The organism is Pedobacter sp. BAL39 (assembly GCF_000170795.1).
Taxonomy (GTDB): Bacteria; Bacteroidota; Bacteroidia; order Sphingobacteriales; family Sphingobacteriaceae; genus Pedobacter.
Genome location: NZ_ABCM01000010.1, coordinates 1 through 57,671, shown reverse-complemented (window position 1 = coordinate 57,671; position 57,671 = coordinate 1). Strand labels below are relative to the sequence as shown.

The following is a 57,671-nucleotide window of genomic DNA, read 5'->3' as shown; positions in this document are numbered from 1 at the left end:
GTAACAGGCAGTAACGGCTTACTCGGACAAAAGATCACGGAACGACTATTAGAAACTCAACAATTCAAGCTGATTGCCAGCGCTAAAGGTGAAAACAGGTATCCCGTAAAAGAAGGGTACACTTATGTAGAAATGGATATCCTCGATCCTGCAAATGTCAAAGAGGTAATTGAAACCCATAAACCGGATGCAATTATTCACACTGCAGCCATGACCAATGTCGATACCTGCGAAGACCAGAAAGAACTTGCACACGAGCTAAACGTCACCGCTGTGGAAACTTTATTGGCCAATTGTGAGCCGCACAATATTCAGCTTGTGCATTTGTCTACAGATTTTATTTTTGATGGTGCAGATGGCCCTTATGATGAGCTTGCCGCGCCTAACCCTTTGAGTTATTATGGCATCACCAAACTGGAAGCGGAAGAGGTGATCAAAAACTCGAAGTGCAGGTGGGCGATCTTGAGAACCATCATCGTCTACGGCATCGTGAGCGACATGAGCCGTAGCAACATCGTACTTTGGGCAAAAGGGGCCCTGGAAAAAGGAAATCCGATCAATGTGGTAAATGACCAATGGCGTATGCCTACGCTGGCAGATGATCTTGCAGATTGTTGTCTGCTGGCTGTTCAACATGATGCTCATGGGGTATTTAATGCCTCAGGGAAGGATATGATGAGTATTTCTGAACTGGTTGGACGTGTGGCTGATTACTGGAAGCTGGACAAGAGCCTGATCAATGAAATCAGCGCTGAGACCCTCAATCAAACCGCCAAACGTCCGGTACGTACTGGTTTTATTCTGGACAAGACCATCCGGGAGCTTGGCTACCAGCCACGTAGTTTCGCGGAAGGCCTTGCAATTGTAGATCAACAAATGAAAGAACGCGCGGCGCTTTAGTCCGCGATATGTAATAATTTTCAGGCGCTGACCGGTATCTTGGCGCTGATCTTATCTTTGGATATAAAACAAAACAATATGTCATTACAGATTGGCGATAAAGCCCCCGATTTTAAATTATACAGCTCGGAGCTGAAAGAAGTATCCTTGTCGGACTACAAAGGACGTAAACTGGTGATCCACTTTTTTCCAATGGCCTTCACCGGCGTATGCACGGCACAGCTTTGCACCATGAGAGATAGCTTCGGTTATTACGAAGGAATGAATGCCGATGTAGTAGGGATCTCGGTAGATTCTCCTTTTACCCTGGCAAAATTCAAAGAAGACCAGGCTTACCAGTTTCCGTTGTTGTCAGATTTTAACAAGGAAATCTCTCAAGCCTATGGTGCTTTCTATCCGGATTTCGTATTCAACCTTAAAGGTGTTTCGAAAAGAGCCGCCTTCGTAGTTGACGAGGAAGGAAAAATTATCCACGCGGAAGTTTTAGAAGATGCAGGTAACATGCCTGATTTTGATGCGATTAAGCGTTCAATTGAAGCGTAATCGACTTTTTTAGCGGACTGCAAAAGCAAAAAAGTGAAAAAATAATTTGTATTTTAAATTTCAAATACTACTTTTGCAGTCCGTTAACGAAACGAAAATGCATTTGTAGCTCAATTGGATAGAGCATCTCACTACGGATGAGAAGGTTTGGGGTTCGAATCCCTACAAGTGCACTTCACCGGAATGAAATTTTTCAAGAAATTTTATTCCGGTTTTTTTATGCCCTAACTTCCTGTTAATGTGAAAGATAAGCTGGGCGATTTGATTAATTTCAGGGGTTCGCTGAATCTCGCCGTCAAACCTATTTTTCAGCATAGATTGAGCCCTTTAGGTGTCGGGTTAACATCGTATGCGGGTGAAAGTACCTATCAGCTGCCCAGGACGATCTCCATTTATATGATATGCTTGCCTTAATTGATGCGGTAAGAGTTGGAAGAAGGAGAGAAGTGGAAAAGGCCAGAGAACTGTTGAACGAGCTAGTCTCGATTTACTAGAATTAGCACAACACGATTTACTAAAAATAACACAACAATATTTACTAAATTTGTCACAGCATGTTTTAATAAGAACAGCACGAGTTTGTTTAATTAATTGTGATATGGCAACCCCACGTGAAAGATTTGTAGAGGCACTTAATTTCTTAAAAGACTTGCAGGACAGAGGTATTGTGGGCATTCATACTAGTGATATGCCGAACAGAAAATATCGAGAACTGCTTGTTAAGAACGGATTTATCCGGGAAGTAATTAAAGGATGGTATGTTGCCAGTAATCCGGAGGAAAAGGTCGGCGAAACTACGGCCTGGTATAGTTCATACTGGGATTTTATAGTCCTATTCTTGGAGCGGAAGTATGGCGATAATTGGTGTCTTGCTGCAGACCAGTCCTTGCTCCTCCATGCCGGAAATAGGTCTGTCCCTCAACAATTATTGATACGATCATCAGATGGGAATAACAAGCAGACACCACTACCGCACAATACCTCTTTGTTTAATATGCGGACTGAGCTGCCACCAGCCGATCCGCTGATCATTACAGATAATGGTATCAGGATGTATAACCTGCAAGCTTCATTGATCTATGCATCTCCCAGTATTTATATCCGTAATGCCATCGATGCCCGTACTGCACTCTCCTTAATACGTGATGCCTCAGAGGTACTGCCTATACTGCTTGAAAACGGGCATACTACCTTGGCAGGACGTCTGGCGGGAGCATTTCGGAATATTGGACGGGACAGGATTGCCGACCAGATTGTTGATACTTTTAAACAAGCTGATTACGATATACGTGAAGAAGATCCCTTTCAGACGAGATTAGAACTGAAGTTGCCGGCAAGGGAAAGGTCTCCTTATGCTAACCGCATCCGGTTAATGTGGTTACAGATGAGGGAGGTGGTAATTGCTAATTTTCCGGCTGCTCCAGGAATACAGCCAGACCATAACGCCTTTATGAAGGATGTAGATGATATCTATGTTACAGATGCATACCATTCCCTGTCTATAGAGCGCTACCGTGTAACGCCTGAACTTATCGAAAAAGTAAGTTCGGGTAAATGGGACACTGAAGATAGTGAAGAAGACCGCAGACAGGGAGATGCGATGGCTGCCAGGGGATATTATCAGGCATTCCGCTCTGTAAAGGATAGCGTCAAAGCAATTCTTGAAGGGGCCAATGCAGGTCTACAAGTAGGTAACGATCATTCCAAGTGGTACAGGGAACTTTTTGACCCCAGTGTTGCCTCCGGTTTGCTGAGGGCGTCTGATCTGTCTGGCTATAGAAACAATCAGGTATATATAACTAATTCAAAGCATGTTCCCTTGAATGTGGATGCAATGCGTGATGCCATGAGCGTTTTGTTTGAAATGCTTGAAGAAGAATCCGAAGCTTCTGTACGCGCTGTGTTGGGACATTTCGTATTTGTCTTTATTCACCCTTATATGGATGGAAACGGACGAATGGGACGTTTTCTGCTAAACGTAATGCTGGCATCGGGTGGCTATCCCTGGACCGTAGTACCAGTAGAAAAACGTGACGAATATATGCAGGCACTTGAAAAAGCGAGTGTGGAGCAGGATGTGGCTCCTTTTGCCGCTTTTATCGGTTATTTGGTGAGCCAAGCTTTGCAGGGTAAAGCAGTAGCTGAATTGCCTAAATAACGCTCTCTTCCAAAGCACTGCTGGTCATAGTTCGTTGTTGTTCGTTATCCATGAACATCTAAGGTTTGTGAACAAGCCTTTCAAATTTTCCTACTGCAAACAGATTCAGGGAGCCTGGTTCAAAATTAATAACACATCTTACAGGCGCTAAACCTCAGTGTGTCCACGTCATTCATGCTCAACTTTTTCACCTCGTGCGTACATTTTAGAAGGCCTCTGCAATTTTCATATTTATGGTATTTGCGTGCCGTCTTACTCAGGCACACAAATACAAATCCACCATCATTTGCCTTTCCCAATGGCTGCAAGATACTAATCGCAACCATTGGGAAAAGGAACAGTATAATTATCGTTTTCATCTCAATACTTAATCAACTGATTATCAATAAAACTGAAATAATGCCCTCGGGTCACAATCAAATGATCCAGCACTTTAACATGGAGTATTTCTCCTAATGTTACCAGATCATTGGTAAGTTTGATGTCAGCCGGACTGGGTGTTACCTCACCGGATGGATGGTTATGTGCCAAAACGATAGCGCTTGCACCGCTGATGATCGCTGGCGCAAAAACCATTTTTGGATCAACATACACCCCATCCAGACCACCTGAGCCAATGGTGACGATACCAAGCACAGACATTCGCTTATCAATAAGCAATATCTTAAACTGCTCAATCAAATAGATCTTATGCCTGTTCCAATCCTGTATGAAGATTTTATAAGTCTCCTTTGCATTTCCAACTTTAGGCCTGTCGCTAGCCTTCACTCTCGGGTTATACATCAGCTTTATCTCCGGGATTTTATAAAATTTGTCTCCTATGTTCATCGTTTGTTAAATTTTCTTATTAATTATTCAGCTATTCAATTATTTATCTATTCAGTCCGGTTTAAATGTTAATACCATCAGGTAAGAAGATCGGATAAGCAGCTTCCAAATCCTCCACAGACGGACACAGTGCTTGCTGCAGCTGCACAATGCTGTACAGATCACCTGTAGGGAAATCATCCAACTCACGGTGTTTACTCAACATGTGAATACCCTGCATCAACTGGATCAGGTCTTTCTGCAGGTCGGCTACGTATTGGTGCTCGAAGCCTTCGTAGGTGTCTACGGCAATGGTTACGGTGTTTTTCTTGATTTCAAACATGTTTTGAAGGGTTTAATGGTGAATAAAAATTGGACATAGGCATCCCTGTGGGACAAAATCCCGGGAGGTCATTATGGAATAAATTTTTAAGGAATTAAAAGACAGGATCAGCCGGGCGGATCAGGATTGATCTGCAGCACAAATGTGCCGGAACGGCAACACAAATGTTGTTTGATGATTAAAATAAAAGATACTGGATGTAGAAATAAAATAATCATTGCTTGTCAGTTTTTAAGGCGATAAAGCAATGATTCTAAAAGAGGAAAGCAAGAAATATGGGCGCTCCCCGCATGCAAAAACACCCCGTCGGAGGGGACGAGAGCCGAAACTCTCTAACAGGCCTACGGAGAACGCCCATATTTCCGCACAAATATACAGAAACCGGGCATTCATTTTCACCGCGCTTTGCCTGTTTAGATTTCCGACGTCTGTTTTTGCAAAGTATCGTTGATTTAAAATGCCAATACAAATTAAATGAGTTATCTTGATAGAATTCTATCTACCTGCATAACCTAACCGCAAGATCGGAATTGCATTTGATTAAAGAAAGTAAATTATTTTAATAAATTATTATATTTACTTTTAAAATAAATAGGATTGGAATTAATTAACCTGTTGCAACCGATTATTGGCTTCATCAGTTGGTAAAATAGCCCTAAGGTCATAAAGCAATAGATTATATAATTGCTTTACTTAGGAAAGGAAACTCTGATCTTTGATAGCAGGAAACTAGTAACGATGGTCGGATTAGACTTCTGACAACGAACTTGATGGCATTTGAGCAACTATTTACGTACATCGACTGGAGTAAAACTGCTGATGTCCGGTCTGATCAACCCTAAGGCACGTTCGAGTGACGTTCGACAGTGGCGGCGTAAATTAGCGGCTTTGACCGGGGGTTGTTGGGGCTAAAGGGCCTTTTTGCCCCGACAACCCCTGACAACCCCTCGTCAACCTCGGCCGGTACTCGAAGCGTACCCGAAGCTCAATTAAAATGTCCCAAACTGATAAGTATAAGAAACTATCGCATATCAAATAAGCCAAGCCAAATGGTGTAAATGTGATGTTATCCTAAAGCAATAGTTCAGTGGTACTACCAGTTTGATTTTTCCTGAGAGGCAATTGCCAGGATAAGCGATTTTAATAATGCGCCGATCAGATAACCTGTAATTAATTGATCATCCATAAAAGAACTGGAGCTTGAGTGCTACCTCCATGGGTGATGTGTTAGAATCATCAGACAAACACTATATCACACGAAATTATTCTAATGACGTAAAGGTAGATCCCAACATTTTTTTGAAATGTAAAGGTTTTCCGCTTAACTATTTTTATAATTGTAAATATTAACCCATTTAACACTCCAATTGTTGTACGGTTTCTGTTCCTAATACGGCATAGCAGTATAAGACATTTAGGGTTCTTGTTCGGTGCTCGTTCGCACCTTGTTCGCTGTTGGAAAAGGGTTGCGTAGCCATTACGTAACCATTGGTTCGCGATTTGATAGGCCAGCCACTATAAAAAGACCCGGGAACAGACCTTCAACGCGTTTTTAATAGCGATTTGACCCCAAATGAAGTTGGTGCGAGACCACTTACAATACTAGAGTAAATATGGATGCTGTCTATTCGGATAATTTCGGCTTTGCATTCGCAGGATCGATAATTCCGTTCAAAATACATTTGCTTCACATAGATCAGAAGTGCAGTAAAGCTGTAAACTTGCACTGCGTAATAACCGCAACTTTTGACTAGATCCATTGAGGCCCAGACTCCTCATGAACTGAATCTTGCATTAATTCACAACTATAGGAGGTATTTTATTCAATCGGCATTAAAGTTGCTAACTGCTGACCATTATTCACTTTTTACATTAATTATGAAAAAACTTCTTACCATTTTAGGCTTTCTATCATTTTTCGCTCTGAATTCAACTGAGGTTAAAGCTCAGAATTATGGTACCTCTTTAGGTTTAGGACTTGATTTTGGAGATGGCCGTACGTTTGTCGGACCTTCCGTAAGACACCACTTTAGCAGAAATACAGCTTTACAAGCCGAAGTATTATTCGGTGGACACACCACTGTAATCCAAGGTTTTTTACAATATGCAGCTCCAGTTAAGGGAGCTAAAGGTTTGGAATGGTACCTTGGAGGGGGACCTAAATTCCAGATTTACGACAGAGATAGATTCTTTTTCGTAGATGATAGTTATACTGCCGTTTATCTTGTGCCAATGGTAGGTATTGATTATAAAATTCAAGGTGCGCCTTTGGCAATCGCTTTTGATTGGAGACCTAGTATTTACATCGGCGACAATCGCTTCCTGGATTCTCAGCCAGGTAGATTCGGTTTAGGATTTAGATTTACACTATAATAAACCATTAGAAATAAGATCCTCACAGAGGGAATATTTTGAAAAAAAATCTTAAATGGCCTCTAGATAATATCTGGAGGCCATTTTTATAGTATTTGTTTTTTTAACCAACCTTCTTTAAGCCATTAACAGATATCTCATTCAAATTTACGTGACTTTGTATTTCTTAACATTTGTTAAATCCAACAACGATGATGCATGTATACCTTTGTCCAAAATCAGCATAGCTCATGTTCAGAATCCTTAAAGTTAGCCCCATTGAAATCGAAACGCTGCAGGAAATTGGAAAAAAGACTTTTTTTGAAACCTTTGCAGACAGCAATTCGGAGTCAGATATGCAACAATATCTGGAAAGTAACTTTAGTCTACAAAAGTTGCAGGGGGAAGTAGATAATGCCGGGTCACAATTTTTTATTGCCTGGGATGGAACAGCGGCAATCGGTTACTTAAAGGTCAACACTGGCCTGGCACAAACTGAATTACAGGAAAATTCTTCATTGGAAATTGAAAGAATCTATGTGCTTCAGGATTACCATGGCAAGAAGGTTGGACAGTTGTTGTACGGGCATGCCTTGCAGGTTGCTATAGAACTTAATAAATCCTCATTATGGCTTGGCGTCTGGGAAAACAATCCGAGAGCAATCAGATTTTATGAAAAAAACGGATTTGTAGCCTTTGATACACACATTTTCAAAATGGGCGATGAGGAGCAGACGGATATAATGATGCGAAAATCGTTAAGTGATTTCCCAGACTGAATCAGTAAACCAATGTTTTGAGTCCATGATTTGGGTAACATGTCGGAACCCTGACTCTAGTGCTAATCCTGTGATGTCCTCTTTAGAGAACTTTCTGGATACCTCCATGAAGATTGTCTCGTCTTTCTCAAAACTAAAAGTTTCATTTTTTAAAGTAACCGTTTGCGTTATGAGGCTTACTAGATAGCTCCTGCATTCACCAGTTGCTGGGTCATAGGTCTGATAATGTTCAAATTGATCAAGATCAAAATCGGCATCAAGTTCCCTGTTAATCCGGGAGAGCAGGTTGAGGTTAAACGCAGCGGTGATACCTTTCACATCATCATAGGCATTGAGAATAGTTCGTGGATGTTTTTTGAGGTCAAAACCGATGATCGCACGATCTCCAGGTTTTAGGTGTTTGTATAATGAACGACAGAAGTTCTGGGTCTCCATTGCTGTCATGTTGCCAAGGTTTCCTCCCAGCATCAAGACAACCTTTTTTCGCTCTGATTGTTTCACCGCTTTCGCCATCATCTCGAAATAATCCCCTTGAAAACACTTGATGTCGAGATCCTTAATGTCTGCCTTAAGATTGGTCTCAAGAAACCTCAGGATATTTCCGGAAATATCAATCGGCATATAAGTAAATGTTGCCGAATGTTCACTGAGGTGTTTTAAGAGGTGAAATGACTTTGTTCCATCTCCTGCACCAAGCTCAATAAGGTCAAATGGTTCATCCCCGATGGCAAATGCCAACTCGGCTGTTTTGTGTTGAAAAATATCCATCTCACACCTCGTCAGGTAATATTCTGGCAACTGCATAATCTGCTGAAAAAGCGCGTGACCATGTTTGTCGTAAAAGTACTTAGAAGACAGGCTTTTATTTACCGCAGAAAGGCCCGAGACGACGTCTTTCAAAAAAAACTGAGATATCGTGTGCTCCAACGTTTCTTTCGTAAGTGTTTCTTGATCCAATGTTGTCCTTATTTTTGGTTATGTGGTAATGATAATTTTTCCGCCTCCGGAATTACTTTCCATGAACTCATGTGCGCTAACAATATGATCCAGAGGGAAGATCTTTTTGATTGGGGGACTAATTTTACCAGCTTCAACCTGTTCAATAAATTGCTGAAAGAATTCTCTACTTACCCTGACCTGACCGCTATCATACACGGTAAGACTAACGGCTGCGGGAATATATCCCATAGGATCGAACTTAGCTATAGACCATTGCTCGGAAAGCATACCTGTCATGCATACTTTGCCTCCGGCAATAGTGCAGGCCAGTGAGTCCTTCAGCGTAGTCGTACCGATCAGTTCCAACACTTTGTCAAACCTTGGCTTTGCATCTAAGTTATGCCGGAGTAACAACGACCCGTCGTCTACTAAAACTTCGTCCGCACCGTTGGTCAACAGCAATTGAGTCTTACTGACCTCCCGGGTTGTCGCAGTTACGGTTAAACCAGCAATCTTTGCGAGTTGTGCCGCTAAAAGTCCGACGGAAGAGGTACCTCCTCGGATCAGCAGCTTCTCACCAGCTTTAATCCCTAAAGCAATGTGCAGGGACCCGTAGGCAGTTTGGAACATTTCAGGCAGTGCCCCCAGGACCTCCCAACTGAGCGAGCTCTCAAAAGGGCACAGAATCTGTCGCGGAAGTAACGTGTATTCCGCATAACTGCCATCATACTGTCTTCCCATGTCCCCCATGAAAGCCGCTACTTTTTGACCTGGCCGGTATTCACCTGAAGGGTCCTCCACAACTTCTCCAACGCATTCTATTCCAAGTATCCGCGGAAATTTAACATTGGGAGATAGCCCTTTTCGAGTCATCAGTTCTGAACGGTTAAGTCCAAATGCCTTTACTCGTACGAGCACCTGATTTTCAGTAACCTTGGGAATTGGCCTGTCTTCCAGAATGAAATGGTCGGCACCACCCGGGTGATATAGTACTGCAGCTTTCATAAGTTAAATTATGCAGCTTTAACGTTATTGAAAACGTAGCGGTGGATTTTCCATGTTCCTTCAACTTTTTTAAGCACGAAGAAGTCCCGGCTCGACTGTGAGTTTCTCGCTGTTTCACCCTTGCTTAACTTAGAGGTACTTGCATTTGCGATCACATATGCCGTGTTCTCTTCAATGTTAATGTCGGAAAACTCAAATTCGATGTGGAAAGCGGTAGCCGCTAAGCTATTCGCTGCACGCTGGCTAACTTGAGTGGAATTAATGGTCTCAAAGCCATCAGGTAAAAATTTACCCTCTGCTGTAAAAGCTGCAGAAACTGATGCCGCATCTGCGGCATTCAGGTTCTGAGCAAAATTCTCAATCGCATCTTTGATGGATTGTTCTTCTAATTGATTACTCATTTGTATAATTTTATGGATTCCTTAGTATCCTGGTTTTTTGTAAAGCCTGTCCAAATTAGGCGTGATGTCTGTATTGTAAACTTTTTCCATCCATTCGTCTTCCGGAACATCAATGATATCTACAGAAATCACCATCTCCGGTTTTCCGGTAATGCTGATGATCTCTTTTGTGATGGCTTGTGTTAATGCTTGTTTCTGTTCTTCAGTTACGTCTGGGTAAGTTTTAATGGTTACGTGTGGCATGTTTTTTTGTTTAATCTTTTATGTAATAATCTGGTACAAAGATGCTGGGAAGGTGAATGAATCACCTATGAACGAGTTTAAGAAATAGGATTGAACTAGTTTAAGGGTGACTGATGAGGTAAACCGGAACTGTCAGACTTTTCCTACATTTGCTTTATCAATTATTTTATCTTGAATAGTTCAGCCAGCAGTCATAATGAACATGCCTTTGGGATGTTGATCAGTTTCTTTAGTTCCATTTTTCCACTTACAAAAGAGTCGGTAGTGGCTGCGGAGCAGGTTTTTAAACAGCGGACTTTTAAACGTAAAGGATTCTTGCTGCAGGAGGGCGATGTATGCAGATTTTATACCTTCGTCATTTCCGGATGTTTTAAGATGTACGTGGTTGATCAGAATGGTGTTGAACACAACCTCCAATTTGCAGTAGAAAACGAATGGATTGCCGATTTCCAAAGCTTCTATGATCAAAAACCCAGCAAGATGTTTATCGAAGCTGTAGAACCTGCTACAGTATTGCAGATCGAACATAAGGATCTGCTATATTTATATACACATTTTCCAATCTTCGACCGCAATTTCAGGATTGTTATTGAACGTAAATACATCGAACTGCAGGAAAGGGTATTGCATAACATCAGCTTCACAGCAGATGAACGTTACCTTGCTTTTCAACAGCGCTACCCAGCGCTGATTCAGCGATTGCCGGGAACGCAGATCGCCTCTTATCTGGGTATTACTTCAGAATTTTTGAGTAAGGTCAAAAAGAAGATGTTGAATAAGCCTTAGGAGATACGTCTCATTTGTTTTTGGTAACGATTAAATCTGAAAAGAATCCTTCTGTACCTATATCAACCCACAGTCCTAGTGCACCTGTTTGATCTGCACCCATTTTCATGTTATTCACAATCATATTTGGGTTTTTACTGTCGTTAAGGTATAACTTCGCATTTGCACCTTTCACCACAATTTTCATCTTTATCCATTCTCCAGGTGCGATATCCGCATAGGTCTCAAATTCTCCAGGATTGGTTTTTCGCGAATGAAAGAACTTAAAGTCCGGATAGGAAAAATATTGAACAGACCTGTTCCTCCTGATCTGATTCATGGCGATGCCATTTGTTGGCCTCAGATATATATTTTCAAATTTAGAGTCATCATTGTTAATTCTAAAAGAAAGACCAATGAATGCCCTGGCGCTATCCGATGCATTTGGAAGGAGCTTCCCCATGACTTTTAATTCGATGGTGCCATCCTGAAAATCAAAATCTTTAATTTTTACATAGGTAGGTTCGTCGGCCTCAATGACTAATCTGGATTTAACTACTCTTACCATTTCTTTTCCATTCCGTTTTTCTATGGACATCTCGACGAGGTGGGGGACAAGGTTGTCTTTGTTCAGTGAAATTACCTGCGCGTTTATACTGTTGATAAATCCAGTGCAGGTAGTGGTTAGGAATATAACGGTCGCAATTATTGTCTTTTTCATCTCTGGCATCGTCAAATAAATAAGTCTAAGCAAATCTCACGAAAAAGCAGGCCACCTGTCTATAACATAGTTCAATTAAAACCCTTAAACTAGTTTAAGGGTAATGAAAGTCAATGTTTCAGCTGCTCAAATCACATCATTAACGTTTCTTTCCAAACACTGAAAATGGATTGAAGGAAACACCAACATTAAAATAGAAAGTTGGATCAGGCGTAATTTGATACAACGGGTCTCCAAAGGTATCTTCCTTCCTGAAAAGCCTTCCGTTCGGTGTCAGCTTTATTCCGGATTTCCCTGTCAGCATGAAATATTTTCCTATGGCATGTTCGTAAACTAATCCGGGATTGATGTCGAGCTGACGATATTCGTATTTTTGGTTGGTGCCTTCCAGATTGTACAGGTAAAAGGTTGTCTGATCGAGTTCCATTCCTGCCGATAACCTACCATTATTTTTGAAGATGAACTTACGAAGATACATGCTCCGGGGAAGCGTGATGTCTGCGATCAGCCCGTTGCTGAACTTGTGTTCATAGGAGAAGGTAGGGATAAATGGAGTCTGCGCACTGGGGTCTACGTTTACTAAAACCCCGACTGTCATTTTAGTTTTCTTGTTGGCGGTCAATAACATCGTCCCTGTAAATATTCCCTTTACCCGTTCAACATGTTTGTCACTGCCATCAACGAAGAATGTGGAGGAGTAGAACGTACGCTTCTTGAATAGCGTAGAAAAATAGGTGAAAGTAACCGCAGAAAATAGGTAGTGGAAGTCATCTTTTAGGACAAGGTCCTCAGTCCTGTTATCTTGAACAATCTCTGCCTCGCTTGAAGTGCCCCGGTATCCAAGGGTAGCAGTCAGCAGCCAGGTTTTCTTTCTGATGAAATTGATGTTGGCGCTTACTTTGGTCTGTTCGAATTTACGAACTTTGCTATCTGGTAATCTTTCTGTACCCCTTTCGGATTTGTAATTATATGCAGCAGCATTGGCAAATTCAATATTCAGAGGGCGGGTAACTGCAAATTTATCTGCCACTGCAGTAACTACGCCTTTAGGTAAATTCAAACTGTCTTTCCTCGTCTTCGGGATGCTGTCTATGGATTGAGAAAAGCATTCTGCTGATAACGTCAGCAGGCTTATTGCTGCCAGTGTCTGTCTGATCATATGTGTTCAAAAATTGATGGATTTGGATGGAAATACGCTATTTATAGCACAAAGGAAGCTGTTTTCTAATTCCTCATTTTTGTTTTTATACCAAAGCACTTACAATTTATACCAAACCAGAGGGCCTTGGAATTTTGTATAAGAAAAGAATGGTTTGGTATAATACAAAACACAGAGAAAGATAAGACTCGTATCTTTGAGCGGCTAAACCAACTGATGAAAGACCCTGAACTTAAAGACTCCAGACTCCAGCAGCTTATTGTAGATGACCGGCATAGTATACTGCGTCATGCAGTATTATTGGTCGCGATGTTGCTGGTGATTTTCTTTTCCAACTGGCAGTATGGAAACTCCGGTTTGTTGAAGATTTACAGGCTACTTTGTGTTTTTTCCGGACTGGTATTGATGTGTTACGTGAACATGTTTATACTCGTTCCGCTATTTTTTTTCAGAGGCAAATATGTGCTTTATTTTGTCCTGCTATCCACAGTAGTCTCGATATGTATGGTGGGAATGTCCATGATACTGGATAGCATATTGAGCCCCTCCGATACACACGGGAATCATTTTCATGATCCGGTTGAACGAGGATTTTACGATGGTTTCATTATCCTGGTTCCAATCATTCTGATGACCACGATGATTAAACTATTTCAGCGCTGGACGAGGGATAGTCAGAGAATAACTGATTTGAAGAACATCACACTCAGTATGGAACTGAATGAGTTGAAGAATCAAATTAATCCTCATTTTCTTTTTAATATGCTTAATGGGATTAAGGCCTTAGTACGCACTAATCCCGAGAAGGCTACTCATGTTATTATGAAACTGTCTGAGTTTTTACGTTATCAAATCTATGAGAATAATGATGAGCGGACCTTACTCCGTTCCGAGATTGTTTTTCTGTCTAATTTTTTGGAGCTTGAGATGATACGACGGGATCGGCTTAGTATTGATTTCGATACATCAGCTATAGATTCGGCGTTAAATTCAGTTTATGTACCCCCAAATCTGTTTACTACGTTCGTTGAAAATGCGGTCAAGCATAGCGTAAATGTCAGTGAAGGTATTTCCAGCATCAGCATCAAAATAGATATTACACAAGATCAACTTCATTTTAGCTGTGTCAATTCTAAAGATCCGAATTTTGACGGTGCTGATCAGAAAAATAACGGACTGGGGTTGATCAATATTAAACGAAGACTGGAATTACTCTACTCGCAGAATTATGCGCTGGATATTGAAAATCAACCCAATCAATTTAAAGTAACCCTGACTATACCATTATGAATTGTATCATTGTAGATGATGAACCGCTGGCCAGGGCAGAGATGAGGGCTTTAATCTCAGAAATTTCAACAATCGAAATTTCGGGGGACTTCTCAAATGCACTCACTGCTCAGGACTTTTTGCAACATCATTCCGTTGATCTGATCTTTCTGGATATTGAAATGCCAATGGTTACCGGCCTTGATTTTGCTTCACAGTTACCGGATACTACCATGGTAGTCTTTACCACTGCCTATCCTCAATATGCCCTGAAAAGTTATGAGTTGGATGCAATAGACTACTTGTTGAAACCGATTGATCAGCTAAAGTTGCAGAAGTCAATCCGAAAAGCTGAGGCGTATAAGATCATGCTGGATAATAATCCGGAGCAAAATACGCTTGAAGGTAAGACGGAGGACTTCCTGCTGATCAAATCGGAAAGGCGGTTCTACAAGGTCAGATTTGATGAGATTAAATATGTCGAGGGATTAAAAGATTATGTTGTCATTCATACTGTCAATCTAAAATTGATCACGGCAATGAATCTGAAAACTTTCCATCAGAAAATACCGCAAGATGTTTTTATACGCATCAGCAAATCCTATGTGGTCAATAAGCGTTTCATTGAATCCTTTGACCACCATACAGTCTATATTAATGGCTTTGAACTGCCGCTTGGAGATGTTTATAGGAAAGATTTCTTCAGTGCTTACTCGGAGGGACTGATATCTCCGGAGAGTTAGTTTCTGAAACCACTGGTTCTCGGTATTGCAATCATCTCATCAAACAATCATCCGAAATATCGATATTGTGATGAAAACTCAGCAAATGAACAATTTTCTCTTTTTCCTTCTATTGTTTACCTGCTTCCAGGTCAATGGTGTGTCCGGGCAGGCTAATTTCACTACTTATTTAAATGACATCAAGCTTGAGCTAAAAAAGGAATGGCCAGACAATAAAACCATAAATCTTGTATTTCACGGGCACTCTGTTCCCTCCGGATATGTAAATACGCCGGTCGTGGATACATTTGGATCCTATCCCTACCTGACCCTTAAGGCGCTCAAGGCAAAGTATCCTTACGCGGTAATTAACATTATTATTACAGCGATTGGTGGAGAAAATTCAGAATCGGGAGAGAAACGGTTTGAAAGCGATGTTCTTGTTCATAAGCCGGATGTGCTCTTTATCGATTATGCCTTAAATGACATGGGCATTGGTAAATCGAAAGCCAGGGCAGCTTCAGAAAAAATTATTAAGAATGCATTGAAAAATAATATTAAGGTAATCCTGATGACCCCATCGACTGATCAGCGCGTAGATATAATGAAAGCAGGAAATGATTTACAGGCATTTACTGATCAAATTACGGATTTAGCAAAGCAATACAACATCGGATTAGCTGATAGCTTTAGTCAGTTTAAACTTAAGGCTGCGTCATCAGAGGGCGTAAAACCTTATATGGGATGGGTAAACCACCCAAACGAAGCGGGTAATCAACTCATCGCAGATGAAATTATGAAATGGTTTTAGTGATATGAAAATTTTCAAACTTTCGTCTTTTTTATTGGGCTTAGGCACATTAACCGGATGTGTGGGAAATATGAATCCTACGGGTGGAAATTCGGCACCGAATTATCCCTATTTTATTACCACAACACCGCTGGTCGTTAAAAAAATAGCAGTGCCTGTGGGTACAAAACTTGTTTATGAAAAGCAGCTCTTTAAAAAGGGAAAACAAGATAAAATAATGAATGAGCGAAAGCTGACCACCATTGATCTTCCTCAAGGCGAAACACTAGACTGGGGTGGCGTGCCCATAACTTCCATCACAAAGTTTTTTAATTCGGAAATGCGTGGATTTACGGTTTCTGCAGATTTTGAAAAGCTTAGCGGCGATAAAAAAACGAAGTTCTCTGAGCTTTGGCAAAGCTGCAGTGAAAACTTAGGCATCGCTGTTAAGCACACGGATGATTGGTCTTTTAACACAAAAAATATTTCAGATGTCCAGAGTTGTAGTGTGCTTTATCAGCGGTATTTCAAAGACAATGCAAGTCAACAGGCCTTTTTGGATAATTTATATAAAGAGCTAAATAACGCTGGCTCGCGATGACCATTAGTTGAAGAGGTTGATGATGTAATCTATGTGTCTGAATTTCTTTTGGATAGGGGTTGAAATCGACGGATTGCTGATAACGTATTACGATTGGATTGCTATACTAATGAGAGATTTATACTCCCTCTGGCATAGTTATTGTTTTTCTGTGAAAAAACATCCAATTAATATAACATCATTTATGAAAAATTTAAAAAAAGTACTTTTCTCGATCCTTCCCGTATTGATGCTCACGTTAGTAGTTTCTTGTAAAAAAGATAGTAACGAGACACCTGGAGACTCTGAAAATAAGAATATTAAGTTCACGGTTACTGTTGATGGTGTTGAAGAGCAAGACTATGTTTCCTTCGTTTTTGTCGGCGCGAGTTCGAACAATTCGAACACCATCTGGAAAGTCAATGGAGTGACCAAAAATAACGAAACAGGTATCTCATTGGGAGAGAATGATTTCTTGGGCGGTACTAAAACTTACGTAATCGAAAGTATTACACCTTTAAAATTAGTTACCACAAGCCAACAGTGTTTAAATCCAGGAGCAACAAACCCTTCCTTCAAAGTAAGCTTTAAGACTGAGGTGAATGGAGTTGTGGTTACCGATGATAAAGATTTCGTAGTGACTGCAACGTCAGATTACACGCATAAATACGATTATTAGTATTTACAAATTATGCCGGGAGGGAATGTCCTGGTGTTAAATCCCGGATCGCTATCATCGTGATCCGGGATTTTTATTTATATGCCCGAATGCTGGTCTTAGGCAACACAAAAATAATTATTGTAGATGGAGTACCTCTAGTTAAAGATCGCTTTTACCTGAACTTCCCAGTTCTTTATGCCTTCTGATCGAGCCCTGTCTGCCTTGTCAAGAAACAGATGTTGAACGATCTTCAGGCCACAGTAGCTGTACATGCCCTTGTCGGCAGCAAGGGAGAGTGCCGGTCCCAGTCCATTGGCAAGGTACTCCTCATGGGATTTTCCATGGCTATTAATAATGACCACTTCCTTGCCTTTTAAAAGTCCTTCCTGGACTCCCCCGGTATAGCTATAAGCAAAGCCATAACTAAAAACACGGTCGATATAACCTTTCATGATTGCTGGCAAACCTGTCCACCAGATTGGATAGATAAAGGTAATCCGTTCCGCCCAGCGGATCCAGTCCTGCTCAATAGCGACATCATCGGCTACGGAGCCCTGTAATTGTCCCGACAGGTCAGTAAGTGATAACACTGGATTGAAACCTAATTCGTAGAGGTCTCTCACCATGATTTCGTGTCCGTTTTGCTCCAGATGTGCTACCAGTACGTTTTTGATATGGCCGTTTAAACTATCGGGATTGGGATGGGCAAAAATGATTAACTGTTTCATCGTATATAATTTTAATTAGCTGATGAAACAAATCTAGGGATGAGGGGCTTACCGGAATTGTAAGAAAGCGAAATCAGGTTAGCCGCAAATGTCCCGTTGGAATTTCAGATACCTGGTGGGGCTCAGGTTGGTGTAATGTTTAAAGTCGCGAATGAGCTGACTCTGGTCGTAATACCCACACGCATTGATCAGTTCAAACCAATCTGGTTTAGAGTTCTGTTCCAGGAGTTCTGGTATCATCCTGACGGCCTTCAGGAACCTGCTGTATCGGTTGAACTCTTTCGCCGTGTAGCCAAAATGTTTTTTATAGTTGAGTTGCGTATTTCTTTCCGTCTGATTGTTCATGGTAGAAACGGCTTTGATCGAACTCTGAAATTGACCGTCAAAATTTGCCAGCTGTTCCGCAATCTTATTCCTATGCTGCAAATAGGGTTGGCAAAATCTCAAAATGTGCGCTATTCTTTCCCTGTTATCGGTCATTACATTGAGCGCCGTCCATAAACCGACGAAGCAGTCCTGTTGTAGTAACCCATCGGGATCGATGGGCAGGTGTTCCGCTATGGAGGCGTTGCCAAAGAAGCGGTAGAAAGCATCATCTTTGAAATTGATTACCAGCATTTCGGCATCTGCAGGCATGGAATAATTAAATGCTCTTTTAATGGGGCCCAAAACGATACATTTATCCATTGAAATCTGCATGTTCTGTGCCGATTGAAGAGAAATCTTCGTGCCGAAATTGAAGATCAATATGGTTTGGTAGGAGGGTAGCAGCGTTCTTGTGATGGACTGGCCAGATCTGTTTTCTGCAAAATAAAAATGCGAGAAGACCTGCCCGAAAGCTGCTGGCACGGCCATTCTATAATCATCATAGCCTGAATATTGTTCACTCATTTTCAATGTGCCTAGTTTCTATCTTCATCGGTAATTTGCAATGAAAGTGACATACACCCACAATCCTATGTATAACAATATGACAATAGTGATTAATATGGCCATAATGATGGCGGTCATTTTCCATAAGCCCATCTTCTGTGGTGGCTTCCCGGGTTGAGCAGGAAAATAACGGGCCTTGATCAATCCACCGATAATCATTGCCAGAATAATCAAGCCAATATATTTTAACCGATACACAAAGTCCTTAAGATGGAGCCATCGGGCATGCGCCTTATCACCGCTGCTCAGGGCGATGTTGGTGACATAATCACCCATGTCTGACCTTCCAAAGTTTATATCGATCATCTTTTTATCCTGGAGATAAAAGTAGGCATAAGCCCTGGCTTTCATCGTAATTGGCTTGCCGTCTAAAATAAACGTAACTGCCGTGTGGTTACTACCCGATCTTCGGCTAAATACCCTTTTTACTTCCTTAATCTGAACCCTTCTCTGTACTTCATTCTGCACAGCCACATCATACAGCAATTTGCCTTGTATCAACATGTATTGCGTCATGAAGATGCCAAATAGACTAAACATCAGATAATAACCGATGAAGCCGTGCCATTTAGACTTGTCGGCGAAACCTGCCCTCAGCGTTCCATAGATCACAAGCGGGAAACTCGCTATGGCGGCCCAGATCAGCATTGTCGACTGCTTTTCATCAACAGCCATTTCCAATACAATTCTTGAAGACAGGTAGATCAATATCCATAAGGTGAAATAGGCGATGATGAATGGCAATTCTATACTCCGGAGACGGTCTTTAAAGTTCATTGGCGGCAAAACAAATTCAGGATCAAATACCACACCATTCGTTCGCGTTGAAGTGGCCAATTGTGCCCCGCTTATTTCAAATAGCCCCGTAATTGAAGTGCCGCCAATAAGTGTTCAACTGAATGGCGGCACTTCCTATGCTGTTGCGGGGTCTTTTTGATCCGCTATTCCAATATTGAGCGGGGACTAAAAAGTATAAAATATACTTGCTTGTATACTGTTGTTTTTGAAGTCGCCCAGTGTAGCAGAGGGGACTTCCGAAACTTTCTGGATCCCGTAATAATAGCGGGCATCAATTCCCAGTCCCATTTTAGACTGATACCCCAGGCTTCCGACAGCACCGAAGTCAATCTTCCTGGCAAACTTTAAATCTGTCAAGCCACCAAGATCTTCCTTGACTTTGAAACCCGCCTGGCCGCCTGCTGCCACATAGAATCCTATATTGCTACTGTATTTGAACAGTATCGGCACCGCTGCGTAAGAAAGTTTGATGTCCTGATCGCCGAGTGGGCCACCCTTAACTTTAGCACCTTGCAGGGAGTACAGAAATTCTTCCTGAACCATGAAGTTGTTTGTGAATTTGTAGGCTATCGTCAGGCCTGCATTAAATCCTGGCAGGGGATCCGTTGCGAAATTGGCGTCTATAAAATTGCTGTAATTACCACCGGCTTTAATGCCAAATTCTAGTTTACTCATCAGCTTCTTTCCGAAGCTTTGATTTTCGGTGCCTGTCTGGCTGAATACTTTGATGGATGCAGTTGCGAGGATGATCAGACTTAAGATTAACTTTTTCATAAATTTTTATTTTGCTATGTCTTTTAACGCTGCCGGTTTGTTCGTCGGCTGATTGTTTAGTCAAAGATGTAGGGAACTCGTAGCTCCCCATAGCAAAATGTAGCCGAAGCGGGCAAAGTTATGCCGGAAACGGGCAGTAAATATGTCCTTCTAATTGGCTGTTATCCGTTAGCCAGCCAGCTTAAGAATTGACTGGATTTACCCTTGCTCACAATTACCCGCTCTGTATGGGCGACCTTGAGATTGAGGGATAGCTTTCTGGAAAAGAAGCTGGAAACATCCGTGATTGCATTGCGACAGACCAGATGCTGCCGGTTTGCTCTGAAAAAGGTGCTGCCCGATAAACGTTCAAGTTCATCGAGGTTTTTATTAGGATAATAGAGCTGACCGGAAAAAGTCAGCAGGTGGGTGATTTCGTTTTTCAGAAAGAACATGGCGATATCATTCAGGTTGATGGGAATGATTTTATCCGACTGATAGACTAGTACTGATGCCGCTTTTTGGGTATGCTTATCAGCAAGCAAGTTCAATAGCGCATCGTACTGGGGCGTCTGGTCGGTAGAGAAAATCTTTTTCAGCTGCATGTATTTCTGTAGTGCTGTATTCAGGGTTTTACTGGTAAAGGGCTTCAGAATGTAGTCGATCCCGTTGGCCTTAAATGCATCAAGTGCATACTCATCGTAAGCGGTGCAGAAGATAATCGGTACTGAGATGGGTTCTGCTACGAATATCTCGAAGCTCAGGCCGTCGCCCAGCTGGATGTCGCTGAAGATCAGGTCTGGGGCGTCATGGTTTTTAAAATAGGTAATGCCTTCCTTCACCGATCTGAGCTTGACGATGTCCAAAGGTTCATCAATTAGTTTTTTGATATTCAATTCCAGGTCGTCAGCAACGATGCCTTCATCCTCAATGATTACTATGTTCATCTTTTAACAATTTAATGCTTACGGTAAATAAATCTGCATCCTCCCTGATGGTAATTTCATCTCCCGACCACAACCTATATCTTTCTGCCAGGTTCGCTAATCCATAATTTGTTGATGCCACTTTCATTTTTTTATTCTGAATGTTATTGCTGATCACGAGGGTATCTTCATTTTGACTGATGACCACTGTTAACGGATCTTCCAAAGTGAAATTGTTATGTTTGATGGCATTCTCCAAAAGTGGCTGAAGTGAGAAGGAGGGAAGATAATAGTTGTTCAGGGTTTCAGGCGGCAGGTTGATGGTGCAGTCCAGAGCAGCTCCAAATCTAATGCGCTGCATTTCCAGATAATCCGTCAATAAGCTGACCTCGTCCTTCAGGAGGGCGACGTTGGCATTGTGATGATAAATCGATGCCCGAAGGAAATTTGCCATATGGACAATATAGTCGTCCGCAACCTGGGTGTCCTTATGGTAGAGTGCCTTTAACGTATTCAGTGCATTAAACAAAAAATGAGGATGGATCTGCTGCTTGAGTGCCAGGTTCATGGCTTCTGCATTTGCTGTTTTTAATCTCGAGAGTTCAAGCTCACTGTGCATCTTATGCTCGTATAGCAACACAGAGTCATGCAGAAGCGTAATCAGTGTGTTGATGACAATCCCTGATCCTACAAATGCAAAAAATGAGCTCAGGTCCCAAAATGACCATTCCACCCTTCCTACATAGGCAAATGCTGGCCTGAGTAAAAGATAGATGATGATGCTGACAAGATAGGTGAGGAGACGTCGCAGGAAGGAGAATTTTTTGGATCTGATGGAGGTGTTCCTGGCAATAACTACCATCAGGAGGATATCCGAAACGCCCACCAGTAAAATACCAGACATGGTCAGCAAAGTATAGGTGATGACATGTTGAAGTGGGTTATCCGTGCTGGAGGCTACCAGGTAAAAGATAAACCCAATGATGATGGTTTGCAGCCAGGTCAGGCGTATAAGGCGTTTCAAAGGTAACTTTTCCTGCATGTCAGCTAATTTAATGATAACTATGAAGTGTACTTACATTTTGGGACCGAAACGGGCAAAATAATAGGCGAACATTTAAAAATGAAGGGTCAACGTACAGGCAGGTGTCAACTGCCAACTGGCCTATAATCACGATCCGTATGATGGCCGAATTTTCAATTCCCTTATAACAATCTACAGCAGTCATTATGCCCGCTTCACAAGATATTCTTAAACGGCCAGTTCGAATGACCGATAACTTTGGTCAATATTAATCTCAAATAAAAAGCAACTATGAAAAGAAGAACAGCATTTATGGTCATCACCATCGTCACGTTAGCAGGAACTTTTTTCTCCTGTAAGAAAAATACTCTCGATCCTTCCGGACAGTTCAACATTAAGGTAGTTAATGCTTCGGCAACGGCGGGTGCGCAAAGTTTTACTCTGGCAGGAAATGTACTGCTGAACGGGGGACTTAACTACATGGACGCTTCAGCTTATATTAATGCACCATCCGGAAAGAACATGATTACCGAATTCAGGAATGCCAGCACAAACGCCGTTTACGCATCCGGATCAATTTACACCGCAAACGGCGTCAACTTTACTGTGTATCTGGCAGGTTCAGGATCAAATGCGAGGGTCAAAAATTTTGAAGACGATCTGGCAACGCCCAACAACGGACAGGTAAAAATTAAATTTGTTCATTTGAGCAATCGGGCCCCCAACATTATTAAGATTAAAGATGCGAACGGCGACGACTACGCCAATTCACTTGTGAGAGATCAGGCAACCGGATACAAATATGTTTCTCCCGGAACGATCGGCATTGAGGTTGCGGGTCTTACATCTGGAAACAGCGTAGGTTCTTATCGCTTCACCGACCTGGTTGCAGGGAAGATTTACTCCTTTTATTTAACCGATGATGCTTCAGGAAATGTAGTAATGAATAAGATCATCCATAATTAAAGCAACCTAAAATATTTTCCTATATTCACCGTACACCAAATAGAAACTGTACGAGATGAATGATTTTACAAGAAGAACTTTTCTGAAGACGGGGGCATGAACATGAATAAATTTGCACTTCTACTTTTTTGTATGCTTGCCGGCCTGATGAAGGGCTACTCCCAGCAGATCACAAAAATATCTCTCAATAGCTCCAACCCGCAGGTAAGCTGGCAAATTAAACCACAAGCGGAGCTACGCAGTTCTGGTTACGAGCTCTCTATGCCGGGGTTCAGGATTCCAACTCCTGTAAAAGGCGTCGTTCCTAGTACCGTTTTTACTGCTTATGTAGATGCCGGCATCGTTGCTGATCCTAGTTATGCGGATCACATCTGGAAGGTAGATGAGTCGTTTTATAATCGGCCCTTCTGGTATCGTACTGAGTTTGAATTACCCGCATCTTACAAAAAAGGTCAGCGTGTGTGGCTGCATTTCGACAATACCAACCGTTATGCTGATTTCTATTTCAACGGAAAAAAGCTATCTGGTACTAAAACGTCAACCAAGGATGTCAGCGGGCATATGCTACGCACAAAATACGAGGTAACGGCGTTGCTGAAAGCGGCCGGCAAAAATGCAATTGCTGTGCTCATCACCGATGCAGACCAGAAGAAAAAACGCAATTCTGAAGATCGTTTTGGTGTCACTGCAAGTCCTACTTATTTATCTGCAGCAAGCTGGGACTGGATGCCTTATATTCCCGGACGACTGGCGGGAATCACAGGGAATGCCTACATCGAGATTACAGGAGATGTCACACTTGAAGACCCATGGATCAGGTCGCAGCTGGAGTCCAATGAATATGCTTATCTGTCTCTTTCTTCTACATTGAAAAATTCATCCTCCTCCAAAAAGGAGGTGACCATTTCAGGTACCATAGAACCCGGGCGCATTGAGTTTTCCAAAAAGATCAGTATTGACGCAGGTGCCACCTCAAATATTTATCTGGATAAAAAAGATGTTGCCGGGTTTCTGATCCAAAACCCAAGGTTATGGTGGCCGAATGGATATGGGGAGCCAAACCTGTATACCTGTAAACTTACCTGCAGTGTAAATGGTGAGACATCCGACGTGAAGGACATCACCTTTGGCATCAAGGAATATAGTTACCAGTTTGTAAAGAATGCGGCAGGATGGCCGGTGATGAATTTCTACATCAATGGTCATAAGATTTATGTGAAAGGTGGCAGCTGGGGAATGAGTGAATACCTGTTGCGGTGTCATGGCCAGGAATATGAAACTAAGATAAAGCTCCACAAAGACATGAATTACAACATGATCAGGCTGTGGACGGGTTGTGTGACCGATGATGAGTTTTATGAATATTGCGACAAACATGGCATGATGGTCTGGGATGATTTCTGGCTCTACGTGGCTTATAATGACGTGGCCAGTGATGATGATTTCAAAGCAAATGCCCTTGATAAGGTGAAAAGGTTACGCAACCATCCCAGCATCGCCCTGTGGTGCGGTGCCAATGAAACGCATCCCAAGCCAGAACTGGACAATTACCTCCGTGGCATTGTCGCTGTAGAAGATCATAACGACAGGATGTATAAATCCAGTTCCAATCAGGATGGCCTCTCGGGCAGTGGATGGTGGGGAAATCAACCGCCTAAACATCACTTTGAGAATTCAGGGAGTAACCTGGCCTGGAATAAACCGGCATATCCTTATGGTGCTGATCGCGGTTATGGCCTGCGATCTGAAATAGGTATGGCAACATTCCCTACTTATGAAAGTGTGAAGAAATTTATACCTGAGGAGAAACTGTGGCCATTGCCAACTGATGAGCAGCTGAAAGATGAGGACGACAACCTGTGGAATAAACATTATTTTGGCAAAGAAGCTTCAAATGCCAATCCTATAAATTATAAGGCTGCGGTAAACAATCAATTTGGGGAATCATCTGGTCTGGAAGAGTTTTGTGAGAAATCACAGTTCATCAATATTGAGGTCATGAAAGGGATGTATGAAGCCTGGAACGACAAAATGTGGAACGATGCTTCGGGACTGCTGTTGTGGATGAGCCAGTCGGCTTACCCTTCCTTTGTATGGCAGACTTATGACTACTATTATGATGCTACCGGTGCGTATTGGGGCGCAAAAAAAGCTTGTGAGCCTTTACATATCCAATGGAACTCCTCAAGCAACAGTGTTAAAGTGGTGAATACCACTTTAAATGACCTGAAGGATGTTAAAGCAACAGCTACTGTCTTTAACCTGAGTGGTAAGCAGCTGCCACAGTTTGGAAATGAGACCTCGCTGAATGTTTCCTCCAGCAATGTGGCTGAGGCTTTCGTGCTAAACTTTAACCCTGGAAATCTGGCCAGAGGCAAAAAAGTGGATGCTTCGTCGGCCTCAAAAACTGGAGCTGCAACATTGGCTGTAGATGGTGGTGCCGGGAGCAGATGGGAAAGTGACTATAGTGATGACCAATGGATATCGGTAGACCTGGGGAAGAAGGAAAAAATCCGTAGTGTGGTGTTGAAATGGGAAAATGCTTATGCGGCAGCTTACGAGATACAGGTTTCGGATGATGGCAGGAAATGGAAGACTGTTCGCGAGGTGACGGATGGGAAAGGATCGACCGAGGAAATTTCCCTCAAACCGGTAACCGCCCGTTATGTGCGCCTGCTGGGATTAAAACGTGCAACCGAATTTGGCTACTCGATATATGAGATAGAGGTATACAGAGAGCAGAAAGCAAAGGATGACGTTACGCCGCTTCAGTTTATTAAACTGGAATTGAAAGATGCGAAAGGAGACCTGTTGTCAGAAAATTTTTATTGGAGAAATGGTATTAAAGATCTGGATTACACATCGCTGAATACTTTGCCTGCTGCAAATCTCAGCTGCAAACTAGTGAGTAAAGAAACTGCTGAGGGAACAGGCACATTGAAAATTGCTATTAAAAATAACTCAACTACCGTAGCATTTGGCAACCGGCTCCGGCTGGTGAATAAAACAACGGGGGAACGGATACTTCCGGTAATGATGCCGGATAATTACATTACACTGATGCCGGGTGAGGAAAGACTGATTCCGGTAGAGGCAGACGCTGCGCTGTTGACAAACGGTGTAAAGGTGCTGCTGAAGCAATATGGTCAGCAGGAGAAAAGTATGTTGTCGGTTGATTTTTAACCGCCTGATTTTATTCTGGTCTGTATCTGATTTAAATCAGATGTGGAGATCTCGCCAAGTTGGCTATAAATGTTTGCTACAACAAAGTGCATGTTGTTAAGGCTCAGTCATAAAGTGCGAGGGAAGCAAAAAACATGAAACCTTATCTCAGCGCAGGTGTTGAATTTATACATCAATACCTACAACAATGGAAAATAACACAGTAAACACAGAAATTCTGAATGATCTGATCCAGATCAACAACGACAGGGTAAAAGGTTATGAAAAGGCAATTGAGGAATTAAAAACTGAAGATGCCGATTTGAGAAGTTTATTTGCTGAGATGATCAGACAAAGCCAGCAGCACAAGGCTACACTGACACAAGAGGTTCAGGTACTTGGTGTAACTGCAGATACAGGAACAACAACGTCCGGTAAAATTTATCGTGCCTGGATGGATGTCAAAGCGGTATTTACCGGCCATGACCGCGAGACTGTCTTGAACAACTGCGAATTTGGTGAAGATGCCGCTCAGAAAGCATACAAAACGGCTTTGGAAACAGAAGGACTTTCTGCAAACCTCAACGCCATTGTTGCTGAACAAAAGGCCGATTTAAGGGTTTCACATGATCAGATCAAAGCACTTAGAGACAAGGTAGCACCATAATTCCGGTTTGTGCTGAAGATAAAACCGTCATCCTGGATCAGGGTGGCGGTTTTATGATATTGGGATAGTTTTTTTATCTTGTTGCCCTGAACAACATTAGCTTCTTTTCATGGATCAACTACGCAAACATATTGAGGAAATTATCTCGGTAACCGATGAAGAGTTCGACTATATAAAAACGTTCTTTACACTCAAACGGGTTAAAAAACACCAGTACCTTTGTCAGGATGGTGAACCCGTAATCTTTGAATACCTGATCAGGTCAGGCCTCTTCCGTATGTTCTACCTTGACGAAAAGGGCGACGAACATATTGTGCAGTTTGCCGGCGAAAACTGGTGGATGGCCGACTATCAGGCTTACTTTAATGAGCAGAAAGCAACGTTGAATATCACTTGTATGAGGGATGCTGAAGTTTATTGTCTCACATTGCAGGGCAGGGAAACATTGTCTGCCGAACTGCATAAGATGGAACATTTTTTTAGGCTAAAACTGACGAAGGGTTATGTTGCCCAGCAACGTCGCATCATCACGTTATTGTCCAGTTCACCCCAGCAACGGTATGAAGAGTTTGGCCAGCTGTACCCCTCAATGATGCAGAATATTCCAAAGAAATACATTGCAGAGTATCTTGGCGTGAGCAGGGAGACCCTCAGCAGATTATATTCCAGCAATAAAAATGGCTAAGCTTAAGCAGAAGTGTGAGGCTGCTCACACTTTTTTTGTGACTTGCCTCCTCGGATTAGGAGGCTGATGTTCGGAGATTTGAAATGTCAATATTCAACAACCATTTTAAATCTTTTAATCATGAAAAAGAACATTTTAATCATCGTCTCCAACGCCAACAGCATTGGCCCTAATAACAGAAGAACGGGTACTTTTCTTTCTGAAGTCGCACACCCTTATGCTGAATTTGAAAAAGCTGGTTATCAGGTGGATTTTGCCAGTCTGTCAGGTGGTGTCCCTTATCTGGATGCGCTTAACCTTGCCGACGACCCGGATAACCTCAGATTTTTAACAGGTACGGGCTGGGCAGATATGCAACAGGCAAAACAGCTTGAGAAAGTAGATGTCAAGGCCTACGATGCCATTTTTATCCCGGGTGGCCTCGCACCAATGGTCGATATGCCAAATGCTCCTGCGCTTAAGCAAGTCATTGCCGATACCTACGAGCGGGGAGCTGTTGTCGGAGCAGTGTGTCATGGTCCTGTATCAATGCTCAATGTAAAACTCAAGGATGGATCTTTCCTGGTAAACGGTAAAAATATCGCTGCTTTTACCACAGAAGAGGAAGACAATTACGCAAGGGCTGATGTGCCTTTTGATCTGCAGGAAGCACTGACCAGTCAGGGGGCAATTTTTCATGCGGCAGCACCATGGTCTGCCAACAGTATTGCAGACGGTAACCTCGTGACCGGTCAAAATCCTGCATCCGCAAAAGGAGTAGGTGAGAAAATAATCGCAATTTTAGAAAACGCTAAAGCATAAGACTATGAACACCCAGCCTATTCATGTATTTGCCAAATGGCAAGTCAAGCCAGCACACCTGGAAACTGTCCTCGGATTATTGCCAGAGGTGGTACATCAAAGTACTTCAGAAAAGGGCAACCTGTTTTACCAGATTCATCAGGACAATGCCGATCCCAATGTCCTGATCTTATTTGAAGGTTATACCGATGAAACTGCTTTGCAGGATCACCGCGACTCCCATTACTTCCAGAATATTGTGATCGCTCAGATTGTACCTTTACTGGAGAAACGGGAGCTTAACCTGACAACGCCAATGTCCCTTTAGGGCACTTACATCAGATAACGATGAGGATGATTTAGCGGAAACCAAAATTATTCCTTGTTGTTATCTTATTCATATCATGAAGATTGCCACCTACAATATAAACGGAGTTAATGGACGCTTGCCCGTATTATTACGCTGGCTTGCTAAAGCACAGCCAGATGTAGTCTGTCTGCAGGAGCTGAAATGTGAAAGCTACCGCTTTCCAGTAACGGCCATCAACGATGCCGGATATCAGGCCATCTGGCGTGGAGAGAAGAGCTGGAATGGGGTAGCTATACTATCCAAATCGGAAATTCGTGAGTTGCGGACCGACTTGCCGGGGGAAGATGCGAGTTATCAGCACAGTCGTTATATTGAAGGCTTTACCTTCGGAATGGTCATTGGCTGCATCTACTTGCCAAATGGAAACCCCTATCCGGGACCAAAGTTTGACTACAAGCTGAGGTGGTTCTCCAGGCTTGCTGATCATGGTCGAACGTTGCTGAATACAGGTCTGCCAGTGATGCTTGTTGGAGATTATAATGTTATGCCGACAGAACTAGACACGTATAAACCTGAGAAATATCTCGACAATGCTCTTTTTCGAGAGGAGTCCAGAAAGGCTTATGCGGATCTGGTAGCACAGGGATGGATAGACGCCATCCGGGAATTGTATCCTGGAGAAAGGATATATACCTTCTGGGATTATATGCGTAATGCCTATGGTCGCAACGCCGGTCTGCGGTTAGATCATTTTTTATTAAATCCAGTACTTGCAGGACGACTAAAAGTTGCTAAGGTTGACAAAGAGGTGCGTGGATGGGAGAAGGCCAGTGACCATGCCCCGGTATGGATTGAACTATCAATGCCAGTTTCATAGATGACTCCGGATCTGCCATTTACATTGGTTACTGTATCGGTGCCTGCAGTGTCTTCGGCCTTGACCGTATTGGTATCCATTTGGCCAACGGCTCTTTGTTCAGGCGAGGCACATGCCATAAGAACGGTAGATGCAAGAATGAGTAATGAATGTTCTGTTTTCATATGTTTGTTAGTTAAATTTTAGTGCTAACAACCTTAAAGTTTAAGTGTTTTATGTTTCTAATAGGCGTACCAGGATGAATAATTTTAGTTACCTTGCGTACAAACCTATTCTGGTTTTAAACTTATCTTATCCAGATGTCTGAATCCAATAGCCGGCGAAAGCCGATGAGGCCAATTCATTGAATACATTAGGAGATATCATCGATCGCAACTTGATTTTCTTTGAAAACCTTTTAAAATAATCGATGTTGTCTGAATTGTGCCTGTCAAGCAATAATGGCATACCATATTCTTTCCACGCATTGAATTAACATTCATCAATTATGGAACCATTTAACATTAGAATCAGCTACGGAAGTAATGAAGTTACTTTGACCATTCTTCCGTCCGATAATGACGTTTTCAAGATCGTCTACTATGGCGGCATTCTTGGAGGTATACGAAAAAATGCTGACGAGTGGGAGCCAGTGGGATCAGATGAGATTGGAGGAGAAGACCTTCCTTTGTATCAGTCAAAACACGGTGATGAGCGTCTCAATGTGGAGTTTACGGAACAGTTGGTAGACCGTATTGGTGATGAAATTGATTTTCATTTGGAGGAATTGTGATGGTCTATTCTCCGAGCCGAATATTTCGAAGTGAACAAGACTGCAACAGTTTAATGAAGGCTACAAAATTATGATCAGATTAATTCTTGCTGACGACCATTTGCTGGTGCGGAATGGTATAAAACTCCTCCTGACCGAGGATACTGAACTGGATGTTGTTGCAGAGGCGTTAAACGGACAGGAGGTTCTGGATCTGCTTGACGACGGATTATCGGCTGACATCCTGCTGCTGGATATGAATATGCCAGTGATGGATGGAATCGCACTTTTACCAATCGTCCGGGAAAAGTATCCACTACTGAAGGTGATCTTCCTGTCCATGCTCGACAATCCTGAAGTGGTTTTTAATACCATCAAAAAGGGGGCTTCTGCTTATTTATTCAAAAATGTGAACGCAATGGAATTGCTCTTTGCAGTCAAGTATGTACACGATGGGGGGCGGTACCTGTGTTCTGAAATACAATTTAAGATGCTCGAACAAAAATCTTCCGAAAGGGTAAATCCAGCAAGCAATCATAATGCAGATGATTTTACGCAAAGAGAGATGGAAATCCTGCAGCTTATTGCCCTTGGACACACCAATTCAGAAATCGCCGACAAATTGTTCCTCAGCAAACGTACTGTGGAAGGACACCGTCAGTTGTTACTTAATAAAACGCAATCAAGAAACTCAGCCCACCTGATAAAAACCGCTACGGTAATGGGCCTGGTCTGATCCAGGTATTTACCGCAAAATTGCCTGTAAAAACCACATTAAAATGCGTATTTAATGGTCAAACAACGTTTGTAGACAACTGTTCTATTGTCACATAAAAACCTTGTCTATGAACACAATCGCCTTTGACACTGAAATCTGTACTTACAGAAATAAGCTTATGCAGTCTGCCTTACAGTTTACTCATGACCATGATGATGCAAGTGACCTTGTTCAGGATACGCTGGTCAAAGCCATCAGATATGAAAACTCATTTGGCGAGGGGACGAATCTGCAGGCATGGCTTTATACCATTATGAAAAATACCTTCATCAACAACTATCGTTCACTGGGCCGTAGGGCTGGAGTATTTATCAAAGATGTAGATCCCTGGTTGTATCCTGTAAACGATGCAACTTCTAAAAATGAGGGAGAATGCAAAATGATTGGCGAGGACATCACTAAAGCACTGGACAGTATCCAGCCAGCATATGCGATTCCTTTCCTTCGATATTTTGAAGGGTACAAGTATCATGAAATTGCAGAAGAGTTGGATTTGCCGATCGGGACGGTCAAGACAAGGATCCACCTGGCGCGTAAAGCCTTGAAGAACAGATTGAAAATGTATGCATGATTTTTTTTCGATATTGTAATCTGATTTTTGACCTGACTGAAAAAGGAATCTAAACATTTCTACTATTCTAGGGTTGTAGGGTTATGATCATCAATCACTTGCCAAAGAACGGATTTGCCTTCGGAAATAACACTCATTTTGCTTACAATCTGAGTTCGGGACAAATTCTATTCATACACACTTCATTGCAATGGCTGGTTTCGGGCGGTGAAGGAAACCAGCTGGCAACGTTAACTTCCAAAATTCAGGCGGAGGACATCAGATACCTTCAGGACGTCTTCGACGATGTTGTTGCGGGAAATTTCACTGGAAAGGTAACGGTTAAGATACTTGGACCTGAAGGTTTGCGGTGGCTATTGGTCGTTCCTTTTTTGGTTCAGGATAGAAATGACCAGTTGATCTTGGCAACAGTGGTGGACATCACCGATGAAGTGTTGAGTACACAGGCGGTGACGAAATATGCGGATAAGAAAAATTCAATATTGCATATGTTGGGCCACGACCTCCGCGGGCCGCTGAATATTGGTAAATCTTTACTGCAAACTATCAGTCGCCAGATAAAGGATGTAACGCTTTTAGAAAAAACAAAACTGATTTCAACGATATTACAGCAGTCAGTAGACATGATCAATGATTTGCTGAACAGGGAATTTATGGAAACAGCCAATGTAGTACTCGCAAAAAAACGGGTCAATATTGTCGGTCAGTTGAGGGATTATATGGAGGAATCCAAACGTTCGGAGGTTATTTCCGGGATTACTTTTCAGATGACCACTTCCTCGCCGCATATCTACGTGGACATGGATGATGCAAAATTCATGCAGGTCATCAATAACCTCATGTCAAATGCCCTGAAATTTACTCCTGTTGGAGGTTCTATATACGTGACAGTTGAGGAACTGGAGGATCGTGTAAATTTCAAGTTTTCCGATACTGGAATCGGCATTCCGGCGGCGCTACTCCCTGAGATATTTAAACAATTCAGTGCTGCACGGAGGCCCGGCTTACAGGGGGAACCCACGCTTGGTATCGGCCTTTCCATCGTAAAAACAATTATTGAATGGCACGGTGGAACAATCAGTTGTCAAAGTGAAGAGGGCGTGGGAACAACTTTCTTTATCAGTTTGCCGAAAAACACATTATAACAGGTCTGGTTGGATTCGTGCTGATCAGCACGAATCCTATTGTTTTAGAACTCCTCAAACCTTGACTTCTTCGTCATCTTAAAATATTCCAAAGAGCTGGTAAGATTGTTAGAACATTTGTATTTAGGGGGTGTTGCATAGTTAGATAACCCCATTAATACCTATGAATTCATATCTTCCAGAACTTACCGCTCTGTTTACTCAGGCGTATGTCCATCCTGACTTAAAACTATCCGTAATTGTTCCCGCGAAGGATGAATCCCAGGAGATCGCGATGACTCTTGATGCATTGAGAACACAGCAGGACCTATTGGGGAATCCACTGCCTCAGCATCTCTTTGAGGTGTTGTTGCTGATTAATAATTGCAGCGATGATACCTTGGATGTTTGTAAAGCTTATCAAAAAGCGTATCCTTCGTTTGCGCTACATCTGGAATATGTAGATCTGAGTGCTGAAGTTGCCCACATTGGAACAGTGAGGCGTATATTAATGGACAGTGCCTACCGCAGGTTGAGTCTGACGGTAGGACCGAAGGGCATCATTGTATCGACGGATGCTGATAGCCAGGTAGACAAAAATTGGGTGCAGTACATTTTACTGGAGATGGATAGGGGAGCGGATGTTGTAGGCGGAAGAATCCTTCCACGCGACGTTCCCTCGCTGTCAAGAAGACACCATCTGCAGGATGTGAACTATAGGTTTTTTCAAAGTCGCCTGGAGGCGGAGATTGATCCTTGCCTTTCCAATCCCTGGCCCCGGCATTTCCAATGTTTCGGTCCGAGTTTGGCCGTGACCTGTGATATTTACGATAGGGCGGGAAGGTTGCCTGCTATTCCGTATCTGGAAGACGAAGAGTTTCGAAAAGCACTTAAACGTATCGATGCAAAAATCAGACATGCGCCGGATGTTCGGGTATTTACCTCTTCCCGCCTGAAGGGACGTGTGGAATTTGGGTTCTCTGTCCAGCTGAAACATTGGACCGACATGAGCAATAATAAAGAGGAGCAGATGGTCGAAACACTGGAAACTTTGACTTTTAAGTTTAAGCTGAAAAATATGCTCCGCAGCCTTTGGTTAACCAGCAGTAATTATTCTTCTGCTCATGTAGAGATCAGGCGTATTGCCGCACTCATCAATAAGGAACCTGAATTTGTGATGCAGTTGCTGCTGACGTCCAGATTTTTCGAAGCCTTGTGGGAGCAGATTGATCTTGATCTCCAGGCGACAGAGCTGCACAAAATCACGCTAAGACCGATTTCTGAAGTCATTCAATCTTTTAGACAACATTTCTCCAAAATAGGAAGTGCTGTAATTAAAAATATAAGGACGATGCCGATATGCAGTTCTGATGCCATTGCCGTTTAACCTTTATTCGCATACAATGACATCAGTCCTGACATTGGTAAAGGGGCGCGGGACGGCACTGGAAAATCTGTTGATGGGTTTGTCGTTAAATACAGTCCTGCCAGATGAAATGGTGATTGTTTTCATGAACGAGCCTATAAGGGTGATGCCTTCCATGCCATTTCCTGTCAGATGTTTTCAAATGAGCTCTGAAGAACAGCTTCCGCTGGCGGAGGCAAGGAATCATGCTGCGGTTAAGGCAGCAGGTGATTTTCTGATCTTCCTGGATGTAGACTGTATACCATCATCAGATCTGATTTTGAAATACCAGGAACATCAGCACAGCAGACAATTGTTAAGTGGTCAGATTCGGTATTTGACTGAAAAAGCGATGGGCCATGAAGACCTGATGAACCATCTAGTCCAATTAAGTGCACCAGATCCGATCAGGGCTGGACTATCAACTATTCCCCATGCACTTTTCTGGTCGCTGAATTTTGCCTGTTCCAGGCAGACCTATTTTTATATAGGCGGTTTTGATGAAGATTATAAAGGTTATGGCGCGGAAGATACCGACTTTTCTTTTACCGCAGCGCAAAAGGGGATATCAATACAGAATGTTCAGGCTTTTGCTTTTCACCAATATCATGCTAATTATTCACCACCATTAAATCATTTTACGGACATCATCTGCAATGCCAACAGGTTTTTTACAAAATGGAAGGTCTGGCCAATGGAGGGATGGCTAAAAGCATTTGACGACAGGAGGTTGATTGTATGGTCCGAAAATGAAATCAGACCGATAAGGTTACCCAATCCAGATGAGATAAAACAAGCCCTTAAAACTTGATCTCCCAGTTAGGGTTGCATGTTAAATACGCTGTTGCCAGTTTTTAAAACTGCTTCCTCCAGTATTGCAAGCGCATCTTCAGCAATGACGTCGGTCCAATCCAGCTGTTGCGTCTGTAGTGTCTCCAACAAGTTATTCCAATTTGTTTCTGGGAGATGCTCAGGTAAAAGAATATGGATGCCACGGCGTGAGCTGATCGCCTCTGCTTTATCCAGTTGTTCTTCAAAGGGGCGCTGTTCCGGTATACCAATAAAACGTTTATTCAGGCTCGCAACCTCCATTACGGTATTATGGCCTGTATTTCCAATCACCATTGTGCATTGTTCAATAATGGATTGAGGCTGATCAAGATGACCGTACCATGTTGTGTTGGTGAGGTCAGGAGCGTCACCGCTTATTTTTCCCAGAATATGAAAAAAGTGGTTAGGGCAGGTGGTGGCTATTTCAGTAATCACTGAGGAGTTTAAAGAACTGCCACCGCCACCTAATAGGATGGCAATATGGTTAGGGATTTCCTTTGCCGGGTTACCATTGACGTTAAATTTCGAAAAGCCTCCGGTAAATAGTGTTTTCGCATACGCTTCGTCTTCGTTTCCACGATACATAGATCTAGGATAAGGTGCGATCAGTAGCTCAGCACTTTGATAAGCCAACCGATGTGGCAGATCTCCACGTTTGCCATGCTGTCGCATGACGATGGTTGGAATACCGCACAGTCTGGCGAGTAGTGCAACCTCTACCGAGACATCCACGATTAGGATCATCGGAAACTCATCCCGGAAAAGTTCGGTCATTATGGACATGCGGTCCCTGATACCGCTTACATTTAAGGGGGCGTAATGGAAAATATCCGAGGGAAGTTCCTCGTGGTAGTATGTATCTGTTTCATTTGCCACATCCAGGGGCAGGTGTACGACACGGACGTTTGCAGGTAATGCGCTTTGAAAGTGTAGGTTACTTCCCATGAAGATCATCTCATGATCAGGAAATCTCTTCATGATTTCCATTGCCCGCGTCAGATGGCCCAGGCCGTGGTGGTGTATGTAAAAGGCGATTTTAAAATTCATCTGATCTTTTTGGTTTCGTATAGACTTCAAGTCGGTAGTCTGCCGTTCTGCTGCAACTGTGGAGTTCAAGGTTTGTTCTGATGAAACCATCGTGTACCTGGTCTCCAGTAAGGGGGTAATCTACCACAAAATGCGTCCAGTGCACAAGAACAAGTATACCATCAGCCTCAAGCGCTTCGATCACCTGTTCACGGAGTAGAAGCAGGTCGTCCATCCTGAGGTAATAGCCCACCTCACTCATGACGATCAGATCATAGCGATCATTGGGGAAGTCGGCAGGAACACCACCTAGTAGGAAGTCGACATTTGAAGACCCCTGGAGGCGCGACCGGGCCTTTTCCAATGCCACTTGACTAATGTCCATTGCAGTCAGCCTATTGCATTTGGAGGCCAGCATATCAGTGAGAACGCCTATCGAACAGCCTATCTCCAGCGCGGAAAGATATGCTCTGTCAGGAATGGCCGCTATTGTCGCTAAATACTTGCTCCGTTCATAATCGCTGGTCTCGAAATTCCAGGGGTCGATGTTACCAGTGTATAGTTTCTCAAAGTAATCGACGGAGAGGGTAGCATCTGGATTAAGTTTCTTCCGTTGCATATAATATTCGTTGCCGCTGGTAAAGTTGGCGATCATCTCTGCTGAAAGCATAAATCCCGAAGGATCGTCGCTGATCAATGCTCTAGTCTGCGATTGGTGTGCATATATGCATTTTTCCTTTAATGCTGCGTACCTGCTAACATCCAATACCAGCAGTTCATCAGGATTTAAGTGGGGAATGTCTTCAGCAGCAGCATGGGCATAGAGCCAGATTGGATACTCCCAGATCATGGGGCGCTTGGTTGTGCTACGCTCAAGGGCTGCCATCAGGAGCTGCCATGTAGCCCTGTGGTCGCAATGCGGATCAAGTTCATAAGGTACCAGGATAAGATCAGGTGCAAAATTCCGAAGGTCGGTAGCGAGCCTGTCGGTCAATTCTTCAAAACCCACTTGAGTTTTTCCCGGCATAGCCGCGTCTCTGGCACCATAGCTGATCAGCCCGTCGGATGTAATCCCCAGAAGCATCAGCGCGTGTAGCAATTCCGAATGGCGTAGCGCGATCAGTTGTGCTTCAGGATATTCCAGGGAGTTTGGGTGTGACTTGCTGCCATCTGTTGTGAGGATAACCTGAATTTCGCATTGTGCAGCAACTAATGTAGCCAGCAGTCCTGCGCATCCAAGGGACTCGTCGTCCGGATGAGGGACCAATACGGTGCAACGCCTTACAGCAGACAGGCTGTCTAAACCTACTGGAGCCGCAACTGCCTGAAATGCGACTTTATCAAATGTATTATTCATTGAATGCGGAATTATTATTGATAAAAAACTCAGCGACCTTTAATCTCGTTGCATCTGGTGCCGGTTGGCGCAGGTAGAAGCTGAGGTCCCTAAAGATGCGCTCCAGGGGATAAGGATGCATCAATCCCCTGGCTCCAACGCAGCGGTTACTTTCCTCCATGATCTTCAGGCAGATGTCTTCAATACTAACCCTGGTCATGTTGGCAAAAGCAATGAGCGCTTCATCTTCGGCTGCACTATTGGCCCAGGTATCGTAATGAGTGGCCGCCCTGTCCAGCCACATCCTACCTGACACCAGTTGAGCCATCATATTTGAGATGCGCAGCTGCTGTATCGGATCAGAGGTTCGGTCAAGGTTTTTCAGGTAAGCGAGTGTGTGTGTTGCAATAGCTTCGGCTCCGCCAAGTTGAACCGCCGCAAAACGAATTGCTCCACCGCTAAAATAGGGCTGCCTTAAATAAAATCCTGGAATGGATAGTAGTTCCTCTTCATAAATTTCATAGCCACTAAAATCAACCTTATAGCTCCCTGAGGCTTTCATGCCCAATGTTTTCCAGCTCTCCCGATCGATCTTGCTACGATCAATTTGTTTCATGTCAATGATTGCCATTTGCCAACCAGTTCTATGTAACAATGAAATGTTGCCCGTAATCAGCGCCCGGTCTACCAGCGTAGCGCCTGAGCAGAACGTTTTACTGCCTTCGATTTTCAGGAAACGTTCATTTTCTGTAAACAGGATGCCATCATTTGTTTGAGTATTCCAAACACCAAAGAGGTAACCAAAATCCCTTACTTCGGTATACCATTTTTCACGCTGCTCCTGTTCTGCGAATAAATGGATCAGGTACAGAGCGTTGATGTGTCCTTCAAATATTCGCCCGACAGATAGGTTAGCCTTGCCGATGTCTTTCAGTAATTTCAATAGTTGCCCGGTGTGAGATTTATTAAAATCCATTTCCCCTCCAGGTAATACAGCTGCGAGCGCACCACATTCATTTAACCACTGGAACTCTACTTTTGGCCCCTCGGGATCATGTTCGCATTCTGAGGCACGTGATGCAATTTTTTCCAGTACCAACTTTAGTTTTGTTGCATCAAAGGTCTCGTATGATGTCAATGATTTTACTTCTTTCATGCGATTGTGTAATTAGATTTTTGCGTTTTAGCGATGATGCTGGTCATTAGGTCTTCGTATTGGGCCATCATTACTTTCAGCTCAAACTTTGTCCTGGCGTAACTTCCTATAAGGTTCCTGTCCATTTTCATCGCTTCGTGTATGGCCGCTGCAAGGGCATAGCAGTCAGGATAGTCTACCAATATGCCGATGTCTTTAGTGATCAGTTCCGGAAGTGCTCCCATCTTGAAGCCCGCTACGGGCGTGCCACAAGCAAGTGCCTCGGCTACGACTAACCCGAAAGGTTCCTGCCAGCAGGGGGTCACAAGGCAGACACATGCATTGCCTATCAGCTTGTTTAAAGCAGGTTGTTCCTGTAAGCCCAGCAAGGTGATGCTGTCGTCCAGTATCGGTGCGATTCGTTCACCAAAGTACCGTTGATCTGCTACCCGGCCTGCCACTTTCAATTTAATGCCTGCAAGTTTTGCCGCCTCAATAGCAAGGTGTAAGCCTTTGTCGGGATGGATACGGCCAAACCATACCGCGTAGCGGTCAGCAGATGGGTCGGTGTAACTCTTCCACTTATCCAATGGTATTCCGTTTTGTATGACCCGGCAATCTGGAATATAATCTTTCCAGTTTACTGCGTTTTGATCTGATACTGTGACGTACTCCACTACAGGTTTTGTTCGCTCCGCATGAATTGCAAGCCCTAGTTCATAAAATGGTGGTGTATGAAGCACTGTTAAAACAGGTGTATTGATCACATTAGCCATGGTAATAGGAATATAATGGAGGCTGTTGTTAAATACAATGTCCAGGTTATAACTGTCGATCTCTGACATCAGACGATGGTAGGCATGGTGTTCTGCGATATATTCTGACGGTAAATCGCGACGCTTTATGCGGATACCGGTACGGCTGTCATAATCCTGATCGGACAAGATAGGAACTAAAGGTAATGTCGCATCCGAGCTGGAGCTGGCAAACAGCAATACTTCATGACCGTATGCGATCAGTGTTCTCGTAATTTGATGTGTAAATGCCTCCAGTCCACCTGCAAATGGAGCAGCAATGGGATGCTTCAGGTGGGCAATGATTCCGATTTTCATAGTTATAAGGGCATTTGAATAGATGGCCTTACAGCAAGACATTAAATGTCGGTGGATGTTTTAAAAAGGTTGATTAAAAAGATGTCAGATGGTGGTTGCGAAAAGTGTTTTCTATAATTAATCGTTATTTATTCAACAGATTGGTTGTTAATTTCATGATTAGACCGCAATGAGACCGCCGGACAGCTCCAGGTGTTTGGTAAACGAGATTTCCATCGTAAGGCCATCGTCGTTCCACATGCTGATCTTTCCATTCAGCTGACTGGTCAGGCCAGTCATCAAACTCATTCCTAACGACTCTGTATCTTCTGCTACAAAATCCTCAGGTAATCCTATACCATTATCGGAAATGGTCAGCACACAGGTATCGTCGTGTCCAAGCACGAATGATACACGGATCGTTCCGGTCCTGCCTGTTGGGAAAGCATATTTGATGGCATTACTGATCGCCTCGTTCAAGATTAAACCTAAAGGGACTGCCTGTGCGACATCGAGCTGGATGTAGTCTGTTGTCAGATCAAACTTGATTTTTTGTTCCAGTCCAAAACATTCAATCATATACTCTACTAACTTCCTGATGTACCAGGCCATGTCAATTTCAGCAAGGTTGTCAGACTGGTAAAGCTTCTGATGGATCAGTGACATTGCATGCATCCTGTTCTGGCTGTTTTTAATGGCTGTTAAAGCATCTGGATTTTCAAGGTAGGCAGATTGGGTATTCAACAGACTGATGACTATCTGCAGATTATTTTTTACCCGGTGATGGATTTCTCGGAGCAGCCATTCCTTTTCGCTGAGAATTTTTCTCAACAAGTCATTTTGACCGTTGATTTCTTTCTGTTTTTCCTGCATGACGAGGTTGCTTTGTTCCCGAAGTCGATATCTGTTGTAAACCAGGGCTAGAAATAATCCGGCGATAATGAGTACGGCGATAAAGATGTACCGCAAGCTGGTTTGATTTTCAATACGAACTTGCTGCAATTGGTTTCGTTGATTCAAAAGCGCAATGTCCCTGTCTTTTTTCTCTGTTTGATATTCTATTTCCAGTCCCATCAGCTGTTGATTTTTCTCCTGATTGTAAACAGAATCCGACAGTCGCTTATATGTTTTATAGTGCATCAATGCCGACCACGGCTTATTGGTGGCAGAATCTACGTTGGCCCATAACTGGTGCAACTGTGATAACGCAAGTATGTTTTTTTGTTCCAGGGTTTGTTTTTCATGCTCCTGGAGGTAACTGACCACTTTTGAATATTGCTTATCATACACGAGTTTTTTAATGATGCTCCTGTATAAATAGATCTGGTTCACATCATCTTCGGGCAGCTTATGATGAAAATCCACTAACAGCTTATAGTAGGGCGCTGCTTTTTTATATTCTTTAAGATCATAGTAGGTATTAAACAGGATGTAAGGAATGCGTACCTTCATTTGGATATCTGCGGGAGGATATTTTATCTCCAATTCCTTCAATAATGCGATACCTTCGTCGAACCTTTTCATACGCGTCAGCAAAGTTGCCAGGTTGGCGAGGACCGTTTGTGTATATCCCGCATCCTGATAGCCCTCGGCAATCTTCTTTGCTTCCGTCCAGCAGGCTAAGGTCTTGTCATTGTTTCGGAGATAAAAGTAGGTCAGGCCGAGGTGTTTCAGGATTGAGCACCTTTGTAACGTGGTATCGCCGTTTTTTTCAGCCGTCTTTTCTGCCATCAGACCATATTCGAGCGCATGTGACAGATTTCCGAGCTTGATGCTGGTATAACACAGATTATTGTAAACACCCTGAAGTTCTTTAAATCGGATGGATTGATATACAGCTAAGGAAGCGTCCAGTAATTTAATGGCATGAGCCGATTGTCCCTTTAACGTATAATAGTCGCCCAGGTCCTTCAGTATGTTGGCTTGTTGAACCTTATTTTCTGTGACCTGGTACAAACTTAAAGCTTGCTCACTGAAAGATATCTTTTTATCCAGGTCTATCCCTTCATTTCCGAATAGGTTTGCCATTGCTAAATCCGCTTCCGCTAATTGTTCGTTAAGGTTCTGCTTCCTGGCTAGTGAGATTACCTGTTCATATAGTCCTCTGCTATGGTTTTTGTCTCCGGATTCACGAAGAATGTCACCTTGAAGAATCATATTTTTCAGAATCCCCTTTGGATAACCAATAACATTTGCGAGGGAGATTGACTGGCGCTGGTAATTTGATGCAGTGTTTAAATCAGCTTTTAATTCGCCCTTCAGGTTGAGGTAGTAAGCACCCAGTTCGGTTAACAAATCGACCTTCCTTCGGCTCGGTTCTGTTTTTTGAAGCTGCTTTTTGCATTGTTCTGCTTCAGCTGCAGTTTTAATCTGCTGTCCCATTAGCGAAACGGGGTATGTCATCATCAAACCGATCATCAGCAGTCCATAAATGTATGAAAGTTTCAGTTTATGTGTCCGCATTAGTGATTTAGCTGTAGCTGGGGTCAGTTTTTCTCACGTAATGGCCAATTATGATACCAATGATTTATTGTTCTATAGATCAGTTGCTTGCATGTTTTGTGCAAGTTTATTTACGACCATATATCGTTAATTTACGAACTCTTATAGCCACAGACCGCATCATACGCCATCTCAAAGAAACCTGTTCTTGAACATATTGCCGGTTGCTGAGCAGGAATGTACGCCCAATACAAATATTCTGTATTAAAATTTTGATCCATAAATTCTGCCTTGGATTTTACGAAAAAGTACTCCCACTACAGGTTAAACGGATATTAAAGCCAAATAAACTTATTGGAAAATATTTCACTTTTGCGTCTTTTTTTGAAATAACGACTTTTATCTTGTTAATAAATGAAATAATATTTAAAATATCAATTTAAATGATTACATTTGATTATAATTTAAATAAAGTACAATGCAACAAGGAACAGTAAAATTTTTCAATGAGACAAAAGGTTTTGGATTTATCGTACCAGCTAATGGTGATAGCGAAATCTTTGTTCATTCATCTGGCTTAATGGATAACATTCGTGAGAATGATTCTGTAAGCTATGACGTCGAGCAAGGTAAAAAAGGCTTGAATGCAATTAATGTTAAGATCAGCTAATCAGATTTCCTTCATAAATTGATAGAAGCATCTACTTTACGGTAGGTGCTTTTTTTATGGCCCAGGAATAGCAGAACTTGATTTATTTTTAAGCTTGTTTAAGTATGTTTATAGATATTTAAACAATTTTGATTGTCAACTGTTCATTCATTGTATAGTTGATCTTTTAGTGATCATCTCCCACATCCTCTTTAATTCAGCATAGATATTAACCCATCGTTTGTCGCTTTAAATTGATCAAACAAATAATATCATGTCAGAAATCATTAAGTTTTCGCCTAATAGGGGCACTCATTTTTATGCTACGGTACGACAACGTGTAGATCATCTTTTCGCTACTTTACAGATCAGCAAACATGCAAATCCCGGAATGTGGGGAAAAACAGCTTTTTTTCTTACCGTTCTCGTTGCGACTTACCTGCTTATCATATCCAATCTTTTTTCGCCAATGTTTATGCTACCCCTTGCACTGGTGCTGGGAATGTTCAGTGCATTTGTAGGTTTCAATGTTTGTCATGATGCCATTCATAAATCATTATCTTCCAATAATAAAGTAAACAGGTTGTTCGCCTTTGTATTTAACCTGGTGGGAGCAAACCCATATGTATGGAACATCACACACAACATCGTTCACCATACTTACACGAATATCCCTGGTCATGATGAAGACATTGACATTGCCCCAGGTTTGATCAGGATTTCGGAAGATGATAAAGTGAATGCGATTCAGCGTTTTCAACATTGGTACGCCGTTCCGCTGTACGGAATGGCATCGCTTTCCTGGGTGTTCAGGAAAGATTTTAAAAAATTCTTCCAGACCCGGGTTGGTGGCCGTACCTCTGACCATCCCAGGAAGGAGTATTTCAAACTGTTCTTTTACAAAGGTCTATATTACTTTTTATTCATTGCACTTCCACTTATGGTTCTAGACATTGCATGGTGGCAATTTCTGATTGGCTTTTTGACATTACATGTGGCTCAGGGGCTCACCATGGGACTTGTATTCCAGCTTGCCCATGTGGTTGAAGGAACTGCTTTTCCCGTCCCGAATGCGGAGGGGAATATTGAAGAAGTCTGGGCTGAGCACCAAATGAGGACGACAGCCAATTTCGCTACAGATAGTTGGCTTGCTGCATTTTTTCTTGGCGGATTAAATAGACAGATTGAACATCACTTGTTCCCGAAGGTCTGTCACATTCATTACGGTAAGATATCCGGAATCGTCAGGGCCACGGCAGCTGAATTTAATATTCCCTATATTGAAAGTAAGACTTTCTTCGCTGCATTGCATTCTCACTACAGGATCCTGAAAAGATTTAGCAGACAGGTTACATAGTAGTCGGGATGTCCGCGTTGTTGTCGTGCTGAATTCCGCGCCACATTCGCTGACGGAACAGTCACTTCTTGGTATGGCATTTGACCAAGTTCGTTTAGTATTTTTTGGTCATCCCTGATTGTTGTGTTTTCTGGCGAATATTTACCCTAGTTTATTAGTATCCTAAAATATTGAAGTTTGAAAACCAACTACATTTGCGCTGTGCATATGGTGATCGTTCACCTGTGTATGGCTATAGCTCTAATTTGCCTGTTGTCTTGTGGCAAGGAAAATCTTGATACAGATAAGGAATTTCGCATCTTTTTGAAACAGGCGGATAGTCTGAACTTTGCAAATCAGCAGGGTGCTGCACTTGCCATCCTGGAAGCGATCAGACCAATATTACCTAAACTACCTGCAGTTCAGTCTGAATACTACCAATTGGCGGCCGATGCCAGTGGACATGATCTCGAACAGATGAACTTGTATGCTGACAGTGCCCTGATGTGCATAGAAATGCATACCGACGGACGCCCTAAAACCAAGGTTTATCTTGCTGCGTTGATTAAAAATGGAGAGGTTAAGTTTTTGCGTAAACAGTACCGGGAAGCATTGCGTTACTACGAACTCGCAAGACAGGTATCTGGTATTGAAAGTTGCAATGACGGCTCTGTTACTGGCAAGATTGCAGGTATTTACTTCGATCAGAAAAATTATCGGCAGGCAGCAACATATTGGTCGGAGAGTTACCGTCTCCTCGAAAGTTGCCAGGAGGACGAATCGAGGGAAAAGCTTTTTTCACAAAAACACAATGCATTAATCCATACTGGATTGGCTTATCAATATGCAGGGGATTTGGATAGTGCACGTCATTATTACCAGATGGACCTGAAATTTATCCAGGCGGTATCCCGTTCGAGCATGGATTGGGAGTCCATTGCACCTGCATTGATTTCCTTGTATGACCATATGGGCGGACTTGAATTGGATGCAAAGCGGTATACGCTCGCTGATTCCTTACTAAAGGCAAGTGTAACGGTTGAGGTTCCTGAACCTGACGTGATGAAGGTTCCTCCATTACTCAAGCTGGCAAATTTGTATCTGAACACCAACCAACGGGAAAAGGCTGCCGCCGTATTTAAATCGAGCGAAACCTTGCTGAACCGTCACCCATCGGCGGATCAGGCTTCCAGATTGTCATGGTACGAATTGTATTCCCGCTATAGCTATAAGTATGGAAATCCCGCGGATGCCTATCTTTATCTGGGTAAATTTAACAGACTGAAAGATTCGCTTGATCTTAGTTCCTCCAGTCTGCTCAAGCTGGATATAGACCGCGAATTTAAGTCCATCAATCAGCAGCAAATGCTGGAGAAATTAGCCCAGGCCAACTGGCTGAAGAAAGTGTACATCATTGTTGCCGGACTCATGGTGGTATTTGCGATAGTGATCATTCTATTCATCTACAGAAGTCTCAAACGAAATCGTAGAAATCAGGAGGAGATACATTTGAAAAACGTTCAGCTGGAGAAACTGAATAAGAACAACATTAAAATTATGCGGATCATGGCTCACGACCTTAGAAATCCTTTGGCTGGGATCACGGGACTTGCGGACATCATCCTTATCGATGATCCTGCGCTGACTGAAGATACCAGGCACATGATAACCCTGATCAAAAATACAGGGACAAACTCACTGGAGATGATTAATGAACTGCTGGATTCCGGGTTGGCGGAAAATGAAGACATTATGGTCACGGAAGTACAGGATGCAGAAGAAATTTTATGCGATTGTGTGGAGCTGCTGCGTTTCAAAGCCGCTGATAAACAGCAGCAGATAAAATATATAAGGAATAAACTTCCGACCTTTGCGCATTTGAATTATCCTAAGATCTGGCGTGCGTTTAATAACATCATTGTGAATGCGATTAAGTTCAGCTATCCCGATTCCACTATTCGCATTGAAGTTACGCTCAATGCCGATGACCTCCTGATCTCTATCGCAGATAGCGGTGTAGGCATACCTGAGAAAGATAGGGAACGGGTGTTTGACATGTTCTCTGCGGCGAAAAAAACGGGGACGAGTGGAGAGGTTCCTTTTGGGCTAGGCCTCTCCATATCTAAATCGATCATTGAAAAACACAATGGTAGGATCTGGTTCGAAAGCCAGGCCGGAGTGGGAACCACATTTTTTATCAGGCTGCCTTTGGCAAAAAAGCACGGAATTATCTAGCGAAATCTTTTTACTTACCTGAGGATTGATAGGGTTCCATAATTTCCTGCAGCCTTTCCCTGCTGATGGGCTTAATGATGTATCCATCCAGTACCGATTTGAATTCTTTATACTTTTGTAGGTCGACATCAGCGAAAGAAGACGTAAGGATATATTTATGAATTGGTTTTTCAATTCCGAGAGAAGGCAATGCAATCATTAATTCCCATCCATTCATCAGCGGCATATTTACATCTATGAACATGATGTCTGGCAGTTTTTCTGAATCATGAGCGACTCCTTTCAGGTAGTCTAAGGCGGCCTCTCCATTGAGGCAAGTTTGGATATTTGACCTCAACTCCACCTTCTCTATCAGTTTTTTTAGTATGAAGGAGTTGATCTCATCATCGTCGACCAATAAAATATTTATCTTTTCTTTCATAGTGCTCAGTCGGCTTACCTATTCGGTCATTGTTTACATCCAGATAACATTTGTACTTGAAAATCGGCAGATGATGATGTGTAACATTGCTGATGTATGATGCCTGATCTAATATAATTAGTTGAATAACAAAACATAATGGCCGGAAGGCTAATTTTTTTGCGGCTGAAGCCCGGGTAAAATGCTCCTTTATAAAGAAAAACGCCTTAATTTTAGCATATGGAATATGAATTTAGAAAGGCTGAGGCTGCTGACCTCGATCAGATATGGAGTATCATACAGCGGGCCATTATTCGGAGAAAAGAGGATGGCAGTGAACAGTGGCAGGATGGTTACCCCAATCCGGATGTTATCAGGAAAGACATGGAGAGCGGCAGTGGGTTTGTACTGACTGATCATAGTGCAATTACTGGTTATGTTGCAATCCTGACAAATGATGAGCCTGCGTATGCAAATATTGAGGGCAAGTGGTTGACTGACGATGATTTCGTAGTGATTCATCGTGTCGTTGTTTCTGAAGACCATCTTGGAAAAGGCCTGGCAAAAAAAATACTTGGATTTGTAGAGGAATATGCCATCAGTAAACAGATCTACAGCATTAAAGCCGATACGAACTTCGATAACATTGCCATGATGAAAATCTTCGAAAAATTAGGATATATCTATTGTGGAGAGGTCTTCTTTAGGGGGAATCCAAGACGGGCGTATGAAAAAGTACTGCCAAAATTGATTTAATTTAGCCGCTGCAAAATTTAGAATCGGTTTTACTCTGAAATTTTTTAGGCGGGTGTGATAATTTACTATATTCACAACTTGCCTCTAAAAGCCAGGGGTACTCAAACCGGATTTATCTTATGCTAAACACACAACTCTCCACGGCTTCTTTTGCCGACACAAAACCGCATTACAATGTTCTTGATGGACTGCGTGGAGTGGCGGCCATCACAGTGGTATGTTTTCACATCTTTGAAGCTTTTGCAACGAGCCACTTAGACCAGCGGATCAACCACGGGTACCTGGCTGTAGATTTTTTCTTTATACTGTCGGGATTTGTGGTTGGTTATGCTTATGATGACCGTTGGGGAACGATGAAAGCAAAAGATTTTATCAAACGCAGAATCATAAGGCTTCATCCGATGGTGGTAATGGGGGCCGTCATAGGCGCAATCCTGTTTTATTTTCAGGGATGCTCGGTATGGGATGTGTCGAAAGTGACCGGGCTTGCTTTGCTGTTCGCCACTTTGTTAAATTCATTGTTGATCCCTGCAGTTCCCGGGCATGAGGTTCGGGGACTTGGGGAAATGTTCCCCTTGAATGGGCCTAGCTGGTCTTTGTTTTTTGAGTACATCGGCAACATTCTGTATGCCTTGTTTATCCATAAATTTTCTACGAAGGCCCTTGCGGTGTTGGTGGTGATTGCCGGATTCGGTTTGGCATCATTTGCCATATTAGGACCTTACGGAGATATTTGTGCTGGATTCTCACTGACAAAAATAGAGTTTACTGCAGGATTCCTGAGAATGATTTTTTCTTTTTCTGCCGGACTTTTTCTTTCCCGTATTTTCAAACCTGCTAACGTAAAAGGTCCATTCTGGATCTGCGGTGTTGCTATCGTTGCACTCCTCGCTGTACCACGAATCGGTGGTGCAGAACATCTTTGGATGAACGGTTTGTACGATACGGTGTGCTGCGTTTTGATTTTTCCGTTTCTGGTATACCTGGGGGCTTCAGGGAAAAGTACCGATCGGTTTACGACAAGGATATGCAAATTCCTGGGAGACATTTCCTATCCTTTATATACCGTTCATTATCCTTTCATATACTTGTATTATGCCTGGGTCAAGAACAATCAGCTTACATTTGAAGAATCATTCCCTGGTGCAGCAGCAGTGGTGACAGGGAGTATCATTCTTGCTTATATCTGTCTGAAATTGTACGATATTCCTGTTAGGAAATACCTGACCAGGCAATTTTTAAAATCGAAAGCTGTATAGAGAATTAAGGGGTTCCACCTGTTGAAACAGCTGCCGTTTCCCTCAGGCCTTTCTTTTTCAGCTTTTCAGCAATCTGATTCACCATGTAGATTGATGCTTCGATTTCGTCTTTCCTGATGGCTACACTTTCAATGTTAAAGCCAAAAGGAACACATTGTTTGGAGCAGAATTCCATCAGCTCTTCAGCAATATCCAGGCAAACATTGACTGATCTTTCCAGCATATTGTCGGAATGTCTCAATTCCTCTTTCAGCGGAGCAGGGATATGTATGCCCAGCCACTCCATGAAATGAAGGGTTTTTGCCGAACCGCATGCGGTAAGAGTGAAGATCATCGTAGGCGGGACGGCCTGCGTTTCCCGGCATGTTTTGCAAAGGTCTTCCACTACTTTTTTGGCGTAGGCGACATCGAATACACACTGCGAAATGAAATAGGACACCCCGCAAGCGGCCTTATCCAGGATGCGTTTGTCTTCATCCTTTAACACCTCGTGTCTTTCTGAAATTGTTACCGCACCCATTACGGATGTTGCTTTATGTTTACTCCAGATGTCGTATGCTTCTGGTAAGCTGATCTTCACAGGGAAGTCGGGCGCAGGAACACCTACAAAAACAGGGTAAAAGTGATGCTGGTGAAGATGCTCCAGCCATTCGGATAGTTCTTCTTTATAGAATTTTCCTGCAGGGCGATAAATGATTTTAGGTATTTCCAGCGCCTGGAGGTACTCGCGGGCAAAGTTGAAAGGATCATAAGCTTTCAAAAAGGGGAATGGCCTTTCTTCAGTGGTGCGGGCAGACTCATCCTGTACGTCGTAAACGATGAGCGCATCGATATCCAAAGGAATAAGCCTTGCGATGGTTCTTTCGGCAATTTCAGCAATCCGTTCAGGGAGTGTCTCTGATTTTGGAGGAGTGATGCCGTATGTTAAAATTCCAGACACGCCGGATTTAATTTTATCTAGGAACATAGAAAATTTTTGCTGGTTAAATATAATGGTTTTTCTTCCATCACGAACGTTGAAGCTTAGAGATGTTTTTTTTGAAGGCTGATCAGTTGAAAAAAGCACTGCAGAGCGTGATTGTCTGCAGTGATGGTATGATTTAAACGATGCCTTCTACATTGATCAGCTCCCTTGCCTGTTTGGCAGCGGCAACCATATTTTCAAGTGCAGCTTTCGTTTCCGGCCATTTACGTGTTTTCAATCCGCAGTCCGGGTTTACCCAAAGGTGACGTGCCGGTAGCAGATCTGCTGCTTTAGCCAATAACGAAGCCATTTCTTCTGTAGTTGGTACCCTTGGCGAATGGATGTCGTATACACCTGGGCCTATCTCATTCGGATATTCAAAATGAGCAAAAGCCTGTAGTAGTTCCATTTGCGACCTCGAGGTCTCTATCGTGATGACGTCTGCATCCATTGCTGCAATGTGTTCAATGATGTTGTTGAACTCACTGTAACACATGTGCGTGTGGATCTGCGTTTTGTCCTGCACACCGCTGGCAGTGATACGGAAAGCTCTTACCGCCCAGTCCAGGTAATGCGGATGTTTGGCTTTTCTTAGTGGCAGACCTTCACGGATGGCGGCTTCATCGATCTGAACAATACCGATACCGGCGGCTTCCAGTGCCATTACTTCATCACGGATTGCAAAGGCAATCTGGTTGGTCGTCATTTCACGAGGCTGATCGTCGCGGACGAACGACCATTGTAAAATCGTTACCGGGCCTGTCAACATGCCTTTCATTGGCTTGTCCGTTTGCGAAGCGGCAAAGGTGCTCCAGCGTACGGTCATGTCATTAGGTCGACTTACATCACCATAAATAACCGGTGGTTTCACGCAACGGCTGCCGTAGCTTTGCACCCATCCGTTTTTGGTGAACAGGAATCCATCCAGCTGTTCGCCGAAATATTCCACCATATCGTTACGCTCGAATTCTCCGTGAACCAATACATCCAGACCAATCTCTTCCTGCCAACGGATGGCATCAATTGTTGCCTGTTCAATGGCCTGATCGTATTGCTCCAGCGTCAGCTCGTCTTTTTTGAATTTCGCACGCAGCTGACGGATGTCGTCGGTTTGCGGGAAGGAACCGATAGTTGTTGTTGGGAATGCCGGGAAGTTAAACCGTTCGTGGTGCAGGCGCTGACGCACAGGGAATGTACTTTGACGGGTTGCATCGGCGTCACTGATGGCAGCGATGCGGTTTTTAACTTCCTGTTTGTGGACTTTTTGTGAGGATCTTCTGCTTTCGATGGCGGCCCTATTGGCTTCCAATAAATCGGTATTCCCCTCAGCAATCTGGCGGATTTCACTAACTTCAGTCAACTTTTGCTTGGCAAAGGCCATCCAATTCCTGATCTCCGGATCAATGGCTGTTTCCAGTTCCAGGTCGATTGGGCTGTGTAAAAGCGAGCAGGAAGGGGCGATGATTACTCTATCGGCACCCAGTTTTTCGATGGTTTTATTGATCAGGTCTAAGGACTTCTGGTAATCGTTTTTCCAGACATTACGGCCGTCAACAACACCTAGCGAAAGCTGCAGGTGGTCGGGGATCAATGCCAGTACCTCTTCCAGTTGTTCTGAGGCACGTACCAGGTCTATATGTAATGCTGTAACTGGAAGGTTTACCGCCAGCTGCGTATTGTCCAGCAATGCTTCAAAATAAGTGGCTACCAATATTTTGATTCCGCTGATGCGGTTTGATATTGCGCGGTAGGCGTATTCAAACGCTTCTTTCTCTTTTTTAGAGAGGTCTAGTGCCAGACATGGTTCATCCAGCTGGATCCATGTAGCGCCCTGTTGCCTTAACCTGTTGATGATGTCTACGTATACAGGTACCAGTGCTTTGATCAGGTCGACACGCTCAAATCCTTGTTCTTTTTCTTTACCGAGCAATAAATAACTTACTGGTCCAAGCAGTACAGGTTTTGCCTTTTCACCAAGTTGTTGTTTGGCGCTGTTGTATTCACTGAAGATATTTTCATTGAAGATCCTGAACTCCTGCTGAGCTGTAAATTCAGGTACGATATAATGGTAGTTGGTATCCAGCCACTTGGTCATTTCCATCGCGGTGATGTCCAGACCATCTTTCTGATAACCACGGGCCATTGCGAAATAAAGGTCAATTTCATTATTGGATTTGATGTCCGACAGCACCGGTGAATAACGCTGAGGAATTACGCCTAACAGCAGGCTGGTATCCAGCACCTGGTCGTAGAAACTAAAATCATTGCAGGGGATCAGATCAATGTCTGCATCCAGCTGCGTCTGCCAGTTTTGTTCTTTGATGGTACGTGCTACCTTATTCAGCTCGGTAAGGTCAATCTTTCCTGCCCAATATTGTTCGCAGGCTTTTTTCAATTGTCGTTGGCTACCAATTCGCGGGTAGCCGAGGTTTTGTGTTAACATCTTTTCAACTTTTTAAATGGTTAATAATCATTGTAACAAGCTCCTCATGATCTCAGGATACCATGCGCAAAGCTTCAGGGTAGAATGTAGGGGCGCAGGCAGCATGAACCATAACAGTCCTACAGGCATTGTCCGTATCAATCTGACATCAAGCTTCAATCGCGAAAGCATCGTCAATACGGAAGAGGCAGGTATCCTGACTTGTAACAGTTTTTATCGTCCTTCCCGCACAGCAGTGGAGCTCATGGACAAAAACCTTTATGTTACTTACAGTTGCGCGACAGTTCGTGATTTACACACGATTCCCTATTAATCCACAGCTAAGTAAAACCTTTTCCGATTGTTGAAATATGCAAAGAACTCTAATTATTACAAATCAGCTTTAAACTCCAACAAAGATACATTTGAAGATTATAAAACTTCTTTAAACATAATATTAAGGTAAAATCACTTGTTTTTAAATGTATGTAAGGATATTGTGCTTTTAATGGTTTATTTTTATCAGGCATAAGGGATATTATTCTATGAACGGATTAGACGAGACTGATTTGCTGTTGCTGAAGATACTTGCCAACAACTCAAAACATACCAATAAGGAACTTGCCGCCCTGGTCAACCTTTCGCCTTCACCGGTTTTTGAAAGGATGAAGCGACTGGAGGGAAACGGTTATATCAAGAAGTACATTGCAATTCTGGACGCCGAAAAATTCAACCAGGGCTTTATTGTTTTTTGTAACATCAAGCTCAAACAGCATGATAAAAAGATAGGACATCAGTTTGTAGAGGACATCCTCAATATTGACGAGGTTGTGGAGTGTTATAACATCTCCGGAGATTATGATTTTATCTTAAAGGTTTATGCCAGGGATATGAAACATTACCAGGATTTTGTATTTAACAAACTGGGATCTGTGGAAAGTATTGGGAGCACACACAGCACCTTTGTGATGGCAGAGATCAAGAACACCCATAATATTAGTTTTTAGCGGTACAATAGCTGCTGACGTCGTGGACTGATGATTATAAATTGAGGTTTTAGCGGATGCTGTTTGCTTTCTCAAATTTTGATTTTGCCTGGTAATTTGCCTGGTCATTCGTACTGATGACCTTATGAAGTTCCAGTCGCTTGTATGCTAAATTTGAAATGTCAGTCTGTGCTTTTTGCGCCCTGGCAGCATCACCTTGAAGCGTGACGGCCATGAGCTGCGCTTCAAGTATGTCAATGTCTTTTAGTTGAAGCAAAGCTTCGTAATACTTGATCGATGCTTCCTTTAATGGCTTCCCATCCTGGAGGTCACCAACATCTGTCCGGTCAATTTCTTTGATCACCTTTGACAACTCAAGATGCTGTTTTTGTCCGATGGAAAGTGCTACATCAGGTTTTCTTGCAATCAAAGCCTCCAGTCGGCTGCTTTCCATGCTATCGGCAACAAGTATCCGGAAAACCTTTCGTTCCGCGGAATCAAGGAGGGTATTAAAGTCATGTGCCTTTTGGGATTGGCAGGAGCAAAGTGTTGCAAGTAGCAATAGTAAAACGAGATATTTCATAGAGAGATGATATCATCATATAACGTTCCCTTACTGGATATTGTTATGAATTTTTTCAATCTTCCAATGTTCTGAACACCAATGTCGGCTCTAATTTGCTTATTGTGTTGAAGATTTCTGAAATCGTCAACGAATGGTGATTATTGAATGCAGGAACTACAGAAATCCTGAAATAAATGTAGATAATAGCCAGATTGTGATAATTTAGTGCTTCGAACACAAATGAATAACCAAGCTATGAGAAATACATTGTCAGCACTCTTCGCTGTTGCCACTTTATTATTTTTTACTAATGAGGGGCTCGCCCGGAGTACCGATCCGAAACTGGTTACCATCCCTTATGGAGTAGGGTCTAAAATTGTTTATCACCTGAACAGTGGGACTTATGACGTCCTGACGAATGGTAAAACCTACATCTATGAAGCGTTTAGTCAGGTAAAGAACAAGCAAAAGCTGCTGTCCAGCAAGGACTATCAGCAGGCTAAGCTTCAGCAAAGCAGTTGGAAAGATAGTCCGGGGGGTGGTAAAAAGTATACCATTACGCTGAGCCGGGCTGGGCTGCCTGATATGAAACAGGTATTCTATGTGAGTCCAAAACAAGAATACTTTCTTACTGAGGTGCTGTTGAGTGGAATGAAGCTAAGCAGTAATTATATGGCGGCGCTGATTTCCAATAAAGCCATGATCCACGCTAAAGGTGACAACCGGAGTTTATTTGTGCCGTTTGACAATGATGCTTTTGTGAGGTACAATGCAAGGTCAACACAGGAAAGAATTGAAAATGTCAGTTCGGAGCTTGGTGCCTTATATGAGAATAATTCGAGAAAAGGAATGATTGTGGGTTCTGTGGAACATATGGTTTGGAAAAGTGGCATCAGGATGGATGCTGATCAGGATGAACTATCGACGCTTGAGGTCTGGGGAGGTTATGTGGATGAAAAGGTGACGCGGGATAAACAGGAGCATGGGGCCGTCAGCGGAGAGCTGATTAAATCTCCGTTGGTATTTGTAGGTTACTTTACGGACTGGCGACTTGGTCTCGAGGCTTATGGAAAGGCGAACAGGCTTGCTGAAAAACCTTATGTGTTCAATTGGAAGAACGCGGTGCCTTTTGGCTGGAACAGCTGGGGCGTGATTCAGGAGAAACTCAACTATGAGAAGGCGACGAAGGTAGTGGATTTCTTTGCGGATCAACTTCCTGACTTCAGGAATGGCAATACCGCTTACATTGATTTGGATTCTTTCTGGGATAACCTCACTGGTGGCATGAGCGGCGACTACACCAAGCTAAAAGCCTTTGCGGATTACTGCAAAAGTAAGGGGCTTGAGCCGGGTGCCTATTGGGCTCCATTTACAGACTGGGGTTTTCAGGGTGGTGGCAATGGAACTGCTGAAGGCAGTAATTATAAGTTTCGGGAAATGTGGACGAAGGTAAATGGCGGTTATCATGATTTCGATGGAGCAAGGGCATTGGATCCTACGCATCCTGGAACCAGGGCGCGAATTGATTTCATCATCGGGAAACTGAAAGAATGCGGATTTAAAATGATCAAGATTGACTTCCTGGGCCATGCGGCAGCTGAGTCTACCGGTTTTTATGACCCTGCTGTTACTACGGGTATGCAGGCTTATCGTTCTGGAATGGAATACCTGATTGATAGGATGGAGGGACAGATGCTGGTCTACGCGGCAATTTCGCCAAATCTGGCTACCGGCAGATATGCGCACATCAGAAGAATTGCCTGCGATGCCTGGAAAACAATCAATGATACTGAATACACATTGAATAGTGTAAACTATGGTTGGTGGCAGTCTTACCTCTATAATTTTGTCGATGCAGATCATGTCGTCTTTGCCAATGAGTCTGAAGGCGCCAACCGCGCAAGGCTAACATCGGCATTGATTACGGGCACATTAATTCTGGGAGATGATTTTTCCAGCCCTGGTCAGTGGTCCGCGAGGTCACAATACTTTCTTAAAGATCAGTCCTTGTTGAACATTGCGCGCTCAGGGGACACATTTATTCCGGTGGATGGCAATACCGGAGACCGTGCTAATGAGCTGTTTGTTAGGAGAGAGCGTGATTTTGTTTATGTGGCGGTATTGAATTATGGATCCAGTGCTAAAGGATTTCATGTCCCTTTAAGTCGATTGGGTCTGAAGGAAGGTGCTTATTCTGCCCTGGAGTTATTCAGCAAGAAAGAGTTAGGGCTGAATAAAACGCTGGATGTTGACCTGGAGGGTTCAGACGCTATGATCATTAAAATAAAAATCTAGCCGTATTTTAAATTTTTCATCCTTTAGGATGATGATCCCTGTCCAAATTAAGGCAGGGATTTTTTTGACTCAAAAAGTCGATTGTTTGTGTCCTTAGGGCTATTTGCTTAATTTTTTGAGGGTGTTGGAAGTGGTTATGAAAATTAATTATCTTTAGTAAAGCATAAAAAAATGAAAAACACCAAAATATTTCAAACTGCTTTTGCAAGTGTTTATCCGCATTATGTTACTAAAGCCGAGAAAAAAGGACGCACCAAAGAGGAGCTCCATGAAGTTGTTTTCTGGCTCACCGGGTACAATGAACAGGAATTACAGCAACTGATTCTTGATAGGACGGACTTTGAAACCTTCTTTGCGGAAGCTCCACAGATGAATCCCAATGTATCCAAAATTACGGGACTGATATGTGGTTATCGTGTAGAAGAGATAGAAGATAAACTGATGCAGCAGATCCGTTACCTGGACAAGCTGGTAGATGAGCTGGCCAAAGGAAAGGCAATGGAGAAGATCTTAAGGAAATAAATCATCCATATCCCTTTGTCTGGCATGTCGTGATACCATCACTATTTCTCAATCACATAATGGAAGTTTTTTCCATGCTGAATCAAAGTCATTTCATGTTTTTCCCTGTCGAACTTTAACACAGCCCCTAGTCCCTCATTTTTAAATTCATCTTTAGTCACCGCATCAAGAGGAAATGAAGGCTGACCGGTAGCCTGCACGACCAACACCGCAGCAGACTTGGTGACCGCAATCTTCAGGGGCAAGTCTTTGCTTGTGTAATTGCCCAGTAAGTCATCCAGATCCTCAGGTTTTAAATCTACAACTGTAACCACGGGTATTTTGTAAGGCTGGTTATAATAGCTACTGAGCATAGCAATCAATATATCATTCATGTTGTAGTTCAGGCCGTTGATGCAGAGCGTGAAAGACAGTCCGTCTTCAGGAACTGCGTACATTCCGCTGTAGGTGCCAAAAGTTCCTCCATTATGTCCGATTACGGTTTTGCTGTAAAAGGGCATTCTTAACAACCCCATAGCAAGCGTCTGCGGTCCTTCAAAACTTTTCATCTTGCTGAGGCTTTCTGCACTGGTCATCTTGCCAGACATCAGGGCCTGGATGAAAGTAAGTAAGTCCTGTGGTGTGGATAAGATGTCACCAACACCAACCACATCAGGAAAGTAGATATCGGTTACCGGATTCCATCCCGTCATTTGTTTATAAGATCTGGCTTCCAGCGGCTGGCTGCTATTGACGGTGCCTGCAATGGTGTTTTTTAGTCCGATCTTGTCCAGAATTCTACTTTTTAATGCTACAGGATATGTCTTCCCGGTGATCTTTTCCAGGATGTATCTCAGGATGAGGTAATTTCCATTAGAATATACCTGTTTTGCACCAGGCTCGAAATGAGGACTGGCTTTAGAAATCTTTTCCAGCAATTCCACCTTTGTGTGAGGGCTTACGATCCACTCCAGGTTTTCATTTACATAATCCGCAAGTCCACTGGTATGGTTGAGCAATTGTGCGATGGTGATCTGTGCTGCATTGGGCATCTCTGGAAAGAACTT

General features: G+C 42.9%; 56 protein-coding genes, 1 tRNA gene and 1 riboswitch (1 of these 58 running past the window's edge). Of the genes, 33 read left to right on the top strand and 24 right to left on the bottom strand.

Features of this window, described 5'->3' with window-relative positions; translation table 11 throughout:
* The 4 genes from PBAL39_RS13915 to PBAL39_RS13900 form a co-directional block, all read left to right on the top strand.
* Positions 1–900: the 3' portion of an SDR family oxidoreductase gene (locus tag PBAL39_RS13915; protein ID WP_008242502.1), read on the top strand. It extends 15 nt beyond the left edge of the window; only the last 900 of its 915 coding nucleotides appear in the window; the start codon falls outside the window, past its left edge; it ends in the stop codon at positions 898–900.
* 78 nt (positions 901–978) lie between these two features.
* Complete coding sequence (locus PBAL39_RS13910) at positions 979–1,443, top strand: redoxin domain-containing protein (RefSeq protein WP_008242501.1); 465 nt, start codon at positions 979–981, stop codon at positions 1,441–1,443.
* A 99-nt stretch (positions 1,444–1,542) separates the two neighbouring features.
* Positions 1,543–1,616, top strand: a tRNA-Arg gene (locus tag PBAL39_RS13905).
* A gap of 425 nt (positions 1,617–2,041) precedes the next feature.
* Positions 2,042–3,601, top strand: coding sequence for a Fic family protein (locus tag PBAL39_RS13900; RefSeq protein WP_008242491.1), 1,560 nt, complete (start codon positions 2,042–2,044; stop codon positions 3,599–3,601).
* 360 nt (positions 3,602–3,961) lie between these two features.
* Here the strand turns inward: PBAL39_RS13900 and PBAL39_RS13890 are convergent, their stop codons facing one another.
* Positions 3,962–4,429 (bottom strand): JAB domain-containing protein, encoded by a 468-nt coding sequence (locus tag PBAL39_RS13890; protein ID WP_008242484.1) that lies wholly within the window; start codon positions 4,427–4,429, stop codon positions 3,962–3,964.
* A gap of 61 nt (positions 4,430–4,490) precedes the next feature.
* Positions 4,491–4,751, bottom strand: a complete 261-nt coding sequence (locus tag PBAL39_RS13885) for a hypothetical protein (protein WP_008242483.1) — start codon at positions 4,749–4,751, stop codon at positions 4,491–4,493.
* A gap of 1,878 nt (positions 4,752–6,629) precedes the next feature.
* Between PBAL39_RS13885 and PBAL39_RS13880 the strand changes: the two genes are divergently transcribed.
* A complete protein-coding gene (locus tag PBAL39_RS13880) occupies positions 6,630–7,124 on the top strand; it encodes a hypothetical protein (protein ID WP_008242481.1) in 495 nt (164 codons plus the stop codon).
* Positions 7,125–7,354: 230 nt separating this feature from the next.
* Complete coding sequence (locus PBAL39_RS13875; RefSeq protein WP_008242480.1) at positions 7,355–7,882, top strand: GNAT family N-acetyltransferase; 528 nt, start codon at positions 7,355–7,357, stop codon at positions 7,880–7,882.
* Here the strand turns inward: PBAL39_RS13875 and egtD are convergent.
* Genes egtD through PBAL39_RS13855 form a run of 4 tightly spaced genes read right to left on the bottom strand, consistent with a single transcriptional unit; the run spans position 7,862 to position 10,470 of the window.
* Positions 7,862–8,839 (bottom strand): L-histidine N(alpha)-methyltransferase, encoded by a 978-nt coding sequence (egtD, locus tag PBAL39_RS13870; protein ID WP_008242479.1) that lies wholly within the window; start codon positions 8,837–8,839, stop codon positions 7,862–7,864. The genes PBAL39_RS13875 and egtD overlap by 21 nt on opposite strands.
* An 18-nt stretch (positions 8,840–8,857) precedes the next feature.
* Entirely contained in the window at positions 8,858–9,826 is a 969-nt protein-coding gene (locus PBAL39_RS13865) for a zinc-binding alcohol dehydrogenase family protein (RefSeq protein ID WP_008242477.1), read from the bottom strand.
* An 8-nt stretch (positions 9,827–9,834) separates the two neighbouring features.
* Positions 9,835–10,227 (bottom strand): nuclear transport factor 2 family protein, encoded by a 393-nt coding sequence (locus PBAL39_RS13860; RefSeq protein WP_008242476.1) that lies wholly within the window; start codon positions 10,225–10,227, stop codon positions 9,835–9,837.
* Between the two features lie 21 nt (positions 10,228–10,248).
* Positions 10,249–10,470, bottom strand: coding sequence for a tautomerase family protein (locus PBAL39_RS13855; protein ID WP_008242474.1), 222 nt, complete (start codon positions 10,468–10,470; stop codon positions 10,249–10,251).
* A gap of 171 nt (positions 10,471–10,641) precedes the next feature.
* Here PBAL39_RS13855 and PBAL39_RS13850 point away from each other — a divergent pair, with 171 nt between their 5' ends.
* Entirely contained in the window at positions 10,642–11,256 is a 615-nt protein-coding gene (locus tag PBAL39_RS13850) for a Crp/Fnr family transcriptional regulator (protein ID WP_232282959.1), read from the top strand.
* Between the two features lie 10 nt (positions 11,257–11,266).
* Here the strand turns inward: PBAL39_RS13850 and PBAL39_RS13845 are convergent, their stop codons facing one another.
* Positions 11,267–11,956, bottom strand: a complete 690-nt coding sequence (locus PBAL39_RS13845; protein ID WP_232282958.1) for a hypothetical protein — start codon at positions 11,954–11,956, stop codon at positions 11,267–11,269.
* Positions 11,957–12,095: 139 nt separating this feature from the next.
* Positions 12,096–13,115 carry a hypothetical protein gene (locus tag PBAL39_RS13840; protein ID WP_008242468.1) on the bottom strand — a complete coding sequence of 340 codons (1,020 nt, stop codon included), beginning with the start codon at positions 13,113–13,115 and terminating at the stop codon, positions 12,096–12,098.
* Positions 13,116–13,331: 216 nt separating this feature from the next.
* Between PBAL39_RS13840 and PBAL39_RS13835 the strand changes: the two genes are divergently transcribed.
* The 5 genes from PBAL39_RS13835 to PBAL39_RS13815 all read left to right on the top strand — a co-directional run bounded on the left by PBAL39_RS13835 (position 13,332) and on the right by PBAL39_RS13815 (position 17,155).
* Positions 13,332–14,405, top strand: coding sequence for a sensor histidine kinase (locus PBAL39_RS13835; protein ID WP_039866689.1), 1,074 nt, complete (start codon positions 13,332–13,334; stop codon positions 14,403–14,405).
* Positions 14,402–15,127, top strand: coding sequence for a LytTR family DNA-binding domain-containing protein (locus PBAL39_RS13830; RefSeq protein WP_008242464.1), 726 nt, complete (start codon positions 14,402–14,404; stop codon positions 15,125–15,127). Before PBAL39_RS13835 ends, PBAL39_RS13830 begins: the two co-directional genes overlap by 4 nt.
* 70 nt (positions 15,128–15,197) lie before the next feature.
* On the top strand, positions 15,198–15,917 hold the full coding sequence (locus tag PBAL39_RS13825) for a GDSL-type esterase/lipase family protein (RefSeq protein ID WP_008242462.1): 720 nt from the start codon (positions 15,198–15,200) through the stop codon (positions 15,915–15,917).
* A 4-nt stretch (positions 15,918–15,921) separates the two neighbouring features.
* Positions 15,922–16,497, top strand: coding sequence for a hypothetical protein (locus PBAL39_RS13820; protein ID WP_008242461.1), 576 nt, complete (start codon positions 15,922–15,924; stop codon positions 16,495–16,497).
* A gap of 184 nt (positions 16,498–16,681) precedes the next feature.
* On the top strand, positions 16,682–17,155 hold the full coding sequence (locus PBAL39_RS13815; RefSeq protein WP_157274029.1) for a hypothetical protein: 474 nt from the start codon (positions 16,682–16,684) through the stop codon (positions 17,153–17,155).
* Positions 17,156–17,292: 137 nt separating this feature from the next.
* On the opposite strand, the gene PBAL39_RS13810 is transcribed toward PBAL39_RS13815, so the two are convergent.
* From PBAL39_RS13810 to PBAL39_RS13785, 6 genes are all read right to left on the bottom strand, one after another.
* Positions 17,293–17,865, bottom strand: coding sequence for an NAD(P)H-dependent oxidoreductase (locus tag PBAL39_RS13810; protein ID WP_008242454.1), 573 nt, complete (start codon positions 17,863–17,865; stop codon positions 17,293–17,295).
* A 78-nt stretch (positions 17,866–17,943) separates the two neighbouring features.
* Positions 17,944–18,756, bottom strand: a complete 813-nt coding sequence (locus tag PBAL39_RS13805) for an AraC family transcriptional regulator (protein ID WP_008242453.1) — start codon at positions 18,754–18,756, stop codon at positions 17,944–17,946.
* 24 nt (positions 18,757–18,780) lie between these two features.
* A complete protein-coding gene (locus PBAL39_RS13800) occupies positions 18,781–19,635 on the bottom strand; it encodes a hypothetical protein (protein ID WP_157274028.1) in 855 nt (284 codons plus the stop codon).
* A gap of 126 nt (positions 19,636–19,761) precedes the next feature.
* A complete protein-coding gene (locus tag PBAL39_RS13795; protein ID WP_008242451.1) occupies positions 19,762–20,370 on the bottom strand; it encodes a porin family protein in 609 nt (202 codons plus the stop codon).
* A 161-nt stretch (positions 20,371–20,531) separates the two neighbouring features.
* Positions 20,532–21,296 (bottom strand): LytTR family DNA-binding domain-containing protein, encoded by a 765-nt coding sequence (locus PBAL39_RS13790; RefSeq protein ID WP_008242450.1) that lies wholly within the window; start codon positions 21,294–21,296, stop codon positions 20,532–20,534.
* A complete protein-coding gene (locus tag PBAL39_RS13785) occupies positions 21,277–22,317 on the bottom strand; it encodes a sensor histidine kinase (protein WP_008242447.1) in 1,041 nt (346 codons plus the stop codon). The genes PBAL39_RS13790 and PBAL39_RS13785 overlap by 20 nt, the downstream gene beginning before the upstream one ends.
* 273 nt (positions 22,318–22,590) lie before the next feature.
* Here PBAL39_RS13785 and PBAL39_RS13780 point away from each other — a divergent pair, with 273 nt between their 5' ends.
* From PBAL39_RS13780 to PBAL39_RS13720, 13 genes are all read left to right on the top strand, one after another.
* Complete coding sequence (locus tag PBAL39_RS13780) at positions 22,591–23,265, top strand: DUF4397 domain-containing protein (RefSeq protein WP_008242446.1); 675 nt, start codon at positions 22,591–22,593, stop codon at positions 23,263–23,265.
* Positions 23,266–23,361: 96 nt separating this feature from the next.
* Positions 23,362–26,448: a discoidin domain-containing protein gene (locus PBAL39_RS13775; protein WP_198139827.1), complete on the top strand. Its 3,087-nt coding sequence runs from the start codon at positions 23,362–23,364 to the stop codon at positions 26,446–26,448.
* 187 nt (positions 26,449–26,635) lie between these two features.
* Positions 26,636–27,094, top strand: coding sequence for a PA2169 family four-helix-bundle protein (locus PBAL39_RS13770; RefSeq protein WP_008242443.1), 459 nt, complete (start codon positions 26,636–26,638; stop codon positions 27,092–27,094).
* Between the two features lie 109 nt (positions 27,095–27,203).
* Entirely contained in the window at positions 27,204–27,779 is a 576-nt protein-coding gene (locus tag PBAL39_RS13765) for a Crp/Fnr family transcriptional regulator (RefSeq protein ID WP_008242441.1), read from the top strand.
* A gap of 120 nt (positions 27,780–27,899) precedes the next feature.
* Positions 27,900–28,580, top strand: coding sequence for a type 1 glutamine amidotransferase domain-containing protein (locus PBAL39_RS13760; protein WP_008242439.1), 681 nt, complete (start codon positions 27,900–27,902; stop codon positions 28,578–28,580).
* 4 nt (positions 28,581–28,584) lie between these two features.
* Positions 28,585–28,887: a putative quinol monooxygenase gene (locus PBAL39_RS13755; RefSeq protein WP_008242438.1), complete on the top strand. Its 303-nt coding sequence runs from the start codon at positions 28,585–28,587 to the stop codon at positions 28,885–28,887.
* A gap of 76 nt (positions 28,888–28,963) precedes the next feature.
* The gene (gene xth / locus PBAL39_RS13750; protein WP_008242436.1) at positions 28,964–29,746 is read left to right on the top strand and encodes an exodeoxyribonuclease III; all 783 of its coding nucleotides are present in this window, start codon (positions 28,964–28,966) and stop codon (positions 29,744–29,746) included.
* A 487-nt stretch (positions 29,747–30,233) separates the two neighbouring features.
* Entirely contained in the window at positions 30,234–30,518 is a 285-nt protein-coding gene (locus PBAL39_RS13745; protein ID WP_008242434.1) for a hypothetical protein, read from the top strand.
* A 70-nt stretch (positions 30,519–30,588) separates the two neighbouring features.
* Positions 30,589–31,233 (top strand): response regulator transcription factor, encoded by a 645-nt coding sequence (locus PBAL39_RS13740; protein ID WP_008242433.1) that lies wholly within the window; start codon positions 30,589–30,591, stop codon positions 31,231–31,233.
* 109 nt (positions 31,234–31,342) lie between these two features.
* Positions 31,343–31,846 carry a sigma-70 family RNA polymerase sigma factor gene (locus PBAL39_RS13735; protein ID WP_008242431.1) on the top strand — a complete coding sequence of 168 codons (504 nt, stop codon included), beginning with the start codon at positions 31,343–31,345 and terminating at the stop codon, positions 31,844–31,846.
* Between the two features lie 83 nt (positions 31,847–31,929).
* Positions 31,930–32,991 carry a sensor histidine kinase KdpD gene (locus PBAL39_RS13730; RefSeq protein WP_008242429.1) on the top strand — a complete coding sequence of 354 codons (1,062 nt, stop codon included), beginning with the start codon at positions 31,930–31,932 and terminating at the stop codon, positions 32,989–32,991.
* A gap of 163 nt (positions 32,992–33,154) precedes the next feature.
* On the top strand, positions 33,155–34,357 hold the full coding sequence (locus tag PBAL39_RS13725; RefSeq protein WP_008242427.1) for a glycosyltransferase family 2 protein: 1,203 nt from the start codon (positions 33,155–33,157) through the stop codon (positions 34,355–34,357).
* 16 nt (positions 34,358–34,373) lie between these two features.
* Positions 34,374–35,186, top strand: a complete 813-nt coding sequence (locus PBAL39_RS13720) for a galactosyltransferase-related protein (protein WP_008242425.1) — start codon at positions 34,374–34,376, stop codon at positions 35,184–35,186.
* Positions 35,187–35,194: 8 nt separating this feature from the next.
* Here PBAL39_RS13720 and PBAL39_RS13715 read toward each other — a convergent pair whose 3' ends face one another.
* The 5 genes from PBAL39_RS13715 to PBAL39_RS24720 all read right to left on the bottom strand — a co-directional run bounded on the left by PBAL39_RS13715 (position 35,195) and on the right by PBAL39_RS24720 (position 42,200).
* Positions 35,195–36,253 carry a glycosyltransferase gene (locus tag PBAL39_RS13715; RefSeq protein WP_008242423.1) on the bottom strand — a complete coding sequence of 353 codons (1,059 nt, stop codon included), beginning with the start codon at positions 36,251–36,253 and terminating at the stop codon, positions 35,195–35,197.
* Positions 36,243–37,589, bottom strand: coding sequence for a bifunctional PIG-L family deacetylase/class I SAM-dependent methyltransferase (locus PBAL39_RS24725; RefSeq protein ID WP_008242422.1), 1,347 nt, complete (start codon positions 37,587–37,589; stop codon positions 36,243–36,245). Before PBAL39_RS24725 ends, PBAL39_RS13715 begins: the two co-directional genes overlap by 11 nt.
* Positions 37,582–38,724 (bottom strand): acyl-CoA dehydrogenase family protein, encoded by a 1,143-nt coding sequence (locus PBAL39_RS13705; RefSeq protein ID WP_008242420.1) that lies wholly within the window; start codon positions 38,722–38,724, stop codon positions 37,582–37,584. The genes PBAL39_RS24725 and PBAL39_RS13705 overlap by 8 nt, the downstream gene beginning before the upstream one ends.
* Positions 38,721–39,815 (bottom strand): glycosyltransferase, encoded by a 1,095-nt coding sequence (locus tag PBAL39_RS13700; protein ID WP_008242418.1) that lies wholly within the window; start codon positions 39,813–39,815, stop codon positions 38,721–38,723. Before PBAL39_RS13700 ends, PBAL39_RS13705 begins: the two co-directional genes overlap by 4 nt.
* A gap of 159 nt (positions 39,816–39,974) precedes the next feature.
* Positions 39,975–42,200: a histidine kinase dimerization/phosphoacceptor domain -containing protein gene (locus tag PBAL39_RS24720; protein ID WP_232282956.1), complete on the bottom strand. Its 2,226-nt coding sequence runs from the start codon at positions 42,198–42,200 to the stop codon at positions 39,975–39,977.
* 514 nt (positions 42,201–42,714) lie between these two features.
* On the opposite strand from PBAL39_RS24720, the gene PBAL39_RS13690 reads away from it, so the two are divergent.
* The 3 genes from PBAL39_RS13690 (at position 42,715) to PBAL39_RS13680 (ending at position 46,456) form a co-directional block, all read left to right on the top strand.
* Positions 42,715–42,906 carry a cold-shock protein gene (locus tag PBAL39_RS13690; RefSeq protein ID WP_008242415.1) on the top strand — a complete coding sequence of 64 codons (192 nt, stop codon included), beginning with the start codon at positions 42,715–42,717 and terminating at the stop codon, positions 42,904–42,906.
* Between the two features lie 253 nt (positions 42,907–43,159).
* Entirely contained in the window at positions 43,160–44,242 is a 1,083-nt protein-coding gene (locus PBAL39_RS13685; RefSeq protein WP_008242409.1) for an acyl-CoA desaturase, read from the top strand.
* A gap of 177 nt (positions 44,243–44,419) precedes the next feature.
* Positions 44,420–46,456, top strand: a complete 2,037-nt coding sequence (locus tag PBAL39_RS13680) for a tetratricopeptide repeat-containing sensor histidine kinase (protein WP_157274027.1) — start codon at positions 44,420–44,422, stop codon at positions 46,454–46,456.
* A gap of 10 nt (positions 46,457–46,466) precedes the next feature.
* Here the strand turns inward: PBAL39_RS13680 and PBAL39_RS13675 are convergent, their stop codons facing one another.
* A complete protein-coding gene (locus PBAL39_RS13675) occupies positions 46,467–46,877 on the bottom strand; it encodes a response regulator (RefSeq protein ID WP_008242401.1) in 411 nt (136 codons plus the stop codon).
* Between the two features lie 219 nt (positions 46,878–47,096).
* Between PBAL39_RS13675 and PBAL39_RS13670 the strand changes: the two genes are divergently transcribed.
* Positions 47,097–47,612, top strand: coding sequence for a GNAT family N-acetyltransferase (locus tag PBAL39_RS13670; RefSeq protein ID WP_008242399.1), 516 nt, complete (start codon positions 47,097–47,099; stop codon positions 47,610–47,612).
* Positions 47,613–47,731: 119 nt separating this feature from the next.
* A complete protein-coding gene (locus PBAL39_RS13665; protein WP_008242398.1) occupies positions 47,732–48,871 on the top strand; it encodes an acyltransferase in 1,140 nt (379 codons plus the stop codon).
* Positions 48,872–48,875: 4 nt separating this feature from the next.
* On the opposite strand, the gene PBAL39_RS13660 is transcribed toward PBAL39_RS13665, so the two are convergent.
* Both PBAL39_RS13660 and metE read right to left on the bottom strand, forming a co-directional pair.
* Positions 48,876–49,811 carry a methylenetetrahydrofolate reductase gene (locus PBAL39_RS13660; protein ID WP_232282955.1) on the bottom strand — a complete coding sequence of 312 codons (936 nt, stop codon included), beginning with the start codon at positions 49,809–49,811 and terminating at the stop codon, positions 48,876–48,878.
* 160 nt (positions 49,812–49,971) lie between these two features.
* Positions 49,972–52,278: a 5-methyltetrahydropteroyltriglutamate--homocysteine S-methyltransferase gene (metE, locus tag PBAL39_RS13655; RefSeq protein ID WP_039866635.1), complete on the bottom strand. Its 2,307-nt coding sequence runs from the start codon at positions 52,276–52,278 to the stop codon at positions 49,972–49,974.
* A 168-nt stretch (positions 52,279–52,446) separates the two neighbouring features.
* Positions 52,447–52,628: riboswitch (cobalamin riboswitch) on the bottom strand.
* A 174-nt stretch (positions 52,629–52,802) separates the two neighbouring features.
* Between metE and PBAL39_RS13645 the strand changes: the two genes are divergently transcribed.
* On the top strand, positions 52,803–53,264 hold the full coding sequence (locus PBAL39_RS13645; protein WP_008242391.1) for an Lrp/AsnC family transcriptional regulator: 462 nt from the start codon (positions 52,803–52,805) through the stop codon (positions 53,262–53,264).
* Between the two features lie 49 nt (positions 53,265–53,313).
* On the opposite strand, the gene PBAL39_RS13640 is transcribed toward PBAL39_RS13645, so the two are convergent.
* Positions 53,314–53,826: a hypothetical protein gene (locus PBAL39_RS13640; RefSeq protein ID WP_157274026.1), complete on the bottom strand. Its 513-nt coding sequence runs from the start codon at positions 53,824–53,826 to the stop codon at positions 53,314–53,316.
* 237 nt (positions 53,827–54,063) lie between these two features.
* On the opposite strand from PBAL39_RS13640, the gene PBAL39_RS13635 reads away from it, so the two are divergent.
* Together PBAL39_RS13635 and PBAL39_RS13630 are read left to right on the top strand one after the other, a co-directional pair.
* The gene (locus tag PBAL39_RS13635) at positions 54,064–56,103 is read left to right on the top strand and encodes an alpha-galactosidase (RefSeq protein WP_157274025.1); all 2,040 of its coding nucleotides are present in this window, start codon (positions 54,064–54,066) and stop codon (positions 56,101–56,103) included.
* Positions 56,104–56,274: 171 nt separating this feature from the next.
* The gene (locus PBAL39_RS13630; protein ID WP_008242388.1) at positions 56,275–56,625 is read left to right on the top strand and encodes a DUF2200 domain-containing protein; all 351 of its coding nucleotides are present in this window, start codon (positions 56,275–56,277) and stop codon (positions 56,623–56,625) included.
* A 41-nt stretch (positions 56,626–56,666) separates the two neighbouring features.
* Here PBAL39_RS13630 and PBAL39_RS13625 read toward each other — a convergent pair.
* On the bottom strand, positions 56,667–57,671 hold a 1,005-nt coding region (locus tag PBAL39_RS13625; protein ID WP_008242386.1), incomplete at its 5' end, for a serine hydrolase.

What these genes read in the sequence shown, in the direction of transcription:
- PBAL39_RS13910 (WP_008242501.1), top strand. Translation starts at nt 979, where the DNA reads ATGTCATTACAGATTGGCGATAAAGCCCCCGATTTTAAATTATACAGC.
- PBAL39_RS13900 (WP_008242491.1), top strand. Translation starts at nt 2,042, where the DNA reads ATGGCAACCCCACGTGAAAGATTTGTAGAGGCACTTAATTTCTTAAAA.
- PBAL39_RS13890 (WP_008242484.1), bottom strand. Translation starts at nt 4,429, where the DNA reads ATGAACATAGGAGACAAATTTTATAAAATCCCGGAGATAAAGCTGATG.
- PBAL39_RS13885 (WP_008242483.1), bottom strand. Translation starts at nt 4,751, where the DNA reads ATGTTTGAAATCAAGAAAAACACCGTAACCATTGCCGTAGACACCTAC.
- PBAL39_RS13880 (WP_008242481.1), top strand. Translation starts at nt 6,630, where the DNA reads ATGAAAAAACTTCTTACCATTTTAGGCTTTCTATCATTTTTCGCTCTG.
- PBAL39_RS13875 (WP_008242480.1), top strand. Translation starts at nt 7,355, where the DNA reads ATGTTCAGAATCCTTAAAGTTAGCCCCATTGAAATCGAAACGCTGCAG.
- PBAL39_RS13865 (WP_008242477.1), bottom strand. Translation starts at nt 9,826, where the DNA reads ATGAAAGCTGCAGTACTATATCACCCGGGTGGTGCCGACCATTTCATT.
- PBAL39_RS13860 (WP_008242476.1), bottom strand. Translation starts at nt 10,227, where the DNA reads ATGAGTAATCAATTAGAAGAACAATCCATCAAAGATGCGATTGAGAAT.
- PBAL39_RS13855 (WP_008242474.1), bottom strand. Translation starts at nt 10,470, where the DNA reads ATGCCACACGTAACCATTAAAACTTACCCAGACGTAACTGAAGAACAG.
- PBAL39_RS13845 (WP_232282958.1), bottom strand. Translation starts at nt 11,956, where the DNA reads ATGAAAAAGACAATAATTGCGACCGTTATATTCCTAACCACTACCTGC.
- PBAL39_RS13840 (WP_008242468.1), bottom strand. Translation starts at nt 13,115, where the DNA reads ATGATCAGACAGACACTGGCAGCAATAAGCCTGCTGACGTTATCAGCA.
- PBAL39_RS13835 (WP_039866689.1), top strand. Translation starts at nt 13,332, where the DNA reads ATGAAAGACCCTGAACTTAAAGACTCCAGACTCCAGCAGCTTATTGTA.
- PBAL39_RS13830 (WP_008242464.1), top strand. Translation starts at nt 14,402, where the DNA reads ATGAATTGTATCATTGTAGATGATGAACCGCTGGCCAGGGCAGAGATG.
- PBAL39_RS13825 (WP_008242462.1), top strand. Translation starts at nt 15,198, where the DNA reads ATGAAAACTCAGCAAATGAACAATTTTCTCTTTTTCCTTCTATTGTTT.
- PBAL39_RS13820 (WP_008242461.1), top strand. Translation starts at nt 15,922, where the DNA reads ATGAAAATTTTCAAACTTTCGTCTTTTTTATTGGGCTTAGGCACATTA.
- PBAL39_RS13815 (WP_157274029.1), top strand. Translation starts at nt 16,682, where the DNA reads ATGAAAAATTTAAAAAAAGTACTTTTCTCGATCCTTCCCGTATTGATG.
- PBAL39_RS13810 (WP_008242454.1), bottom strand. Translation starts at nt 17,865, where the DNA reads ATGAAACAGTTAATCATTTTTGCCCATCCCAATCCCGATAGTTTAAAC.
- PBAL39_RS13805 (WP_008242453.1), bottom strand. Translation starts at nt 18,756, where the DNA reads ATGAGTGAACAATATTCAGGCTATGATGATTATAGAATGGCCGTGCCA.
- PBAL39_RS13795 (WP_008242451.1), bottom strand. Translation starts at nt 20,370, where the DNA reads ATGAAAAAGTTAATCTTAAGTCTGATCATCCTCGCAACTGCATCCATC.
- PBAL39_RS13790 (WP_008242450.1), bottom strand. Translation starts at nt 21,296, where the DNA reads ATGAACATAGTAATCATTGAGGATGAAGGCATCGTTGCTGACGACCTG.
- PBAL39_RS13785 (WP_008242447.1), bottom strand. Translation starts at nt 22,317, where the DNA reads ATGCAGGAAAAGTTACCTTTGAAACGCCTTATACGCCTGACCTGGCTG.
- PBAL39_RS13780 (WP_008242446.1), top strand. Translation starts at nt 22,591, where the DNA reads ATGAAAAGAAGAACAGCATTTATGGTCATCACCATCGTCACGTTAGCA.
- PBAL39_RS13775 (WP_198139827.1), top strand. Translation starts at nt 23,362, where the DNA reads ATGAACATGAATAAATTTGCACTTCTACTTTTTTGTATGCTTGCCGGC.
- PBAL39_RS13770 (WP_008242443.1), top strand. Translation starts at nt 26,636, where the DNA reads ATGGAAAATAACACAGTAAACACAGAAATTCTGAATGATCTGATCCAG.
- PBAL39_RS13765 (WP_008242441.1), top strand. Translation starts at nt 27,204, where the DNA reads ATGGATCAACTACGCAAACATATTGAGGAAATTATCTCGGTAACCGAT.
- PBAL39_RS13760 (WP_008242439.1), top strand. Translation starts at nt 27,900, where the DNA reads ATGAAAAAGAACATTTTAATCATCGTCTCCAACGCCAACAGCATTGGC.
- PBAL39_RS13755 (WP_008242438.1), top strand. Translation starts at nt 28,585, where the DNA reads ATGAACACCCAGCCTATTCATGTATTTGCCAAATGGCAAGTCAAGCCA.
- xth (WP_008242436.1), top strand. Translation starts at nt 28,964, where the DNA reads ATGAAGATTGCCACCTACAATATAAACGGAGTTAATGGACGCTTGCCC.
- PBAL39_RS13745 (WP_008242434.1), top strand. Translation starts at nt 30,234, where the DNA reads ATGGAACCATTTAACATTAGAATCAGCTACGGAAGTAATGAAGTTACT.
- PBAL39_RS13740 (WP_008242433.1), top strand. Translation starts at nt 30,589, where the DNA reads ATGATCAGATTAATTCTTGCTGACGACCATTTGCTGGTGCGGAATGGT.
- PBAL39_RS13735 (WP_008242431.1), top strand. Translation starts at nt 31,343, where the DNA reads ATGAACACAATCGCCTTTGACACTGAAATCTGTACTTACAGAAATAAG.
- PBAL39_RS13730 (WP_008242429.1), top strand. Translation starts at nt 31,930, where the DNA reads ATGATCATCAATCACTTGCCAAAGAACGGATTTGCCTTCGGAAATAAC.
- PBAL39_RS13725 (WP_008242427.1), top strand. Translation starts at nt 33,155, where the DNA reads ATGAATTCATATCTTCCAGAACTTACCGCTCTGTTTACTCAGGCGTAT.
- PBAL39_RS13720 (WP_008242425.1), top strand. Translation starts at nt 34,374, where the DNA reads ATGACATCAGTCCTGACATTGGTAAAGGGGCGCGGGACGGCACTGGAA.
- PBAL39_RS13715 (WP_008242423.1), bottom strand. Translation starts at nt 36,253, where the DNA reads ATGAATTTTAAAATCGCCTTTTACATACACCACCACGGCCTGGGCCAT.
- PBAL39_RS24725 (WP_008242422.1), bottom strand. Translation starts at nt 37,589, where the DNA reads ATGAATAATACATTTGATAAAGTCGCATTTCAGGCAGTTGCGGCTCCA.
- PBAL39_RS13705 (WP_008242420.1), bottom strand. Translation starts at nt 38,724, where the DNA reads ATGAAAGAAGTAAAATCATTGACATCATACGAGACCTTTGATGCAACA.
- PBAL39_RS13700 (WP_008242418.1), bottom strand. Translation starts at nt 39,815, where the DNA reads ATGAAAATCGGAATCATTGCCCACCTGAAGCATCCCATTGCTGCTCCA.
- PBAL39_RS24720 (WP_232282956.1), bottom strand. Translation starts at nt 42,200, where the DNA reads ATGATGACATACCCCGTTTCGCTAATGGGACAGCAGATTAAAACTGCA.
- PBAL39_RS13690 (WP_008242415.1), top strand. Translation starts at nt 42,715, where the DNA reads ATGCAACAAGGAACAGTAAAATTTTTCAATGAGACAAAAGGTTTTGGA.
- PBAL39_RS13685 (WP_008242409.1), top strand. Translation starts at nt 43,160, where the DNA reads ATGTCAGAAATCATTAAGTTTTCGCCTAATAGGGGCACTCATTTTTAT.
- PBAL39_RS13675 (WP_008242401.1), bottom strand. Translation starts at nt 46,877, where the DNA reads ATGAAAGAAAAGATAAATATTTTATTGGTCGACGATGATGAGATCAAC.
- PBAL39_RS13670 (WP_008242399.1), top strand. Translation starts at nt 47,097, where the DNA reads ATGGAATATGAATTTAGAAAGGCTGAGGCTGCTGACCTCGATCAGATA.
- PBAL39_RS13665 (WP_008242398.1), top strand. Translation starts at nt 47,732, where the DNA reads ATGCTAAACACACAACTCTCCACGGCTTCTTTTGCCGACACAAAACCG.
- metE (WP_039866635.1), bottom strand. Translation starts at nt 52,278, where the DNA reads ATGTTAACACAAAACCTCGGCTACCCGCGAATTGGTAGCCAACGACAA.
- PBAL39_RS13645 (WP_008242391.1), top strand. Translation starts at nt 52,803, where the DNA reads ATGAACGGATTAGACGAGACTGATTTGCTGTTGCTGAAGATACTTGCC.
- PBAL39_RS13640 (WP_157274026.1), bottom strand. Translation starts at nt 53,826, where the DNA reads ATGAAATATCTCGTTTTACTATTGCTACTTGCAACACTTTGCTCCTGC.
- PBAL39_RS13635 (WP_157274025.1), top strand. Translation starts at nt 54,064, where the DNA reads ATGAGAAATACATTGTCAGCACTCTTCGCTGTTGCCACTTTATTATTT.
- PBAL39_RS13630 (WP_008242388.1), top strand. Translation starts at nt 56,275, where the DNA reads ATGAAAAACACCAAAATATTTCAAACTGCTTTTGCAAGTGTTTATCCG.